General features: G+C 45.7%; 41 protein-coding genes and 2 tRNA genes. 12 read left to right on the top strand and 31 right to left on the bottom strand.

The annotated features are described in order from the left end of the window. Window positions 1-110: 110 nt before the first annotated feature. From DEF30_RS07290 to DEF30_RS07275, 4 genes are all read right to left on the bottom strand, one after another. The gene (locus DEF30_RS07290; RefSeq protein WP_074911296.1) at window positions 111-863 is read right to left on the bottom strand and encodes an amino acid ABC transporter ATP-binding protein; all 753 of its coding nucleotides are present in this window, start codon (window positions 861-863) and stop codon (window positions 111-113) included. An 18-nt stretch (window positions 864-881) separates the two neighbouring features. Beyond that, complete coding sequence (locus DEF30_RS07285) at window positions 882-1,541, bottom strand: amino acid ABC transporter permease (RefSeq protein WP_074911294.1); 660 nt, start codon at window positions 1,539-1,541, stop codon at window positions 882-884. Window positions 1,542-1,570: 29 nt separating this feature from the next. Next, the gene (locus tag DEF30_RS07280) at window positions 1,571-2,383 is read right to left on the bottom strand and encodes an ABC transporter substrate-binding protein (RefSeq protein ID WP_294097714.1); all 813 of its coding nucleotides are present in this window, start codon (window positions 2,381-2,383) and stop codon (window positions 1,571-1,573) included. A gap of 738 nt (window positions 2,384-3,121) precedes the next feature. Further along, window positions 3,122-3,520 (bottom strand): hypothetical protein, encoded by a 399-nt coding sequence (locus DEF30_RS07275; RefSeq protein ID WP_294097712.1) that lies wholly within the window; start codon window positions 3,518-3,520, stop codon window positions 3,122-3,124. A 307-nt stretch (window positions 3,521-3,827) separates the two neighbouring features. Between DEF30_RS07275 and DEF30_RS07270 the strand changes: the two genes are divergently transcribed. Together DEF30_RS07270 and DEF30_RS07265 are read left to right on the top strand one after the other, a co-directional pair. Continuing rightward, window positions 3,828-4,544, top strand: a complete 717-nt coding sequence (locus DEF30_RS07270; protein WP_294097709.1) for a LytTR family DNA-binding domain-containing protein — start codon at window positions 3,828-3,830, stop codon at window positions 4,542-4,544. A gap of 17 nt (window positions 4,545-4,561) precedes the next feature. Next, the gene (locus DEF30_RS07265) at window positions 4,562-5,830 is read left to right on the top strand and encodes a GHKL domain-containing protein (RefSeq protein WP_294097707.1); all 1,269 of its coding nucleotides are present in this window, start codon (window positions 4,562-4,564) and stop codon (window positions 5,828-5,830) included. 396 nt (window positions 5,831-6,226) lie between these two features. Here DEF30_RS07265 and DEF30_RS07260 read toward each other — a convergent pair whose 3' ends face one another. Continuing rightward, on the bottom strand, window positions 6,227-6,460 hold the full coding sequence (locus DEF30_RS07260) for a glutaredoxin family protein (protein ID WP_294097705.1): 234 nt from the start codon (window positions 6,458-6,460) through the stop codon (window positions 6,227-6,229). A 204-nt stretch (window positions 6,461-6,664) separates the two neighbouring features. On the opposite strand from DEF30_RS07260, the gene DEF30_RS07255 reads away from it, so the two are divergent. Further along, on the top strand, window positions 6,665-7,636 hold the full coding sequence (locus DEF30_RS07255) for a biotin--[acetyl-CoA-carboxylase] ligase (protein ID WP_294097720.1): 972 nt from the start codon (window positions 6,665-6,667) through the stop codon (window positions 7,634-7,636). After that, window positions 7,633-8,205, top strand: a complete 573-nt coding sequence (locus DEF30_RS07250) for a biotin transporter BioY (protein ID WP_294097703.1) — start codon at window positions 7,633-7,635, stop codon at window positions 8,203-8,205. The genes DEF30_RS07255 and DEF30_RS07250 overlap by 4 nt, the downstream gene beginning before the upstream one ends. A gap of 95 nt (window positions 8,206-8,300) precedes the next feature. On the opposite strand, the gene DEF30_RS07245 is transcribed toward DEF30_RS07250, so the two are convergent. The 3 genes from DEF30_RS07245 to DEF30_RS07235 all read right to left on the bottom strand — a co-directional run bounded on the left by DEF30_RS07245 (window position 8,301) and on the right by DEF30_RS07235 (window position 14,826). Next, the gene (locus tag DEF30_RS07245; RefSeq protein WP_294097701.1) at window positions 8,301-10,721 is read right to left on the bottom strand and encodes a Cna B-type domain-containing protein; all 2,421 of its coding nucleotides are present in this window, start codon (window positions 10,719-10,721) and stop codon (window positions 8,301-8,303) included. A 465-nt stretch (window positions 10,722-11,186) separates the two neighbouring features. Beyond that, window positions 11,187-13,580 (bottom strand): VIT and VWA domain-containing protein, encoded by a 2,394-nt coding sequence (locus DEF30_RS07240; RefSeq protein ID WP_294097699.1) that lies wholly within the window; start codon window positions 13,578-13,580, stop codon window positions 11,187-11,189. A 421-nt stretch (window positions 13,581-14,001) separates the two neighbouring features. Further along, a complete protein-coding gene (locus tag DEF30_RS07235) occupies window positions 14,002-14,826 on the bottom strand; it encodes a hypothetical protein (RefSeq protein ID WP_294097697.1) in 825 nt (274 codons plus the stop codon). 188 nt (window positions 14,827-15,014) lie between these two features. Here DEF30_RS07235 and DEF30_RS07230 point away from each other — a divergent pair, with 188 nt between their 5' ends. After that, a complete protein-coding gene (locus DEF30_RS07230) occupies window positions 15,015-15,212 on the top strand; it encodes a hypothetical protein (RefSeq protein WP_294097695.1) in 198 nt (65 codons plus the stop codon). Window positions 15,213-15,454: 242 nt separating this feature from the next. After that, entirely contained in the window at window positions 15,455-15,979 is a 525-nt protein-coding gene (locus DEF30_RS07225) for a hypothetical protein (protein ID WP_294097693.1), read from the top strand. A 52-nt stretch (window positions 15,980-16,031) separates the two neighbouring features. Here the strand turns inward: DEF30_RS07225 and DEF30_RS07220 are convergent, their stop codons facing one another. The 8 genes from DEF30_RS07220 to DEF30_RS07185 form a co-directional block, all read right to left on the bottom strand. Next, window positions 16,032-17,153 carry a response regulator gene (locus DEF30_RS07220; protein WP_294097692.1) on the bottom strand — a complete coding sequence of 374 codons (1,122 nt, stop codon included), beginning with the start codon at window positions 17,151-17,153 and terminating at the stop codon, window positions 16,032-16,034. Then, window positions 17,134-19,086 (bottom strand): histidine kinase, encoded by a 1,953-nt coding sequence (locus DEF30_RS07215; protein WP_294097691.1) that lies wholly within the window; start codon window positions 19,084-19,086, stop codon window positions 17,134-17,136. The genes DEF30_RS07220 and DEF30_RS07215 overlap by 20 nt, the downstream gene beginning before the upstream one ends. A gap of 158 nt (window positions 19,087-19,244) precedes the next feature. Further along, entirely contained in the window at window positions 19,245-20,600 is a 1,356-nt protein-coding gene (locus DEF30_RS07210) for an ATP-binding protein (RefSeq protein WP_294097689.1), read from the bottom strand. 5 nt (window positions 20,601-20,605) lie between these two features. Next, the gene (locus tag DEF30_RS07205) at window positions 20,606-21,277 is read right to left on the bottom strand and encodes a response regulator transcription factor (protein ID WP_294097687.1); all 672 of its coding nucleotides are present in this window, start codon (window positions 21,275-21,277) and stop codon (window positions 20,606-20,608) included. 48 nt (window positions 21,278-21,325) lie between these two features. Continuing rightward, complete coding sequence (gene msrB / locus DEF30_RS07200; protein ID WP_294097686.1) at window positions 21,326-21,790, bottom strand: peptide-methionine (R)-S-oxide reductase MsrB; 465 nt, start codon at window positions 21,788-21,790, stop codon at window positions 21,326-21,328. Continuing rightward, window positions 21,753-22,118, bottom strand: coding sequence for a hypothetical protein (locus DEF30_RS07195; protein WP_294097684.1), 366 nt, complete (start codon window positions 22,116-22,118; stop codon window positions 21,753-21,755). Before DEF30_RS07195 ends, msrB begins: the two co-directional genes overlap by 38 nt. A 53-nt stretch (window positions 22,119-22,171) precedes the next feature. Then, complete coding sequence (locus tag DEF30_RS07190) at window positions 22,172-22,837, bottom strand: DNA alkylation repair protein (protein ID WP_294097682.1); 666 nt, start codon at window positions 22,835-22,837, stop codon at window positions 22,172-22,174. 12 nt (window positions 22,838-22,849) lie between these two features. Then, a complete protein-coding gene (locus tag DEF30_RS07185; protein ID WP_294097680.1) occupies window positions 22,850-23,572 on the bottom strand; it encodes a CPBP family intramembrane glutamic endopeptidase in 723 nt (240 codons plus the stop codon). 358 nt (window positions 23,573-23,930) lie between these two features. On the opposite strand from DEF30_RS07185, the gene DEF30_RS07180 reads away from it, so the two are divergent. After that, entirely contained in the window at window positions 23,931-24,551 is a 621-nt protein-coding gene (locus DEF30_RS07180) for a DNA-3-methyladenine glycosylase (RefSeq protein WP_294097678.1), read from the top strand. Window positions 24,552-24,656: 105 nt separating this feature from the next. Here the strand turns inward: DEF30_RS07180 and DEF30_RS07175 are convergent, their stop codons facing one another. The 5 genes from DEF30_RS07175 to DEF30_RS07155 all read right to left on the bottom strand — a co-directional run bounded on the left by DEF30_RS07175 (window position 24,657) and on the right by DEF30_RS07155 (window position 31,281). Next, window positions 24,657-25,478 (bottom strand): MBL fold metallo-hydrolase, encoded by an 822-nt coding sequence (locus DEF30_RS07175; RefSeq protein ID WP_294097676.1) that lies wholly within the window; start codon window positions 25,476-25,478, stop codon window positions 24,657-24,659. A gap of 246 nt (window positions 25,479-25,724) precedes the next feature. Then, on the bottom strand, window positions 25,725-27,524 hold the full coding sequence (locus DEF30_RS07170; protein ID WP_294097674.1) for an ABC transporter ATP-binding protein: 1,800 nt from the start codon (window positions 27,522-27,524) through the stop codon (window positions 25,725-25,727). Between the two features lie 29 nt (window positions 27,525-27,553). After that, window positions 27,554-29,296, bottom strand: coding sequence for an ABC transporter ATP-binding protein (locus tag DEF30_RS07165; RefSeq protein WP_294097672.1), 1,743 nt, complete (start codon window positions 29,294-29,296; stop codon window positions 27,554-27,556). A 581-nt stretch (window positions 29,297-29,877) separates the two neighbouring features. Beyond that, window positions 29,878-30,603, bottom strand: a complete 726-nt coding sequence (locus tag DEF30_RS07160; RefSeq protein WP_294097670.1) for a DUF2161 family putative PD-(D/E)XK-type phosphodiesterase — start codon at window positions 30,601-30,603, stop codon at window positions 29,878-29,880. Window positions 30,604-30,702: 99 nt separating this feature from the next. Further along, window positions 30,703-31,281, bottom strand: coding sequence for a DUF937 domain-containing protein (locus DEF30_RS07155; RefSeq protein ID WP_294097668.1), 579 nt, complete (start codon window positions 31,279-31,281; stop codon window positions 30,703-30,705). A gap of 174 nt (window positions 31,282-31,455) precedes the next feature. Here DEF30_RS07155 and DEF30_RS07150 point away from each other — a divergent pair, with 174 nt between their 5' ends. Both DEF30_RS07150 and DEF30_RS07145 read left to right on the top strand, forming a co-directional pair. Further along, the gene (locus DEF30_RS07150; RefSeq protein ID WP_294097667.1) at window positions 31,456-32,028 is read left to right on the top strand and encodes a TetR family transcriptional regulator; all 573 of its coding nucleotides are present in this window, start codon (window positions 31,456-31,458) and stop codon (window positions 32,026-32,028) included. 96 nt (window positions 32,029-32,124) lie between these two features. Continuing rightward, on the top strand, window positions 32,125-33,039 hold the full coding sequence (locus tag DEF30_RS07145) for a cation diffusion facilitator family transporter (RefSeq protein WP_294097665.1): 915 nt from the start codon (window positions 32,125-32,127) through the stop codon (window positions 33,037-33,039). Window positions 33,040-33,112: 73 nt separating this feature from the next. On the opposite strand, the gene DEF30_RS07140 is transcribed toward DEF30_RS07145, so the two are convergent. The 6 genes from DEF30_RS07140 to DEF30_RS07115 all read right to left on the bottom strand — a co-directional run bounded on the left by DEF30_RS07140 (window position 33,113) and on the right by DEF30_RS07115 (window position 39,042). Continuing rightward, window positions 33,113-34,129 (bottom strand): hypothetical protein, encoded by a 1,017-nt coding sequence (locus DEF30_RS07140; RefSeq protein WP_294097663.1) that lies wholly within the window; start codon window positions 34,127-34,129, stop codon window positions 33,113-33,115. Between the two features lies 1 nt (window position 34,130). Then, window positions 34,131-34,472: a PadR family transcriptional regulator gene (locus DEF30_RS07135; RefSeq protein WP_294097661.1), complete on the bottom strand. Its 342-nt coding sequence runs from the start codon at window positions 34,470-34,472 to the stop codon at window positions 34,131-34,133. 143 nt (window positions 34,473-34,615) lie between these two features. Beyond that, complete coding sequence (locus DEF30_RS07130; protein WP_294097659.1) at window positions 34,616-34,777, bottom strand: hypothetical protein; 162 nt, start codon at window positions 34,775-34,777, stop codon at window positions 34,616-34,618. A 308-nt stretch (window positions 34,778-35,085) separates the two neighbouring features. Further along, window positions 35,086-38,559 (bottom strand): flagellin, encoded by a 3,474-nt coding sequence (locus DEF30_RS07125; RefSeq protein WP_294097657.1) that lies wholly within the window; start codon window positions 38,557-38,559, stop codon window positions 35,086-35,088. A 276-nt stretch (window positions 38,560-38,835) separates the two neighbouring features. Then, a tRNA-Leu gene (locus DEF30_RS07120) sits at window positions 38,836-38,920 on the bottom strand. A gap of 36 nt (window positions 38,921-38,956) precedes the next feature. Beyond that, a tRNA-Leu gene (locus DEF30_RS07115) sits at window positions 38,957-39,042 on the bottom strand. A gap of 333 nt (window positions 39,043-39,375) precedes the next feature. Here DEF30_RS07115 and pulA point away from each other — a divergent pair. The 3 genes from pulA (at window position 39,376) to DEF30_RS07100 (ending at window position 43,722) form a co-directional block, all read left to right on the top strand. Then, window positions 39,376-41,388 carry a type I pullulanase gene (gene pulA, locus DEF30_RS07110; protein WP_294097656.1) on the top strand — a complete coding sequence of 671 codons (2,013 nt, stop codon included), beginning with the start codon at window positions 39,376-39,378 and terminating at the stop codon, window positions 41,386-41,388. Window positions 41,389-41,575: 187 nt separating this feature from the next. Next, a complete protein-coding gene (locus DEF30_RS07105; RefSeq protein WP_294097655.1) occupies window positions 41,576-42,478 on the top strand; it encodes an ATP-binding cassette domain-containing protein in 903 nt (300 codons plus the stop codon). Further along, window positions 42,478-43,722, top strand: a complete 1,245-nt coding sequence (locus tag DEF30_RS07100) for an ABC transporter permease (RefSeq protein WP_294097653.1) — start codon at window positions 42,478-42,480, stop codon at window positions 43,720-43,722. The genes DEF30_RS07105 and DEF30_RS07100 overlap by 1 nt, the downstream gene beginning before the upstream one ends. Window positions 43,723-43,801: 79 nt before the next feature. Here the strand turns inward: DEF30_RS07100 and DEF30_RS07095 are convergent, their stop codons facing one another. Genes DEF30_RS07095 through aroC form a run of 4 tightly spaced genes read right to left on the bottom strand, consistent with a single transcriptional unit; the run spans window position 43,802 to window position 48,732 of the window. Beyond that, a complete protein-coding gene (locus tag DEF30_RS07095) occupies window positions 43,802-44,374 on the bottom strand; it encodes a lytic transglycosylase domain-containing protein (RefSeq protein WP_294097651.1) in 573 nt (190 codons plus the stop codon). Beyond that, complete coding sequence (coaE, locus tag DEF30_RS07090) at window positions 44,346-44,972, bottom strand: dephospho-CoA kinase (protein ID WP_294097649.1); 627 nt, start codon at window positions 44,970-44,972, stop codon at window positions 44,346-44,348. The genes DEF30_RS07095 and coaE overlap by 29 nt, the downstream gene beginning before the upstream one ends. 12 nt (window positions 44,973-44,984) lie before the next feature. After that, window positions 44,985-47,609 (bottom strand): DNA polymerase I, encoded by a 2,625-nt coding sequence (gene polA, locus DEF30_RS07085; RefSeq protein ID WP_294097647.1) that lies wholly within the window; start codon window positions 47,607-47,609, stop codon window positions 44,985-44,987. After that, on the bottom strand, window positions 47,587-48,732 hold the full coding sequence (gene aroC / locus DEF30_RS07080) for a chorismate synthase (protein WP_294097646.1): 1,146 nt from the start codon (window positions 48,730-48,732) through the stop codon (window positions 47,587-47,589). The genes polA and aroC overlap by 23 nt, the downstream gene beginning before the upstream one ends. Window positions 48,733-48,860 lie beyond the last annotated feature (128 nt).

The raw sequence follows: 48,860 nt of genomic DNA, 5'->3' as shown, positions 1-48,860 counted from the left end.
CTTTAGCTGTGGGAGTGTCAATATAACAGATTCAGCCTGAACGGACAGAAAAAAGAAGCGGATGTTTCCAAAATCACTTTGGAAACATCCGCTTCTTCTACTGTAATGCTTTATAACACTTTATTGAGGAACGCTTTGGTTCTGTCCATCTTCGGATGGTCAAAAATCTCCTCTGGTGTGCCTTCTTCCACAATCTGGCCTTCATCCATGAAGATGACTCTGGATGCCACTTCTCTGGCAAAGCCCATTTCGTGGGTAACTACCACCATGGTCATGCCCCCTTCTGCAAGCTTCTTCATAACTTCCAGCACTTCTCCCACAAGTTCAGGGTCTAAAGCTGAAGTGGGCTCATCAAAAAGCATGATGGTGGGATCCATGGCCAGAGCTCTGGCAATGGCCACTCTCTGCTGCTGACCGCCTGAGAGCTTATTGGGATACTCATCCTTCTTCTCATAGAGACCGACACTTCTAAGAAGGTCTTCCGCCTTCCTCACCAGATCTTTCTCCGAAAGACCTTTTACAAGAGCAGGAGCGATGGTGAGGTTCTGAAGCACCGTGAGGTGCGGGAAAAGATTGAACCTCTGGAACACCATACCAAGGTTTGTGCGGAGCTTTGACGCTTCTTTTTCGGAAAGCTTCAGAAGATCCTCCCCTTCCTCCATATGGCTGATGAGGTTGAATCCGATGAACACCTTTCCGGATGTGATGGTCTCCAGCTGATTCATGCAGCGTAGCATGGTGCTTTTGCCGGATCCGGAAGGACCGATGATGCAGACCACTTCTCCTTCTTCCACCGTCAGGTTGATGCCTTTCAAAACCTCCAGGTCTCCAAAAGACTTATGTACATTTTTTAGTTTAATCATAGCGCTTCCTTTCCTCCCCTATTCATAGACCGAGTACTTCTTCTCCAGCTTGTCAAAGACCAGCTGGATGATGGAGGTCACGAAAAGATAGATGACACCGGCATAGATGAAGTACACCCATTCTCCCGAAGAGTTGTTCATGACCTGTACGGTCCGTAGAAGATCAAATAAAGAAATGGACGCCACAAGAGAGGTGTCCTTCACCAAAGTGATGAGCTCATTGCCCAGAGGCGGAATGAGTCTTCTGTAGCTTTGGGGAATGATGATCTTGAACATGGCCTGATAATAAGACATGCCAAGAGCCTTTGCCGCTTCCATCTGTCCTTTGTCAATGCTCTGGATGGCACCTCGGAAAATCTCAGAAAGATAAGCCGCAGAATTTAAAGAGAAAGCGATGAAGGCTGCCAAAAGTGCAGGGATTCTCAAACTGACGCCAAAGACATCATAAGTGAACAGCGGCAGTGCATAATAAAAAACAAAAAGCTGCATGAGCATCGGCGTTCCTCTAAAAATCCAGACATAAAACCAGGCAAGGCCGTTTAAAGCCTTGCTCCTGGAAATTTTGAAAAGCGCGATGACAATGCCCAGAAGAATCCCAAAGAGGACCGAAACTCCTGCAATGAGGAGGGTTCTCTGTGTCCCTTCTACTATACCAAGGACCTGTTCTTGTGTAAGCAATGTACTAAGTCTCCTTCCAATCTATAAACTTATTCTACAACATTGAGCTCTTCGTCGATGTTGGAGGTGTAATCTCCACCCATCCACTTCTCAGAAAGCTCTTTCAGTTTTCCTTCTTCCTTCAGCTCCAGAAGTGCAGCATTGATCTTCTCCTGAAGAACGGTGTTGTCCTTCTTGATGGCTACAGCGATGGGCTCATTGGTCAGCATCACTGGAGAAATCTGGTAGCTTTCAGGCTCATTGGCCACATACTCGATGGCAACGGCATAATCCACAGCAATGGCATCCACGTGTCCCGCTTTCATGGCGGAGAAGGTCTGAATGATCTCGTCATACTTGGTCACTTCAAAGCCCACTTCCTCAGAATACTTCGCAGTAGCAGTATCCGCAGTGGTGCCCAGCTGAACACCCACATTAAGGTCCTTCAGATCTTCCAAAGAAGAAAGAACCGCATCTTCTTTTCTATTTAAGATGACCTGTCCATTGGCAAGGTAAGGCTTACTGAACAGCATGGTCTCCAGTCTCTTAGGGGTCATGCTCACAGCAGCCATAATGACATCATAAGCGCCTGAGTTCATACCGGTGAAGATGCCGTCAAAGGCTGTGGGCACAAACTCCACTTCCATCCCCAGCTTTTCTCCAAGGGCATTGGCCAGATCAATGTCAAATCCGATGAGCTCGTTCTTGTCATTGGTGAACTCAAAAGGAGGATAAGTTGGATCCGTACCGATTTTAAGAACAGTCTGCCCGCCTTCTCCTGTATTTTTATCCCCGCATCCAGCCAGGACGCCTGTTACCAGTAAAAGAGAAAGTGCCAGTGCTACATATTTTGCTTTTTTCATATTTCATACTTCCTTTCATTTCCATCACGTTTTGATTGAACAGTCTTGATTATAGCACAGTAAATTTCATAAATATACATTTACGTGAATTTTCATCCATTACAAACAATAGTGGCAATTTATTGGGAATATCTAAATCTTTAAGCGTTTTCATAAACAAATCTCACAGATACAGGGAAATTATCTGAAAATACCGAGGGTTCATCGATGAGATCATCTGTCTCTAAAACTGCATATGCAGTTTTTTATGCACTTTTTCTGCATAACAGTATAAACACTCCCAGAATCTGGCATAGCAGGCACAACATGCCTTCTTAATCACGTGAAGAGGTCATGACACAAACCACAAAAAGCATGAAGCCCTTCCGATTCCTCAGAAGGGCTTCATGGGTTATGATTCACAGGTATACTTCCCTGTGCATTCTACTGGATCCATCTGTCTAACTCTGGCTGCTTTCAAGTTCCTTTGCAGTACATCACTGACGCCTGACCGAAGACTTTTAACAAGGTTTCCCAAATCTTAAAGCTTCTTCCAGATCGCATGCACAATTGCACGAATGTGCAGCATCTCCGGCAGGAGGCGTTTTCTTAATTGCTTCACATGAATTCTCTGCATCAGCACTGAAAGAGGACCCCTTCTCGGTGTCCATCATCAGCCAGACCGGTAGAACAAACGGACATGGTTTGATTTATCCGATTTCAGAAAAAGCCTTCCGGCAATTTATCACGCTTTTGTTTTTATTTTTCTGAAACTAAATCTGAGTCTATGAAAATCGCTGCTGCATTTTTCTTCTTCTTGCGATTCCTCTGTTTCTTGTCATCTCGGTAAAGGAGGGTCAGATTCATAAAGACAAAAAGAACCAGCAGGACCCAGGACTTCACACTGCTGTTTCCAGTAGTCCAGGGCAAGATGCTGTGGGCTATGGTGGCGTCCTCAAAAGATGAGGCATGCTCCACAGGAATTTTTGTAGGTGCCATCTCTGCTTCCTTCCTCTGACTTTCTGACACTTCAGATTCAGAAGGAAAACTCCAGGAAAAAACCGGCTCCTTGAAAAGCCCTGACAGAAGAAGAATCAAACAGAAAACCGCCCCAAGACTTGTACTTAAAAATGCTCTCTTTATTGTCTGCCTACTCATCCGATGGTTCTCTCCTTGTTTCGGTTTGTTTTAAAGATGATATACAGGCAGCAACTCCTATACATCTCCCTGTTATTATTTTAAAATAGAAACCTCTTCTAAAAATCGCCACTTCGTGAAATGCATCAAAAACGGCGCGAACTGCATCAGAGTGGAAACATCTTTGTCTATGACGCTTCTCACTATAATCACAAGCTTATTTTCACGGTTTTTTCTTTCCAATGCCTCTGCACATCCTCTGCAGCAATTGAAAAAGGTGGCTACATATGTTAAGATTTCATCAATTCTAGAAAAAGGAGAGACTCCGATGCTTAAAATCGCTCTATGTGATGATGAAACAGTCTACTTGGAAACCACGGAAAAGCTCCTGAGAGAATGGTCCCGCACTGCCAGCATCCCCATGGAACTGGACTGTTTTGACCACGGAGATGCTCTTCTGGCAAAACACAGAATCTCACGCTACGATATTATTTTCCTGGATATTGTGATGCCTCTTCTCAGCGGCATGGACACTGCCAAAGAGCTCAGGCTTCTGGATAAATCTGTGAAGATCATCTTTCTCACCTCTTCTCCAGAGTTTGCCCTCAGTTCTTATTCCGTGCGGGCACTGGATTACCTCATAAAGCCCCTGTCCTACGATAAGATGCAGCAGGTCCTTGAAGAATGTGTGGCTCTTCTATATAAAGAGCCCGACAGCCTCACTTTGAAAACCCCAGGGGGATACCGTAGAATCTATCTCCATGACATTGAGTACCTGGAAGCCCAGAACAAGCGGGTTCTTTTCTATCTCTCAAACTCTGAGTGTCTGGAGGTGCTTCAGCCTCTTCATACTTTTGAAAGAGAACTTCCGGACAGCAAAGGCTTCTTTAAGTGCCACAGGAGTTATCTGGTGAATCTCAAAAACGTCCAGCATTTCAGCAGTGTGGAGCTTAGCACAAAATCCGGACGACAGATTCCCATTGCAAGAGGGTACGGGAAGCCCTTTCAGGATACCTATTTTGCCCTGATGTTTCAGGACCAGTGAAGGATGGTGGATATGAATTGTTAGAATTTATCCTAGGAATGCTGAACTCCAGCTCTCTGCTTGTCTTTGGCATCTTTGTCTCCGCAGCCATTCTCAGCATCCCCTTCACAAAAAAGAACATTCTGATCCTCTCCCTTCTATGCCTTGGCATCAACGTGGTACAGCTTCTGTTCTATTTTGATGGAGGGCTCCGAAGCGCCCAAAGAGTCTACCCTTTTCACACCCATCTGCCGAACCTGCTCTTTTTTGTCTTCTATTATAAAAAGAACGTTCTGCACAGCATCTACGCCATCACTTCAGCCTATCTATGCTGCCAGCTGAGTAAATGGCTGGGTATTCTGACCTATGCTTTATCAGGAGAGCTTTATGTGGAGTACGGGTTCCGCACCATAGCCACACTGCTCCTCGGACTCATCATCATCCGGTACTTTGCAGAAACTCTGTCCGTCATCTTGACAAAATCCAGGAAGACCATCGTCATCTTTAGCATTCTTCCTGTATCCTACTACCTCTTTGATTATACCGCCACGGTCTATACTGATCTCCTCTACAGCGGATCTCTTGTGATTCTGGAGTTCATGCCCTTTGTACTCTGCGTAGCCTATCTCATCTTCAGCTTGGTCTACTTCAAAGAGTATGAAGAAAAAATAGAAGCAGAACACCATACCCACCTGATGCATATGAAAAGAGACCAGTTCGAGAAAGAGATCGAATCCATGAAGCGCTCTGAATATGCGGTGGCCCTTCTTCGCCATGACATGAGACATTTTCTCACAAGCATCTCTTCCTTCATTGATCAAGAGGAACCCGAAAAAGCCAAGGAGTACATAAAAGAAGTCATGGCTTTGTCCGATAAGACCGCCCGGATGAAGTTCTGTGAAAATGAGATTGTCAATATGATCCTTTCCTCCTATGAATCCAAAATCAGGGAAGAGAGCATCCAGTTCAAGCACACCATCGAGCTTCCGGAAAAGCTCCCTTTTTCTGATGTGGACTTCACTTCCATCCTCTCCAACGGACTGGAAAATGCCATCCACGCAGTATCCGCTCTGCCTCTGGAAGAGCGCCAGATTTCCTTAAGCCTCAAAATGAAAGACGAGAAGCTTCTGCTCTCTATCAAGAACCCGTACATCAATCCCGTGGAACTGGAAGATGGCATGCCCAGTACTGCGGTGGAAGGCCATGGTCTTGGCACGAGAAGCATCCGCCATGTGACAGAAAAGCTCCGAGGCAACTGCCAGTTTCTTGCAAAAGATGGAGAGTTTGTTTTACGTGTGGTCCTATAGCTTCTCCTACTTCTTGCCCCTCTCCTTACCATAAAATGAAATGGATCAAACAAAATAAGGCTTCCTCACTGCGGATCCACCGATCCCAGCAAGGAAGCCTTATTTCTATGGAATGATTTAGCAAAAACCATTGCTACTGACTCACAGCTTTCTATGGCCACCGCACCGTCTCCTCTATAAAAAGAAAACCGTCCTGCTGGTGTCAAGGGAAAGCGCAGGGTTCACCCGGATTTGTTAAAAAATTACCAAAGATAGAATACTACAGATAAGACGCTCCTGTCAAGCACCTTACGCCTTCATTTCACCTAAAAAGCCCCATTTCCCATTGATTTCCAGAGAGTATGCACGAGAAAAAAAAGTAAACCTCCTGAGTCCTCAGTAGGTTTTGTATCAGACTTATACGCCCAAAAAGTAATTGATCCGTTCTTTGTCAAAGCCTACAATCATGGCTCCGCCAATATCCAGCACTGGAACGCCCATCTGATTTGTTTTCTGAATCATCTCCATGGCCGCTTCCCGGTCTCTGGACACATCTTTCTCTTCAAAAGAAACGCCCTTCTCTTTGAGATAGGCCTTCACTCTGTGGCACCATCCGCAGGTGGGTGTGGTATAAACAGTTACCTTTTTCATGATACTATTCTCCTTTCTTAAATACCCTATAGGGGTATATTAGCAAATATCCCCTTTTCTGTCAACTGGCCACCTGGTCTCCCTCTTTGAAGAATTTCTGTTCTTTCACTGTTTTTGAGTCAACCACTTTAATTTTATTGGTTGACTCAAAGAATACTTCCCACTATACTGAGAACTGTAAAAAAACAAAATGAGGTGAACGTGATGGTGAAAGACGAGCTGTTGAAGCTGCTGGAGGAAAACCGTGGAGAGATTCTGCCAGGAAACGATCTGAAGGATGCACTGGGTGTATCCCGAAATGCTGTGTGGAAAGCCATACAGCTGTTAAAAGAAGAAGGACACCATATTGAATCTATAAAGAACAAAGGCTACACCCTCTTGAAGGAGAGTGATGTCTTATCCGTCAGCGGTCTTCTGCAAGCTTTAGGAACATCGCCCACCTACCGTGTGGAAGTGTTGGAAGAAGTTCCATCCACCAACACCTATCTGAAAGAAAGCGACGGAAAGAAAAACAACACTCTGGTCTTTGCCAAAAAGCAGACCAAGGGCAGGGGGCGTCTGGGAAGAAGCTTCTTTTCGGAAGACCCCGGAGGACTGTATTTCTCACTTCTGAAGATCGAAGATCTTCCACGTTACAATCCCTCCTACGCCACCATCGCCTGCGCCCTTTCCGTACGGGATGCCCTTTCAGAAGTGTCCGGGCTTTCTCTCTCCATCAAATGGGTCAACGATATTTATTATGAAGGAAAAAAACTCGCTGGCATCTTAACAGAAGGCACCCTGGAAATGGAAACCGGAACCCTCTCCAGCCTCATTCTTGGCATAGGCATCAACGTCAACACGGGAAGTTTTCCAAAGGAGCTGGAAGACATCGCCACCTCTCTCTTCATGGAGACAGGACGCACCTACGTGAGGCAGGAAGTGGCCAGAACTGTTCTTTTCCACCTGGAGAAGAATCTTCTTCTCACAAAAGAAAATCCAAATGCACTTCTCGCCGCTTATAAAGAGCATCTGCTGTATATAGGCAAAGAAATCACCTTCCTCTACGATAAGAAGCTGCGGATGGGCATCCTGAAAGACCTCACGTCAGAAGGACATCTTCTGGTGGAGTCTGAAGGCTCCTACCTCACCCTCCACTCCGGAGAAATCAGCATTAGAAAAGGAGATCAAACATGATCACAAAGACCAGACAACCATTTCTCACCACAAAAGAACTGACCCTGCTTCCCCTTTTCACGGTACTCACCGCCGTGGGGGCATTCATCAAAATCCCCATCGGTGCGGTTCCTGTATCCCTGCAGACGGTGTTTGTGCTGCTGTCCGCACTTTTACTCGGCAAAAAAGCGGCCATATCCCAGGGACTGTACGTGCTTCTGGGTCTTCTGGGCCTTCCCATCTTCACCGGAGGAGGCGGCATTGGCTATGTCCTTACCCCTACCTTTGGCTACCTCATGGGCTTCATCGCAGCAGCCTTTATCGTGGGAAGCCTTCGGGACCTGACCAAGAAAAAAGACATCTTCAGTCTTTTCCTCTTCTCCATTCTTGGAGTCATTGTGATCTACACCATGGGTGTCACCCATCTTTATCTTCTGTCCCATCTCCTTACTGGAGGCAGCAGAATGCCCCTTGGGGCAGCCATAAAGTTTGGCGCACTGGTGTTTCTTCCCATGGATCTTCTCTGGTCTTTCTTCGGCGCAAGCCTTGCTGCAAGACTTCTGAAAAACCCTGGTCTTCGGCTATCCTAAAACCACAACGGAAAGAGCCTCCAACAACTGGAGGCTCTTTCTCTTTGTAGCTCATGATATTTACAGAAGTGAGCGGTTCTCACTTCTGATTTTCCTTATCTTTCTTTCCTCCGTCTCAATGCCTGGCTGCCCACCATGAGGCTGAACAGTCCCAGCACATAGAATGCACTGCTGGAGGCTTCTCCTGTCTGTGGAAGACTGTTGGTGTCATCGTCCTCAGGCAGTGGCAGTGGATCCACATCCTCAATTTCGCCAAATTCATTGACAATTTCAGTGGTGACTGTCTGATTCTTGTTAAAGAGAATCACCATGCGGTTGATGTTTCCCAGCTCATAGCCAGCGGGTGCTTTGATCTCCACCACTCTATAAATGCCAAGAGGCAGCATCATGGTGGCTGTACCATCTTCGCCAGTAGTCAGAGTGCCAAGGACCTCTCCTTGTGAAGTACGCACTTCAAAAACAGCTCCGGAAAGCGGCTGATTGATGTCATTGACCTTCAGAATCCTCAGGGTTGCTCTCTGCTGAATGTTCTTGATGTTATAACCGCTGTATTCCACATCATAGCCCATGAGATAGTTCTCTTTCACGCTGTAGCTGTATGGCATGCCCATGTCGTCAAACCCAGGCACATCCTCAAAGGTGTAGAGCCATTTGTCTTCTTCGTTCTTCGTGACCGTCTTCTCCTCCATCTTCTCCTCACCGCGGTAGAGCGCTACTGTAATGGAGGCTGGTCTTCCTCTTAAGTCATCCCAGGTCTTTTCCCCAGAGATGTCGATAAGTTCTGCTCTTCTGTTGATGAGATCATATCCTTCGCCCTGAAGGGTCTCATATCCAGGAACAGGTTCCTCTTTCACCGTGTAGCTGATGGGATTCTCCTCGCTGTCATACTTCGGTGCTTTGAAGCTGTAGGTCCAGCTGCCTTCCACCTCTTTCACGGTTTTGGTGTCCACCGTCCTATCGCCATCCATGAGATGCACCGTAATAGATTCTGGCCTGTCTTCTCCATCATCCATCCAGGTTTTCTCACCGGAGATGGTGACATACTCGATGATGCCGATCCATTTGTTCGTGACCGTCATGCCCTCCACAGAAGCTTCATAGCCTTCAGGCACTTCCTCTTCCATGACCTCATAAAGATGCTTCTCAAAGGTCTCCATATCATACACAGGAACGGTTCTCTTCTCTTCCCAATCTGGTCCTGCCATGATCAGGGTCTCATAGTGCTCTCCATCCTGATGAAGCATGATCTCCAGGGTCTGTGGTCTCATTTCCAGAGACTCATCCACCCAGACCTTCTTGACGGTAATCTCTTTCTCATTGGTGAAGGTATTCACGATCTTCATGGAAAGGGTCTTATAGTGCTCGCAGTCTTCTTCTCCTTCCATGGTCCTTGCAGCTTCCACAGGCATACCTTCTTCATAGGTGGTGACATAGCCTTCCAAGGGCTCTTCTTTCAGCGAGTAACTGATCTCTCCCTCTTCATCATATTGAGGGACAAGAAATGCTTCTTTCCAGTTCTCTTCTTCTGACAGCATCCGTTCTTCGCCATAAACAGCGCCATTTGCCAGCACTTCATAGGTGATGGATGCTGGTCTGATTTCCTCCACATCCTCCATCCAGATTTTCTCCACAGAAAGCATCATGGCTTTGTGGTTATGCAGATGGAAGGTGTTTCCGTCCTTCTCTACAATACCGATGTATCCGTGGGGCACTTCTTCCTCCACCGTATAGGTGATGGCATTTCCATCCTGATCTTTACTGGGCAGATACAGCTGAAGCTCATAGCCTGTTCCTTTTAGTAAAGGCAGGTATGCAGCGGTTTCTCCGTTGGCAAGAAGCGTTGCAACGACATAATGTGGTCTTAATGGGTCCTCCCCGTCATACCAGTGTTTTTTAATGGTCAGCATTTTAAGGTTCTCATTCAGCATCTCCAAAGGATCGATCCCTAGAAGTTCTACGATGCCTGCAAGAAACCCCAGGGGATGTGAACCATCGTCAGGCAGGTCCAGCCCCATACAGAAATACTTCATCCATTCCATGTACTGCATAAAGTTCAGGGCACCCAGATCCCCATGATAGGTGGAAAGATCCAGGGTCTTCTCTAATACAGGTACAGGCGTCTTCTCCTCAGGAAGATCCTCCTTACTCTCTTCTACTGGAACCTCCTCAATAGGCAGCTCCACTTGCTCCTTTTCCTCTGAAGGAGGTGGTGGTTCTTGAGCCTCTACAGGAGGCAACGTTTCCTCTTCTTTCACCACTTCTTCAGGCAGTTGTTCTTCCATCTCTTCTTGTGGCAGTTCTGCTGCAGGTTCTGTTTCCTCCACTGGCAGCATTTCCTTCTCTTCTACCACCACTGGCGCTTCTTCTACGGATGCTTCTTCCAGCACAGCCGCTGGGGGTGCCTCTTCGGAAGGCTCTGAATGGTCCTCCGCTTTAATGGACAGTCCGCTCGGAATCAGCAGAAAGGCAGTCAGAAGAATCCCCAGAAAGACTCTGATGCTCTTGTTTCTTTTCATCTTTCTCATCCTCCGTGATCGTCAAAGAAATAACATATTGGATATGTGGCAACACCCTATTTCACCAGAAAGCAACAACCAAAGCTCTTCTATTTCTATATCCCCATTCTATGTCACCCTCTACAGGAGTTCAAGGGAGCCTCTCTTCTTCCCTTCCCGGGAGAACTTTATCCTGTGGATAGTTGACAGTTTGATCTGCATCATATGAAAAATTTATGTACAAATTTAGAAATCCATGATAAAAATTTAACTCGCCATGTTCATTTTTTCATCTGTATTTATACACTCGTGATGACTATCCGCTTTACTTGCCCCTATAACAGATAAATTTGGACCAATCTATGCTCACGGTTCAAGTGGTAAATTCTCTATGAATTTTCCCGATGCGTTTTTTCCCATGAAAAAGAGCCTTGGAGTAGGAAAGGCATTCTCCTCTCCCCTCTAAGGCTCCAGATGCTCAATATTCTACAGCGCTTTGGCCATGGCCAGGTTTGCGATGTTCTTGATGTTCTTTCTGATGTCCAGCTCAAAAATCTCATGGGCATTCTCCACATAGGATTTTGTGATGTTCAGAGTGCCCGCCATGATGAATTTCTTCTGGGTGGGGGATGCTCGATACACAAGATCCGACACTTCCTCCAAAGACTCTCTGTACTTCATGTCAGAAATATAGTCCACCAGCTCTTTGTTCACGTCCCGGACCTTGCCTTTTAGAAGATTCTTCTTCTCAGCCAGGTCATAGGCGATACGAAGGAGCATATAGTTTCTTTCCGTGATGAGGCTCTCATCCTTCTTCATGGTATTGATGACATACCTCAGCGCCTTGGACACATTGTTCAGGTAGAAAGTGGTGGTCTCTGTGCCCACCAGGAACGCCAGAAGACTTCTTAAGGTGGTTTCCAGAATGTCCCCTTCGGTCTCTTCGCCGATCTCCAGGAAGGATCCGTCTGCCTGCTGATTCTTCGCAAGAATTCTTAAGAGATTATCCCGGTCATACTTGATGGCCATCTTTGCTTCCTTGTGGGTGAGTCCTGTCACCGCCATCTTTTCTCTGATGTTCACATCAAAGCTGTACGCTGCCTCATCCAGGAAGTAGCCTCTGGCCAGATTCTTCATGGTGGACTCTGTCATTTCCATGGGGACAATCTTATTGAGACCCATCCCCATGACCGGATCTTCTATGGTCTCCATCATGATGAAGCTGGTTTCCTTCGAAAGGATGGAATACTCTTTGGAAAGAGCCAGAATCTCTTCCTTAATCTGCTCTTCCTCCACACCTCTTGCAAAGCGCTCCTTTTCCACCAGAGACTCAATTCTCTTTCTGGCCCATACTTTGCGGATGAGCTGAGAGTTTTCCTCTATCTCCAGTTTGTCCAGGTCGATGTGCATGGTGTAGTCTGTTTCATCCACCACACCGCGGATGTCAATGCTTCCGCTGATGACGCCATCCACCAGGGCAAAGATGGTGAAGGGTTCTCGGTCATAAAGATAGGTAATGGTACCCGGATAGGTTTTTTCCACCACCATATCCCCAAAATCAATTTCAGTCACGTCCAGCTGCGGATTATGGATTCTGTTGAACTGACGGAGAATGATATCATCGATTCTTTCTCCCTCCTCAATGAACTCAGGGCGTCCATTGCCCACTTCCGCCAAACGGTTGATGAAGTAGCTGTTCACTTCTGTGTCCATGCCGATGGGGAAGATTCTGTGCTGCCCGATGTTCGTGCGCACATATTCAAGGATCTCATCTTCCTCTGCCACAGAATCATCCGTGAACAGGAAAATAGTGCTCTCCTCTTCTTCCAGCTCCCCTTCCCGGATGGCATCCTTCAGCGCTTCGAAGGTGCATTCTCCTTCTCTTGTGGTGAGGGATTCAATCCACTCCGTGGCCGCTTCCAGATTCTCCTTGGTGAACTTCACTTTTCCGGAAGGCGAGAACTTATAGATCTCTTCATTATAGGCGATGAGATTGAACTTATCTCCCTCTTCCAAACTTCGAAGGGCGATGAGCATGGCGTTTTTCGCTTCCTCCAGCTTAAAGCCTTCCATGGATACGGAAGTATCCAGAATGAAAGAGTAGTTTGTGGTGTATTCCACCGGGATATCCGGCAGGGTGGGCACCAGTTTCAGCATGAGGATGGACTTTTCTGTCTCGTCCTCATAATAGCTGTACCCCATACCTGCAGCGGTCTGAGGATGCTCTTCCCGAAGGGTCAGAATGAAGTCATGATCGAGAGTCTGTCCCTTGGTCACGGTGACCTTGGATAAGGTATCATCTTCTCTTTCCACCTTGATCTTATGACTTGGAGACTTGAAGGCCATCTTGGAATAGGACTCCACCAGAAGAGACAGATAAAAATCAAGCTCCTCCTCGAGCTCCTCTTCTTCCTCATCCTCTTCCCGATAATACACAGGATCCATCACCGATGGAATGTACAGAGAAAGGGTATCATCCTCATAGGTCAGCTGATCCATGTAGCTGATTCTCACATTGACCTTCTCATTGGGCAGAATGTTTCCGATGGTGATGGTGAAATACTCATCGTCCTTCTGTTCCAGAGCCAATGTATTGATGCCCTGCTCCTGACTCTCTTTCAGGGTTTTGATCACAGAGTCCCGCTCCTCCACCATGGCTTTCAGGTTCCGGCCGCCCAGATTTACTTCGATACCTGTGATGAGGGATGTGGATGGCACAGGGAAACTATAGACTCCCTCCATATTCTCTCCGGAGATGTTTTTATAATCCTGGGAAATGGTGTATTCAATGTACTCTCCACAAATATTTCCCGTGACCTCCAGGCGGTTGAGTTTTACCTTCCTGTTGTCTTTTGTGGAAAGACCATATTTTTTCATCATCTGTAGAACCTCCTTAACAAGGCAATCTGTTAGTACTATTATACGCGAAGTGGGACCAACCTTTAAAGCAAAATGTTGAGTTTCTTTTAGATTCTTCCCAAAAAAAGAAACCCTCCGTTTTTTCTCCGAAAGGTCCCATTTTATCTGAATCTATGTCAATGGATGTTATGAGCCTAGCTGAAGGGATTCCTTTTCGCTAGGCACATAGAATGTTGAGACTACTTTGGCAGCACCAGTCTTCTTTAAAGATCCGGATGCCCCGCTTCATCTCCACAGTGCAATCCATGCACCACGAATTTAGTATAATCAGTTCTTTTTCCAAAATCAATGACTTTTACGGAAAAAGAACGTGAATTTAACTCAAATTCAAAAAATTCAGCTTAAAGTGAAATCACTCTGCTAGAAAGGTTTTAGAGGAGTATTAGGACTCTCTTCTACGGTCTTCCATCTGGATGATCTTGGATTTATGCTCGTGATTTCTGATATGCTTCTCACAGTATTCATAGTTGCCTTCACACTTGCTGCAGTATCTGAACTCTATATTGGGATCATCTTTTTCTGTGATGCCGCAGGTGGTGCATTTATGAATGGACTGGACTCTTGTGGTATATTTTGCCACTTCGATGTTCCGCCGGATCTTCTGGGTCTTGCTTCTTCTGTTTTGCACCTTCATGAACCCAGGACCGAAGAAAAGAAGGAAGTTCAACAAAGACACGCCGATGGCGATTCTGCCAGCCATAGTAGCGCTGATGAATTCCACCACGATGAAGGCTCCATAGAGAAGTCCAAGAAACTTCACTTTGATGGGCAGAACAAAGTAAAGATTCACCTGGCTGTCCGGGAAGGTGGCTGCATAGGCCAAAAACAGAGTCATATTGAGATAATAAGTGGTGGTGACTCCAATAAAGAATCCTGCGATGACGGACATGAGCACTCCAAGGAAGTAGTAGGTATTAAACCTTGTGGTTCCCCAGGCCATCTCCAGCACCCTGCCAATATAGAAATAAAACAGGAAACTGATGATGACAAAGAAGCTGGAGGATCCTGGCACAAAGATGAAGGTCAGCACTCTCCAAACCTGTCCTTCTAGAATGAGGTTTCTGTTGAAATATAGAAACGCACTGAGAAGACCATTGGAAGTCATATCCACCAGGAACACCAGGAAAGATCCCAGCATCACATATTTCATTAAATCCCGGACGGCGAATTTTGAAACCAGCCGGTCCAGCTTATCAATTAATTTCATTGCTCTTAACACCCAACTTTCTTAAAATTCCATACTGTTTCACACAGTATACCTTCTGCACTTTAAAATCGGCTTAATGCCCACTTTTTATTTTATCATACATTTCTCTGGGTGATACCCGTCCTGCCTTTATTTTCTCTTCTAATTTCAGTACAATAGAAGAAAAGACAAACGGGAGGTGCATCCTTGTGACGAGAAAACCGCTTCATCTTCTGGTGAATCTTCTGTTTCTCACAGCGTTTCTTCTGGTGACATTCTTCGGTATCGGTCCAGTGCTTCTGGCTGACGGTTCTATGCAGGAAAGACTTTTCACGCTGCTCCTTGTGCTGCTGATCCTTACAGGTCTTCTTCTCCTGTTCCGCTATGTAAAAAGCAGAATCCCCTAGACGACTTTGAAAAGATGCAGCCAGAAAAGAGCTTCTTTTTCTGGCTGCATCTTCAATCCTACATAACAAGAGTCTCATGGGTCCATCTTTAAGAAGATTTTCAGGATTTCTCTTGGAAAAACTTAAATGCCTGAGGTATACTTGAAAAGAATGAAATGAGAAAGGCTTCTACAGAAAAATCAGCTGAAGCCTTCTATTCATGATATAATGATATGTAGTGCTATTATTTTGGAGGCTAGTTTATGAAATACCTTTGGAAAACAATCTGGTTCATCCAGGCGTTCATAGTACGGCTGATTCCCATGCTTTTATTTTTTGTGGCACACACCATCGGTGAAGTGTACATCTACAACTGGGATCCGCTGACTGTTCTTGAAATCAAACCACTTCCCGAGCTTTTTGATTCCTACCTGTTCCTCTATGGAGCCTTGGGACTCATTATTCTGATTCTCTTTTTCATGAAGCTGCCCATTATTGCCAGAGTCATGACCGTGGGAATCCTGGCCTCGCAGGTGGTATTCTTCCTGAAACGTTGGGAAATCTATATTTATGATCTTAAGGATGTGGATCCTTACTACAACTTCTATATGGGCATCCTCCTCTCCATCATTGCAGGATTTGTCCTGCAGGTTACCTGGAGAATGATCCGAAATGGCATCACGCAGGCCTACTACTGGTTTATGATGAAGAGCTTTGGAAAAGACAAAAAAGCAAGCTTCAAGAAAATTCCAGTAAAAAAACTCCCAGAAAAAAAGAATTCTAAGTAAGAATCAAAAAAAGGACCAGTTGCTTTTCACGAGCCGCTGGTCCTTTTCCATTCTAGGATTGTTTATTGTAGAAGTCCAGCACCGCCGAGGGAAGTGGGACACCTAATGCCTCATAGGTTTCCTTCATTTCTTCAAACAGATGCATTCTCCCCCGTTCATTCCGGAGCAGCCCCATGATTTCCAGAAGCCTGATATTCAGCCACTCATGGAGCGGTTCTTCCTTATATACTTTCCGGTAAATTTCCAGGGCGTCCTCATAGTAACGGTGATTAAAATAAAAATCGCCGATTTTTCTCAGTCTTTCCAGATATTTCTCCCGATAGATCTCATGCTGGTCCGCAAGCCATGGATAATCAAGATTTTTCAGATACGGGCCTTCTGCCAGCGCCATATAGTTCAGGCACGTACTGAGATTGCTCTCGGTGATGATGGGGGTCGTTTTGAGATGCTGCTCCCAAAGGTCCACATCCACCTGCACTTCATCTGAATAGACCAGTTTATAGGCATCATCCTGAAACTTGATGACAATGGGTAGATCATGCTGCTGCAGTTTATTCCGCAGCCGATAAAGGATCATATTGAGCGTGGCTGAACTTTTCTCCGGATCCTCCTCCGGAATCAGCGCTTCAAAGATTTCATACTTGGATACAAACCGGTGCCTGTGATGAAGAAGAAACACAAAGAGCTCCCGGATCTTCCCAGAACGCCATTTATAATCCAGCATCATCCCGTCTTTGAACGTACCGGCGTCACCCATGAGCTTTATGAGGATCTTCGGAGAATCCATCGGAGAAACCACCGATTTCTCCTTGAGACGTTCTTCAATGCGTTCCACGGTCTTTTTCACCCGCTCCAGCATAAGGGGTTTTAAGAGGTAATCCAGCGCATACTGCTCGAAGGCTTCCACCGCGTACTGTTTATGGGCAGTGACAAAAACCACCTCAATCCCCGGACAGGAGCTTCTCACTCTGGAAGCCAGGGTAATACCAGACACCATGGGCATTTCGATGTCTGCAAAGACCACCTGGGGCTTCTCTTTTTCAATATAGTGTATGGCATCCATGGGGTTGGTAAAGCTCACCAAATCCTGCTCTTTGATCTTTCCTGTTTTTAGAAGCAGCACCTTCAGGTGCTCCACAGCCATTCTTTCATCATCAATCAGCACATATTTCATTTGAATTCACATCCTCTACAGGTATTTTGAAATAAACCAGAGTCCCCTCATCCAGACCGCTTTCTATATGAAGTCCTTCCTCATAAAGAAGTTTCAGCCTTCTGTGCACATTGATGAGGCCCACCCCTCGGCTCAAGCCGTCTTTTTGAAGGACAGACTGGATGATTTCTTCTGGAATCCCAACGCCATCATCCGCAATGGAGATGACATAGCTCTCCTCTTTCTGATAGACAGAAATCTTCACTTTTCCGCCCTCAAGTTTCTCCATGAGTCCATGACGAATGGCATTTTCCACCAGAGGCTGGAGCGTAAAAGGAGGAAGAAGAAAATGAAGATTCTCCTCCACATCCCAAATGACCCTCAGCCGTTCCTCAAACCTCGACTGTTCCAGCTCCAGATAAGACCCCACCATGGTAAGCTCTTCCTCCAGATGGATCCACTTGTGCGTGTTTTCGAAGTCAAACTTCGCATGGAGGTACTCTCCCAAAGTGGATACCAGATCATGGGCTTTTTCGGGATCCACCAGGATCTGGGATGAAATGACATTGAGCGTATTAAAGAGAAAATGAGGTTTGATTTGCGCTTGAAGAAAAGAAATTTCCTTCTCCTCTACCATATTGTGCTGCTTTGCAAGTTCATCCAAGGTCTGGAGAAGTTCCATGGACAGCTCTCTGCTTCTTCTGTAGTGAAGGGTATACCGGTATAAAAGAAGAGACGCCATGGCCACACTGTACATCCCGATGGCAAGAAACGAAAGATGCATGGTGTCTGTATTGCCAATGCTGTAGAGCATTTCATCAAAATAGAATAAGAATGCTGAAAAAATCGCCGTGGCATAGAGAAGATGCTCGGTGATGTTTTTCTCTAAGGTGTTTCGCCGCTGAAAAATCCAGCTCAGCACACGGACCCACAGCACGAAAAACACCATGGTGGAAAAATAAAAATAAAACTGCAGGGCATACATATAGATATGCAAGGGAAAAAAGAGAATAAAAACAAACATCATCCCAAAAATCACACTGAGCACATTCTTATGAAGCCTTGGAAGAAAATCCTCATACAGCTTGTGAAAGAGAGAAAGCATCCAGAGCATAGCACTGGCCGCCAGTCCATGGCCGATCCGGAATATCCCATCCATACTGAGAGAAGGAAAGAGAATGCCCAGAATCCGTTCGCCGTACATGGTGCCCATGAGCCCCAGAAAAATGGTGCTCAGAGAAAGAGACAGCACTGCAGGCTCTTCCTTCCGATAATAGCTGCTGGACAGATATAAAATAAGGTAAAGAAGCCCCACCAGAACACTCACCGTGGTCATGGAAAATTCAAAAAGAAGATTCCGGTCATGACGATTCTGGAGCGCCACCGGATTTCCGAACTGTAATGGCCTTGCGATGCCCCCTTGCACATACTCATGGTTGGATACATGAAGGACAATTTCCGTCTCTCCTTTTGGTAAGCGAAGAAAAATCAGCTGAGGCTGATTTCCAGGAACGCTTTTCTCGAGGGTTTCTGACACAACCCCATCCTCTGCCAGAAGATCCCCATTGATATAGATTCTGCTGGCATTGCGGATACTGGTTTTTTTCAGCGCCACATCGCTGTCCTGGGGGATATTCTTCAGAAGAAGCCGATAGGTGCCGAAGCCTTTTACAGGATAAGTCTCCCCTTCCACATCCCGGCTCCAGATGCCAGGCACTTCAATATACCGCTTATCCTTTCCATCAAACTGCCCTGGCTGGATGAGTTCGTTATAATAAAACTCCCACTCTCCGTTGAGTTCAATGTAGCTGTTTCCCGGCCACTCTATACTTTTGAAATCCAGAATCCCATCTTTTACATAAAAAGTTGAGTTTCCCATAAAAACATAATAAAAACCGATGCTGACAGCGATCAGAACCGACATAAAAACAAAGACCCATCTGATATTTTTCATTTCCAACTCCTATTTTGCCCATATCTCCATCATCATTATCACGCTTCCCGGGTATGAATGTCATAGTTTTATGTCGAAGGAAGAAATGAATGTAGTACTATTTATTATATAATTCTTTATTCAAAATGAAAACAAAAAAAAGCAGCAAAATTTGCTGCTTAGATCTGCATGGTCTTAGGAAACACGGCTTCCATGGTGGTTCCTTCCCCAAGGGTGCTCCTTGCCTGTACTTCTCCTCCGTGGGTATCCACAATCCATTTTGCAATGGAAAGGCCTAGGCCCGAACCCGCCTTATCCTTGGTTCTTGCTTTTTCTCCCACATAGAAACGTTCAAAGACATTCTTCAGGTCCTCCTTGGCGATGCCTTCCCCCTGATCCTCCACCTGTAGACAGTACCGGTCTCCCTGATCCTTGGCACGCAGGGTGATGGTGCTGCCCTCCTTCGTGAATTTCACACTGTTCTCCAGAAAGATTCTTAAAAGCTGCTTCATCATTCTGCGGTCCTGGGTCACCGAAAACTCTTCGGCCTCCACTTGAAACACTCTGCCTGGCACACTGAGTGAAAAGTCCTTGGCTGTTTCCGCAAGAAGCTCCTTCACCGAAAAAGTAACAGGAGACAGTTTCATTTTCCGGTTCTCTCCCTTTGCAATGAAGAGAAGATTCTCCACCAGCATGCTCATATTGTCCGTTTCCAGCCGGATGGCCTCAATGGCTTCTGATAGGATTTCAGGATCTTCTTTTCCCCACCGGTTCAGAAGATCGTTGTAGCCCTTGATCACCGTAAGAGGCGTTCTCAGCTCATGAGAAGCATCCGATACAAACTGGGCCTGCTTGGAATAAGCATCATCGATTCTGTCCAGAAGCCCATTGAAGGTTTCAGAAAGCTCCTTCAGCTCATCCTTCACCTCCGGCACCTCAATGCGGTCATGAAGGTTCGACGGACCAATGGCTGCGGCGGATTTCGTCATGGCAAGGATGGGCTGAAAACTCTGTCTGGACATGAAGTATCCCACCACATAGCTCACCAGAATCCCCAAAAGAGAAGCGATGATGAGGGTCACCAAAGTCACAGAGTTCATAAAATGATATACCGAAAGATCCTTCACCACACGTAAAGTGACAATGCCTGAAGGAGCAGCCACCCGAAGCTCCTCTATGACAAGATCATCGGACCTCTTCCTTTTCTCCCCCAGTGTTCTTTCAATCATCCATTCTTCTTGATTTGTGAGCGTCAGAAGTTCTTCTGACTTCATAAGCATATCTCCGGACTCCGCCTCCGCATAAAGAGGATAAAGGATCCCTTCTTCAAAGAACAGTTCCCGGGTAAGCGCTTCTCCTGAAAGTAGCTTCTCTTCCAGAGCCGCCGCCAGCTGCTCCACCTCATTATTCGCACTGAGCCTGTTATACAGCTGAGTGCTGAAAAAAACAGCCAGATTGATGATGAGAAGAATGCTTGTGAAAATCAGCGCGTAGTTCCAGGTGATTTTTGTGGACAGTTTCAATCGTCTCATCATGTCACCTAACGGATGATGTATCCGGCACCTCGGACGGTGTGAATCAGCTTGTCCTCATAGCCGTCATCGAGTTTGCTTCTGAGAAAACGGATGTACACATCCACCACATTGGTTTCTCCCTCAAAATCAAATCCCCAGACGTTGTTCAGGATCTTCTCCCGGGTCAGGACGATGCCCTGATTTTCCAGAAGATAGGTCAGAAGATCAAACTCTTTTTTTGTGAGCTCTTTTCTTTCCCCATCCCGAAGCACCTCATAGTTCTCCCGGTTCACAGAAAGTCCTCTGAAGCTTAAGACCTTGCTCTCCTTCTCCTTGGGCTCATTTTTACGGAACAGTGCCCGGAGCCTCGCAAGAAGCTCTTCCATCTCAAAGGGCTTTGTCATGTATTCATCTGCTCCGATGTCAAATCCCTTGACCTTGTCTTCCAGTCCATCCCTAGCTGTAATCATGATGATGGGAATATCGGTAAAGGTCCTGGCCCGTTTGGTCACCTCAATGCCATCCACAATGGGAATCATGAGATCCAGAAGCATCACATCATATTCTTTGTTCATGAGATTCATAAGTGCACTTTGACCATCTGCCACAATGTCCACATTATAGCCTTCGTGGGTCAGCTCAAGCTCCATGAATCTTGCCAGTCTTCTTTCATCTTCCACAATCAGTATGTTTTTCACACCTGCACCTCCAGTACTTATGTGATTCTTTATCACAACCTGTGTCTTCTATTTTTCTGTTTCCTCAAAAAGATCCAGATACTCCTCGTACCCTTCCTCCACCAGCTTCTCCTTCGGAATAAAATGCATGGCGGCAGAATTGATGCAGTACCGGAGCCCTCCCTTTTCCTTGGGTCCATCTGTGAACACATGACCCAGATGCGCATCGGAACCTTTGGATCTCACCTCAATGCGGTGCATACCATAGGTGAAATCCGCCTTCTCCTTCACCACCCGCTTCTCAATGGGTTTTGTGAAGCTCGGCCATCCGCAGCCCGCATCATACTTGTCAAGACTTGAGAACAAGGGTTCCCCTGTATAAAGGTCCACATAGATCCCTTCTTCGAAGTTTTGGTCATATTCATTTCTATGGGGCATTTCTGTGCCGTTTTCTCGTGTCACATGGATCTGAAGCTCCGTGAGCTCCTTCCTTATTTCATCTTCGTCCCGGGTAATATACTCCCTTCTTTTCATCTCTTTTCACCACTCCTAAAATTTCTAGAATGAGCTTCATGTTCTTTTCATTCTTTCCCCAGTCATAGACTGTCTTTTCCACCTTGGATTCTGAGACCATGGACAGCTTCATCTTCTCTTCATCAAGTTTTTCCATATTCACCGTCAGGTACTCTCCATTGGATACCATGGACTTTTTGAAGAAAATCTTGAAGAACCCTGCCGTCTCCGTCAGTTCTCTTTCTTCCATCACCGTCTCCGTCATTTTACGAAACTCCGACTCAATCATCTGAAAAGCTTTGTTTAAAGGCACATTCACCTCAAGCTCTTTCTCTTTTCTCACTGCCACAAAAACCCCTCCTAAACGCCAACTGACAACACGTATCTCTATTTACTTCCATTTTACCACAGTATTTTATCTGAAAGATGCTTTCCCCCTTCTCTTCTGGAAAGAGAAGAAAGCCCTTCTGTTTTCAGAAACTCAAGGACAAAGTCCTCTTTGGTCTTGGCATACTCCCGAAGCACCCATCCAATGGCTTTGTCCACAAAGAACTCTTTCGTGTGAAGATTATTGAGGATCGCTTCCTGCAAAAGATCTTCGTCCATCTTGCCCTTGTACTTCAGCTGAAAGAGAATGGAAATTCTCTTCTTCCAGATATTCTCTTCATAGATGAGCGCTCTCATGGCTTCTTTCACCGCTTCTTCCCGAAGGGCCATGGGGCCAAAAATACTCGGTGCAAAGCTATCGATGGTGTCCCACCAGGGCTCTGTCAGCGCCATGGTGAGTAGCCTTGTAAGATCCTTAAAGGACCATCCTTTCTGGAACTTCTCCAGTAGATGGATGGCCGCATACTTAAACTCCCGCTCGGGAAGACTGTAGAGATACTCCGCATCCTCCAGGAAAAAAGAATCCTGCTCCTCTTTCAGAAACGCCTTCAGAATCGCTCTTCTTTCCGGAGTCTTGATGCCCAGAAACGGAAACTGGTTTCTCATATACTTTTCCATGGGGAGCTGATTCTCAAGATTTTTCTTTTCTCTCAGCATTCTTTCCAGTTTTTTCACGTCCATAAGATCCCTCCTTTATCCCAAAAAAGGCAGATGAATGATGCCGAACATATGAAGACCTACGGTGTTGATGGCAAAGTTTGCGAACATGTGCACCATATAGCTGTTATAGATGTTGCCATTCTTATCATTCAGAAGATTGAAGAAGATGCCGGACAAGAAGAGGCCAAGAATCGCCAGCCCTGTAATAAGAGGGTTCGCCCAGCCGTCCACCATACCGATGTGGTACAGGGCAAAAAGGAGACTGGAGAACACATAGGCACTGCCTTTGCCGAAGGATCTTCTCAGCTTGAGATACCCAAAGCCCCGGAAGAAAAACTCTTCCAGAAAAGAATTTACAAAGGAGATATAAAGGGCCACCAGCACAAAATTATTCCGGTCCACCATGAAATTCTCCGAAATGGCCCCTTCAATAGTCTCTAAGGAGATGAACTGCTGAATCACAAGATAAAGTCCCAGAAGCAGCACATACACAAGAACCCCCAGTAGCACAGACTTTCTGAAACTGCCCTTTTCCCTCCGGGTATCCAGCACCGTGAACACATTCACCTCATGAAAGGAAAGGTGCAGCACAAGGGGCATGCCTAAAAACAGAAAAAGCTTAAAAAATGATCGCCCCCAATACCCAACATCAAACATTGCATCCACAAAAAATGTCAGAAGACTGCCTAGAAGAAGAATTGCTACAATCCATCTTCCCTCTGTCAGTCTCCGTTCTCTTCCAAAAATTTCTCCCATGACGCCTCCACACACAAAAATAATCAGACTTCTCTTTATTCTTTATTCTCTGCAAAACAGAAAAACCCTTTATTTTTCACTATATATTTCTATTTTCTTGCTATCTTCTTCATCCGAAGTGCTATATTTCATAGAAATCGCTTCTTTTTCTCCAAAATTCAGGTTGAAAAAGTGGAAACCCATGATTTTCTATGTAGTTTCCTCTGCTTTCTCTTTTATCGGAGACTCTGCACCTATATAATGAAATCAAAGGGAAGTGTGCCTGAAGCACCTTCTTTGCTCCAGAAAAATAAATTGATCAAAAGATCATTCTGCCATTCTGCCACCATGGAATCACTGGAAAAAGGAGACAACTGTTTTGGGAAAGCTAACCTTCAGCAAAAATGACTTTGAGAACTTAAAAAAGAAAGATGAGAGACTGGCGAAAGCCATGGAGATTCTACCCTTCTACACCAGAGAAACCGATGAGGATCTTTTCCGGAGCCTCATCAACAACATTGTGGGTCAGCAGATATCCATGAAAGCTCAGGAAACCGTCTGGAAAAGGTTTCTAGACTACTTCTCTGCCATCACGCCGGAACACATCGCAGCGGCCACTTTGGAAGAAATCCAAAGCCTTGGCATCAGTTTCCGGAAAGCGGGCTACCTGAAAGGCACCGCGGAAATGGTGCTAAAAAACGAGATTTCTCTAAAGAACCTTTACGGCCTCTCAGATGAGGAGGTCATAAAGGAGCTTGTGAAGCTTCCAGGCATCGGTCCCTGGACTGCAGAAATGCTGCTCATCTTCACCATGGGCAGGAAGGATGTCTTAAGCTATGGAGATCTTGCCATCAGAAAAGGACTGATGATGCTCTATGGCCATGAAACCATCACCAAAGAGATCTTTGAAACCTACCGGCAGAGATTCTCCCCCTATGGCACCTTGGCTTCACTGTACCTTTGGGAAATCTCTTCGGGAAACTATACACTGCCAGAATAAGAACTACGACCAAACGGGAGAAAAGCAAAGGCTTCTCTCCCGTATTTTTGCCATCTCAGTAAAGCCCCTCCGATTCTCAAGCTGATTTTAAACTTTCCAAGCCCTCTATAGCTCTACCACCCGCCCTGTTCTCACATAGTCGATGTCTGTTTTTAACGTCTCCTGAAGCTTTCCATACATTTTTCTTCCAGTGCAGTGACAGGTATAATATTTCGCTTCTTTTTCAGAAAGCTTCCTGGCCAGATGCTCCACATAGAATGGGTCCGGATGCACTTTGGAGGGCTTTTTGATATGGAAACCCCCAAAGACTGCATCTATGTTGCAGTGCATTTTCTCTTCTGACGTCCTGAGAATATTAAGGATTCCCTGATGACCGCAGCCGGAAAAAAGAATGGTCTTCTCCCCTTCTTTCACCACCAGATGCTGTTCATGATGAAAATCATCCGTAAGAATCTTTCCTGCCTTTTCCATATAGAGGGTCTCATTTCCTGGCGGGAGCATATCTTTTCTATCTACCACCGATAGAAGCTGAAGCTTCTCAGAAATCACATGGTCTCCTTGTAAAAGAACCACTTGAGGGTGTCTTATGAGATGCTCCTCCAGCCCCAGGGGATTCATCTCCCCGTTTTCCCGCTTGGAGTAATGGGGAAGAAAAGCCTCTTCCTGTATATAGACCTTTGCTTTCTTATTATAATGTAGAAACTCAGAAAGTCCGCCCCCATGATCCTTATGCCCGTGGGAAAGCACGGCCAGATCCACTTCTTTAAGATCTATCCCCAGTTTCTCACTGTTTTTTCGAAAAGAGTCATCGGGACCAAAATCAAAGAGAATCTTCTTCTCCTCTGTTTCTATGTAAAAAGAAATGCCATGGGCATTCATGAGGTCTTCTCTCTCCAGATCATTTTCCAGAAGCACTGTCACTTTCATTCTTCATTCCCCCTTGAGACTGATTAAAATCATTGTACCCCAAACCTTCTGCTCTTCGCAAAAAATTTGGGGTACTGCTTTTTATATATAAACTGAAAGGCCTGATGAAGTTCATGAGGCTCCATCCTTCCTTCTATTTAATTTGACCAAAAGAATCGAAAACGCTTCGCTTCTTCTCTAGATTTCGGGTCTTCTGCCTGAACTTCTACTGCCATGAACTGCTGATTCTGGGTTCAAATGATTCTTTTAGACAACTTTCCCTTTTAAGACTTCTCTACCTGCTTCTTCCACAAACTGATTGGTGTAAAGCTCATAGTAGTGTCCTCTCTTTTTGAGAAGTTCCTCATGGTTTCCTTCCTCAAGGATCTCTCCCTGGTCAATGACCAGGATTCTGTCCGCATTTTTGATGGTGGACAGTCTGTGGGCCACGATGAAGCTGGTTCTGTTCTCCAGCACTTCTTCAATGGCTTTCTGGATCTTCGCCTCGGACTCTGTATCAATGGAGGAGGTGGCCTCATCCAGGAAGAAGAGTCTTGGCTTTCCGATGATGGCTCTGGCAAAAGAGATCAGCTGCTTTTCTCCTGTGGAGAGCATGCCTCCGCCTTCGCCTACTTCTGTGTCATAGCCCTTCTCCAGCTTCATGATGAAGTCATGGGCATGAACCACCTTCGCCGCTTCGATGATGTCCTCATCCGTGGCAGCAAGCTTACCATACCGGATGTTCTCTTTGATGGTTCCACTGAACAGGTGCGGTGCCTGAAGCACATACCCGATGTTCTGATGAAGCCAGCTCTGAGGTCTTTTTTTATAGTCTTCACCGTCTATGAGGATCTTCCCTTCGGAAGGCTCATAGAAACGGCAAGCCAGGTTCACAATGGTGCTTTTTCCGGATCCCGTTTCTCCCACAAGAGCGATGGTCTCCCCAGCTTTCACCTGAAGATTGAAGTTCTTTAAAATGTACTCCCCTTCCTTATAGAAGAAGCTCACATTCTCAAAAGTCACATCTCCATGGATCTTGCCATAGTCCTCTTTTTCTTCCACTTCTGTGTCCACGATCTCCTCTTTTTCATGGAGAAGACCCATGACACGTTCTGCGGCAGCCTGGGCACCGATCATTTCCGTATAGATTCTTGCAATTTCAAGAATCGGATCAAAGAACTGACGGGCATAGGTGATAAAGAGAACCAAAGTACCGTAAGTCAGTGCCCCATCCATGAGGAAATTGCTTCCAAGAAGAAGGGTCAGCACCGTACCTACTGCAGAGATGAAAAGCGTCATGGGCAGATATCCCGCCGAAAGCGTGGCTGCCCGGATGGACGTCTTTTTCATATCCTTCGTCACGTCCTGGAACTCTTCAATATTAAGTTCCTCACGGACCAGGGTCTTTGTGGTTTTTGCACCCACGATGCCATCATTGAAGAGGCCCGTAATCTTGGAGTTGATCTTTCTTACATTTCTGTAGGAAACCAGCATCTTTTTTTCAAAGAAGACACTGACCACTGCCAGGACCGGTACCGTAATAAGGGTCACCAGAGCTAGCTTCCAGTTGATGATAAGCATCACCACAGATACACCCAGCATCATGGTGGCGCCCCACACCAGGTCCACCACACCCCAGGCCACGGTTTCTGAAATTTTTGTGGCATCGGAGGTGGTTCTTGCGATCATCCAGCCCACGGCATTTTTGTCATAGTAGCTGAAAGACAGTCTCTGAAGCTTTTCAAAGGCATCCTTTCTGAGCTTGTAGACAATGCCCATCTCAATCTTCCCCGCATGGCGGATGAAGAGAAAGACGATGAGCCCGAGACCCATGGCCAGAAGTCCATAAAGGACCCCCACCATAGTGAGACCGTTATAGTCTCCATTGGCCACGAAATTGTCGATGGCATATCTTGTTAAAAGCGGAAAGACGATGTCCATGCCCGCAAGCCCTACCATAAAGCCGCAGAGTATGAGGAAGTCTTTCTTGAAGATGGAGAGATACCGGAACATCTCTTTCCAGACGGTCTTATCCACTTTCAGTTTCATTTCTTTTTGTTCTTCCATAAATTATGTTCACCCCTTTTGTGACGCTCTTAGATCGCCATCTGCTGCAGATCCCAAATTCTCTTGTAGAGCCCTTCCTCACGGATGAGGGATTCATGGGTGCCCTTCTGGACCACACGGCCTTCATCGAGAACGATGATCTGGTCGGCTTCCGCCAGGGTCTGTATCCTGTGGCTGATGATGAGCGTTGTGATGTCTTTGCTTCGTTCTTTCAGCGCCTGACGGATGCGAAGATCCGTTTCGGTGTCCACTGCACTCAAGGAGTCATCGAAAATCAGAATTCTCTTGTCTTCATCGATGATGGTTCTCGCAATGGCGATACGCTGCTTTTGACCACCGGAAAGGGAAACTCCTTTTTCTCCGATGATGGTGTCATATCCGTCCTTAAAGGTCAGGATATTGTTATGGATGGATGCGGCTTTTGCTGCATCGAAGATGTCTTTTTCCTTGTAGGCTCTTTTGGTGATGCCGATGTTTTCCTTGACGGTTTTCGCGTAAAGGTGCGGCTCCTGAAGCACAAGACCAATCTTCTTTCTGATGTGGCCTCTCTTTATGGTCTTCAGCTCATGTCCATCCACTTTGATGCTGCCCTCATAGTCATAGAGCCTCTGAAGAAGATGAACCAGGGTAGACTTTCCGGATCCTGTGGATCCTAAGATGCCAAGGGTCTGTCCTTTTCGCACCTCAAAGGAGATGTCATTTAGGACTTTCTGATGCGCGTCATAGGCAAAGCTCACATGGCTGAAGGAAATGTTTCCTTCAATCTCCGGCGTTCTTTCAAACTCCTTGTCCTCTTCCACCTCTTCGGAGAGAATCTCCTCGATACGGTCCAGGGCCACGGTGGTCTTGCCAAACTCACTGAGAAGTCTTCCCAGCTGCTTCACTGGCCATAAAAGCATGGACACATAGGTGATGAAGGCTGTTAAAGTTCCGATGGTGAGTTCTCCCCGGATCACCATGCCCGCGCCCACCACGAGAACGATGCCGTTCTGCATGAGGGTCAGAAGGTCCGAGGATGCCCAGAACACCGCTAACGTTTCAATGAGTTTATAGGTGATGGTCTTATGGTTCTTGTTCACTTCATCAAAACGCTGGATCTCAAACTCTTCTCTGCCGAAGGCTCTCACCACTCTCACACCGGAGAGATTCTCCTGGAGCACTGTGGTGAGGCTTCCTTCTGCTTCATCTGACTTTTTGAAGGTCTTCTGGATCTTCGTGAAGAAGATGTAGCTGAAGAAAAAGAGAATTGGAATCATGATCATGGAGTAGAGCGTCAGCTCCACATTCATGGTGCCCATGATGACCAAGGTGAAGACCAGCATGAAGACGATTCTTCCAAGGTCCACCACTTGGACACCGATGAACCGGCGTACCATTTCCACGTCAGAGGTGCACCTTTGCACCATATCTCCCGTCTCTTTCCTGGTATGACGTTCAAAGGTCATATACTGAATCTGACGGTAGAGCTTTTCTCTGATTTCTTTTGCAATATTCTCAGCAGCATAGCTGGAGAGGTATCCCTTGAGGAACATAAAGATGCCCCGGAAGAGACTCATGATGACAATGATCCATACCACGCCCCAGAGGCTCTTTCCAAAGGCGTCCATGAGGAACTGGAGGTTCCCTGCAGGCACGTCTCCTACGATGGAGTCAATGGCGTACTTGATGAGGATCGGCACTGCCAGCTGCATGACTGTGGCCAGCACAATGGATAGAATGGCCAAGGTAAAGACCAGTCCATATCCTTTCAGGTATTTCGTTAGTTTTTTCATGTGGTTTCACGTCCTTTCCTTCTGTCGGTTCTTTTCCTGTGATGAAAACTTGTATACATAATTCCATGGGCTCTCAAATAGTCCAGCCCCCCTTTTATTTTGTAAAAAAAATACACGCAGACTGCCTGCGTGTTTTGCGTAAAATGAGGGAGATCGATCGCTTCTCCGCTCCTTTATGATGCCAGAAACAAATACACTTCATTCCGGACAAAAAACAAAACCACAGGCTATGCAGCCTGTGGCTTCCATCTATCTACAAAATTCCTTTGCCTCAGCAAAGACATCCGAAAGAGGTGCTCTTCAGGTTACATACCGTATAATTCATTGTATAACTAAAAACAGGCGCAACAATAGCGTCTAGATCAAATACTACACTTGCATTTCTCAAAACTGTATTGTTCATCATCACGTTCGTAACCTCCTCTTTTCGTCGTATCACAGTATGTCATATGTTCTGTGACCTCTTTCATCATAATTCATCATTTAGGACTTGACAACCCCCAAAAATGAATTTTCTAACTTTTTCCACGATTTCCCCTGGACTTCTTCAGAATCTAAAGTAAAAACCCTTGACAACAGGGTCAATGTTCAGCTTGAACCGTCTCTTTCTGAAGTGAATCCTCTTTCTCATACTCCATCATGAACCCAAGAAGAAGGGGTTCATAGACCTTTTCCACCGCATCTGTGCTTTTTAAAGCATATTTTCCGTGTCCAACTTTTTCAAACCACTGATAATAATTTTTTGATAAGAGCGTTCCTTTCAGTCCTCTTTCTTTCAGATCCTTGGGAGAAATATGTCCTTTCACCCGGATCAGTGCTGCTGCCCTTAATGCATCTTCCCGGTAAGCCGTTAAAAGTTTTTTCCCTCTGGACCCACCTTTGTTCCCATCCACGGACCTCTTCTCTGTTTCTTTCAGAATCCGGACCTTCTCTTTCAGACTGGAGCGTTTTCCTTTTTGAAGATCATACAGGGAGGGCTCCAGCACTTCCACCGCCTCCCCCTTTTCCACATCCACATAAAGAAGTCCCAGTTCCAGGCGTTTCAGCATATAGAGAAGATTGGTGAAGCTTCTGTTTTTCACTACCCGTTTGGGTTTGGGCACGGCCAGATACACCAGGTCACAGGTTTTCTGGCGAAGAGTCCCTTGGGTCAGAAGCTCCAGCGTAAGCCCCTTCTTCAGCTCAATGCCCACCAGAAGATTTTCTTTCACCGCCACCACATCTATGTCCCGGACCTCACTTCTCACAAGAAAACCACGGTCCTCAAAATAGGTTTTCACCGGCATATACAAGTCTGTTTCTTTCAACGAATCCCACCCCTTTATGACTCTTATTATACAAGGGAAGGGCCAAAAAAGAAAAGAGCTCTGACGCATCAAAACTCTTATCTACCAAGCAGTACTATTCTATTTCTTCCCGAAGAAGCCTCCCATAAGGTCATCCACAAAGCTGCCATCCTGATCCTTGTCCAGAATGTTCTTTGCCATATCCATAAGGCCGTTGCCACTGCCGCCACTTAAGATCTTTCCGAGAGAACCCGTGAGATCTGGAAGACTGTCTTTACTGATATTCTCTTCCTTTTTCTTCTTTCCCAGCATGCCGATGAGAACCGGAGCCAGCATGGCAAGAAGTCCTGTGACCTGACTGGAGGATAAACCCGAGCTCTTGGAAATGCTGCTCTCCACCTGATTTTTCTTTCCTCCCAGAATATGCCCCAGCATCTTCTGACCGTCCTGAAGATCCATGCTGCCAAGGAAGCTTTGAAGATCCTCCACATTGTCATCGCTGTGGTCTTCCAGAGCCTTATTGAGTGAAGCTCTCTTTTCTTCATCCTTGGCATTTTTATTCAGCGCTTCCACAAGAGTTGGAACGCTGAGTTTTGCCGCTTTCTGCACTTCTTCTGGTCTGGCACCCACTTTTTTCGCAATCTCTTCGATGGTCTGACCTTCGGAAAGAAGGGAACCCAGTACATTTGATAAATCCATGAAACATCATCTCCTTTAGCCAAAGTATAGCACGGGAGCCCCTTTCCTTTCCCGAAGAATCTATGAACAAAATGTCAAGTTTACGGGCAGCTTTGACCAAAATTCGACTCTGTGATATGATGGTAAGGAAAATGACTGACAGTCATTCAGTAGCCAGCAGAAAAAGGAGTTGCCATGAACAAGAAAGAAGCTTTACTCCACGCCGCGGTTCATCTCATGGGTGAGCACGGATTTGAGAAAACATCCGTATCCCAGATCGTGAAAGAAGCAGGGGTTGCCCAAGGCACCTTTTATCTTTATTTCCAGTCAAAAAGCGCCCTGGTCCTCAGCATCGCCCAGTCCATCATTGAAGACCTTCTTTCTGAAGCGAAAAAGTTTCCGGAAGTCTCAAGCGTCTCCCTGGAAGAGTTTCTAGGAAGTATCACAGACCTGACCTTCTCCATGACCAGGAAACATAAGAAGCTCATCGGGTTTGTCTATTCCGGCACAGCCTACTACTCTTCTTTTCAAGAATGGGAACGGCTCTATGAGCCTTACTATGCATGGCTTTCTGAAAAGCTGCGGTATTATCAGGAACAGAAACTTCTAAAGGACGTGTATGACACAGATCACTTGGCCAACTACCTGGTAGGTCTTCTGGAACATGGTGCGGAGCAGGTGCACCTGACAGAAGCCAAAGGATTTACAGAAGAGATTTCTAAAAGCACACTGCACACAATGATTCTCGAAGCTCTGAGAGCTTCCTAAAACAACAAAATTTATCAAGAAAGGGGTGCTGACCGCGGCTTTCCAAGGGGTGACGAGACCTCAAAAGAAATGAGTTTGGAAACCGCAAAAAGTATCATGAAAACACAAGTAACAGAAAAAAGGCTCTTATCCCATTCCCTCATTCTATCCATTTTATTTTCCGTCATCGGCGTTGGGGCTGGACTTTATACCCGTTCCCAAATGATCATGTTCGACGGACTCTATTCTTTATTAAGTGTGGTGCTCTCTTATCTGTCTTTAGCCTCCGCCAGGTTCATGTCCAAAAATGACTGGAAGAAATTCCCCTTTGGTAAATCCATCGTGGAGCCTTTGGTGATCATTGTGAAATACTCCGCCATTCTCATCATGCTGGGAGCTTCCGTCATCGGAGCTGTTTATGCCATCTTGACCGGCGGCCGTCCGGTGGATAAAGATATGGCGCTCTTTTATGCCGTCTTCTCTTCCCTGGCCTGCCTCATCATGTATCTTCATCTAAGAAGGCAGTCTAAAAAGCAGCACTCCGGACTTCTCAGTGCAGAATCTTCCCAGTGGCTTTTTGACACCTACGCAAGTTTCGGCGTTCTTGTCACCTTTATTCTGGTGTACGTGCTGGATCACTTCAATGTGTATCCTGCCTACCTGAACTACATCGATCCTCTCATCGTACTGGTCACAGCAGCAAGCTTTGCCAAAGTGCCTTTTGTCTCCATCCGCATGGCCATGAAAGAAGTGCTGGGTGTTTCTCCCGAAGGAGAGCTTGCCAGAAATCTGGATGCCATGACAAAAGAAATGGAGAGAAAATACAAAATGAAGGAATCCTTCCTGCGGGTCACCAAGAGAAGAAAACTTCTCCGGGTAGAGATTGACTTCATCGTGGATGAACACTCCCTGGTCCAGACCATCAAAGAACAGGATGCTGTCCGGGAAGAGCTGGAAAAAAAGCTTCATTCCATCAAGACAGACAAGTGGATCACCGTGGCCTTCACCTCAAATAGAAAATATGCGCTATAACAGCATAGGCATGATATAGATTGTATGGAAAAGACCGGAAAAGCTCCCTTTAAAAGCTTTCCCGGTCTTTCTTCTATGCTTCTTTCTTTCTCATCCCTTTTCTTACTTTGTAGAGTGTGCTGAGGCTGTCAATGAGGCTCAGTACGACAATGAGGACCCCTGTAAAGATCTTTCCTCTTGTGATCCATTCTCTCGCAACCTCTGGAGCCAGTCCCATACTTTCCTGAAGCTCCGTGTACAGGGCAGGATTGAGCAGCGCCCCATCGGTGAGAATCACAATGGCAAGGATACAGAACCCCAGTTCAAAGACCAGATTGAAGACGGCCATGGGCATGTCCCAATACTCTTTCACCATCTGCCAGATAAATAGGATCACCTGAGCTATGGCAAAGATCCAGAAAAGTGGCAGGTAGCTCTGAAGTCTCTCTAAATGGAACACCGGTATATTCTCCAGGGTGCCTCCATCTTTCATCCAGAAGATGCCAAACTTGTCGGACCCCATATAGAGGAAAATCATAAAAATGACGGTGACCACCAAAGAAATAGCAGCCTCCACCTTGGAGATCTTCAAGGAAGTGCTGGAAGGCACAGGTGCCAAGTCTCTAGGAGACCATTCTTTTTTGAAGAGTTCATGATACCCCTCTTCCGCAGCTGTGTTTTCCAGTATCACAAAGGATACGGTGACCCAGAAAGCAGCCTGAAGTCCTCCTGAAATACTGGAGGATATGATTGTGCCAATGAGCCGTCCAATCTCTCCCACTCCGAAGGATTCCGTGGATGTGCCAAAAACAAAGGAAACCAGATTCACCACAAGAAGAACAATCATGACGATGCTGACCACAAGTTTCAGCACTTCCAGATATTTATCAAAGTAGGAAGGTCCAATGAGGTACCTTTTCCTTGTATTATACTCTTCTGAGAGTTTTCTTGGACTTCCTAAGGTCTTCAGCACCTTAAGCACCTCTTCCTCTGAAGGGCTCTCCGGCAGCATGTCGAGAATATTCCCCCGAAGCTCCATGGCCACATCTTCCCTTTGGGCTTCTGGCAAATATTTGGTTACGGCATAAATGTATCTTTCCATCATTTCCATCTTATTTTCCCTCCTTTAGCAGATCGTCCATGGTGGCTGTAAGTGCCAGCCACTCACTCTTTAACACTGTAAAAACCCGGCTTCCTTTTTCACTCAGCACATAGAACTTTCTGGGACGGCTTTCTGTGGTGTCCCATTCACTGGTGAGCAGCTCCTGCTTCTCCAGTCTTCGAAGAAGCGGATACAGCGTTCCTGGCTCTATAGGCACGCCCTTCTCCTCCAGCTTCTGTACAAGAGAATAGCCATACTCCTTTTCACCCAGCTGACTGAGGACAGAAAGCACTAGGGTTCCGCGCTTCAGCTCAATCAGAAACGAATTCAGCAGTTCATCCATGGTATTCATTCTCATCACCTCTTACTCATACTATAGTGTATGACGTACACTAATGTCAATATCATTTTATCGTACTTCACACAAACTTAAAAAATCAGCAGGCCGATTAAAGGTTTCCCTCAATCGGCCTGCTGATCTAACACACAATATGTCTATCTGAATAACGGTCTCTTTCTGTTGCTTCTGAAGCTATACCAAACTTCTTTCTTTTCGGTTTCTTTGAATAGTTTCAGACCAAACATCTCCAGCGGTGTCCAGATTTTTTTAAAATGATAATACGGCATACGTTCTCCCCCGTTTTTTAATGATGTCACTTACACTCACCTTAATAACACTTCATTATATATACTTATACTTATGCTTATAAACACATCCATTCCGTAAATAGTTTAAATCATATTTTTTATGGCGAATAAACTCTTGAAAAGTTACTATAATAATATCACGGATTATATTTAGATTCAATACGACTCGTTTCATGGTTTATACGGATATTCATAAAATTGTTTTTAAATATTCTTTGTTTTATTATAGTACTATTAATATATAAATGAAAAAAGCAACCTCTCATTTTCAGAAAGATTGCATTTTCATTTTCTTTGTTATTTTTTTATAATTCCTGTCAAGAAATGAGTGATAATATACTCTCACTGTTGTTTAGCTGATGTACTTGCAGAGCGATGACAGCCTGCTCCAAAATTGAACTTTTTATTTGAACCATCATCTCCTTGGCATAATCCACATCCATGATTCTGCTCATGGCAGAGGTAGTATTCTCTTCCAGCACTGCAAGATTGTTCGATATGACATCCAACCTGTTCTGATTTGCCCCTAGAGAACCCATCTCAGACTGTATTTTATATAGAAGTTGATCCACGATCCCAATGGTCTCTTCCGCATACTCTCTGGTGTCCAGCCGAAGCTGATCTGTGGTGAAGAGCATATTTTCCATGGCGCTGATATTGACATGAAAAGAATCACCACTATTTGCTCCAACTTGGAACTTGTAGGATTGAGGCATGAATTCCTTTATAAAATCAGCAGAATAATTCAATGTAATATCGTACTCGCTCAATCTGAATGTAAGCTGGTCCGAGAGAATTACCTTTCCTCCTTCGAGTTCAAAGTATAATTCTAATAGATTTCCGTCCTCATCCAGAAAACTTTCTTCTACTGCATTCACTCCATTCTTTTGTATTCTAATCTTCATATCTTCTTTATTAATGAAGGACTCGAAATTCTCAGAGGAAACCCATTGGTCCTCATATGGGTCAAACCCCATACCTCTGTCATCATATACAATATTCTCGACAGGAAACCAAGAAGCACTCAGGACATATCCTGATTTGTCTAATGCAGCATCCAGCCTTGCATCACCAACTAACACAACTTTGTTATCAATAATCTGATATCCGTTAAACCCATTGCTCTCATTCGCTTCATGGACTTCAGCACCATCCACATAGAGCTTATTCAGTTTGTGATCTTCCTTAATTAAAAACTCGGACTTCCCATCGATATACGAAATCTTGAGCGGTAATCCATCAAACAACGTAGGTCTGCTTGCACCATGGAGAGAAACCTGCTTTCCATTATATGTATAACCATTTTCACCATCATGGCGTATCTCTTCCAGCTTTCCTGCCTCATTCGTCCGGAATAATCTGAGGTTTTTAATGGCACTGTTTGCTTCGTTATAAAGCAAATCCAAAGAAACGCCCGAAAAAGAGTAATCATACGAATCGTTCTCAATACCCATGCTCTTATTTATGGTATTCATATATCTTACCGTGATGTGATCTCCTACTTCAGGCCTTTCGTCGCCCACAAGAATAACCTCTTGAGTATCTTTATTAAAATACCATCCACTTTTCCCCACTAGATCCGATGAGTCCTTAATAAACTCAATCTCACGATTGTTCTGGTCAAAGACCCCCAAACTCATCGAACCGTCTTTATCGTAGAAATCAGCATAGTCCAAATATGGAATCTTGATATGATAATTCGGAGAATCCACTTTGTAATCTTTCATATACTTCACAATGAATCTAGAGCTTTCATTAAATTTATTACTAGCATTTAGTTTCTGGGCGGCATCAGTAAATATTATGGAGGAATTGATACTGTTGTATGTATAGTCAACTCCATATTGAAGAAGAGACTCTTCTGCCCCATCCTTCCGATAAATCTCTATGGAATCCGGCTTCCCATCTTGATCAATATCATAAATATCAGGATTCAGCTCATATTTTGCATTGTTTTCATAATGGTATAGTTTATATTCTGAAGAGGCGTACCCTCCATAGTTTTCAAAATAGTATGCCTGATAGATTGGTATCCCTACTGAATTTATATTCCTAAAATCAGCTCTTATACCATCATTGATTTTTATCACACCCGTCTCTTTTGAGTAATGAAATGAATCTGTATCTGAGTCATCCATCTGATGACTGATCTCTTTCATCTCACCATTCTCCCTATAATATACCCGGAGAGCCTTATCTGTATCTGCCGATGCTTGAAGGTTATCTTCTTCGATAAACTGATCTACGGTGATTTGAGGATCTTCTGAATAACTGGAATAGAACACATTCAATCGTTCCGTATTTTGTGGCCTGAGGTTTCCGTAAAACTCCAGATATCCACTATCTATATCCACATACACACCATTCACCAACTCTTCAGGACCTGGTCTTTCAGCTAAAAAATTGCTGCTATCCAGTGTTTCTACGCGATAGGTGCTCTCTCCATTTTTTCTGATTGTAACATTAAGACTGATGGCACCTGATTCGCCCCGATAATTATAAAGCTTCATGTCAGATGGAATTCTGACTTTATAGACACTGGTATCTATATTCCCAGAATCATCCTGGTAGTCCCGATAAGAATACTCATGCGTACTGTTATAATTATCAAGCACATAGAGAATATCCTTTTCGTATTTATAGTAATCACTAAAAGAATGAGCTGTGTCTTCTGAGTACTTGTCTATAACACTTAAACTGGAGTTTTTTCTGCTATAGACCCCAATTTCAGTGAACAGGTTGTCTCCTTCCAATTGAGGAAACAGGTTTTCTTCTAACCGATATGCATACTCTATTTTTGCATATCCGCTTCCATTCCCGATGGTAATCTTCTGATCATCTGTATTAAAATCAATCGTCTTCTGCTTGATTTCTCCAGAAGTACTATAGTAGATGAGTTCCTTGCCGCTCTCTGATAGAGAAAATCCACCAAATCCCTTACTCCATTCAAAATCATAGCCAATGATCACTTTTGTCTCAACTGTACTTCCTTTGTTCTTGATAAAAGCACTTAACACGGAACCTGAATACTCCATTCTAATTGAACTGTCTTCTCCGAAGTTGTGAGCGCTTTTAGAGACCCCCTCGACCGTCAGCAATCTATTGTTTTTTTGTAAAAAAGATGGACTTTCAAGATTTTCTGTATACACTTTCCGTTCATCAAACTGGATTTGATTTGTAGCAAGTTTCACCAACGTACCATCTGCAAATCCCTTCGAATTGACATCTTTTGACGTCTGTTCAAAAACTGTTTCCTTTGCACCAATGGATACTTCTTCCCGATTGTCGATGGTGATTTCTTTCACTCCCAGATATTTTGATTCATGTACAAGACCCATGGATTTCATTTCTGTTCTTGTGATTCTACTGATACTTTGTGCTTGGTTTGACGCTAGTGGTTTATGAATATTGAACTCTGTCATTTGAACCGCACTGGAAATCACTTTCTTTACTTCATCCATCTCCAGCTGTATCACTTTCCGATCGAGATCCGATAAGGTGCCTGACGCTGCCTGAACAGAAAGTTCACGCATCCTGTGGAGTGCTTCATTCATCCCCTGGAGTCCCTTCTCCGCCACATCAAGGAGGCCCTTGGCATCCATGATGTTCCTTCTTGCCTGGCTGATGCCCCGCACCTTGGCATTCAGCTTTGTGCTGATGGAAAAACCCGCTGCATTATCACCTGCCCGGTTGATGGCAAGCCCGGAACTGAGCTTTTCCATTGATTTCTTTCTATTCTGTCCAATGGTTCTCAGATGGTCCCCATAGAACAGACTCTGACTTATCCTCATGTCTTCACTCCTGCATCCATACTCTGCTTCTTGAAAAGAAGCCTGCATCTCTACGAAAGAGATCCGTGGCAATCCTACCACAGTATAAATATCGAAGAAAAATTATATCTTTTAACCCTATTTATAAATTATTTTACTTTTTATAAAATACTTTATGCTTACATTATTTATATCTACATATACTAACATAGAGATATCACCCTGCATTCTATTCTACTGAATCACACAAGGATGAACACGCAAAAAAACTCTTTGCTATCACAAAGAGTTTTTTTCTGGTGCAGATGAAGGGAGTCGAACCCCCACGCCTCTCGGCGCTAGATCCTAAGTCTAGTGCGTCTGCCAATTTCGCCACATCTGCAGGTATAGAATTTTGAGCAAAAAAAATAATAAAAAATGGTGCAGATGATGGGACTTGAACCCATACGAGCTGTTGCCCGCTACCCCCTCAAGATAGTGCGTCTGCCATTCCGCCACATCTGCCTGTTTTTTATCACATGTATTATTCTACCCAGTTCAGCACGAATAGTCAAGGGGAAAATTCATGAAATCCTTATAAAATCAGCCGTTTTTTCCAGCAAGCCTCTAAAGGTCCTAAGGCTCAAGCTTTATAGAAACTAAAAAAAATTGATACATCTGTATTTACCATGACGTTCTCCCCATAAATTTCTATTTGAAACAAGTGGGATATTTTTTAGATAATCCTTGAGATATCAAGGAAACTTCTGTATTATAAACCTGTGACTTTCCCTTGGAATCCGCTGGAAAAGTGCAGCGTTCTCCAAGGAATATTAAAGAAAAAGGAACGAAAATTACATGGCAGAAAAACTAATTCCCACCACCGTCCACGGGGAACTCACAACCCTTCCTAAAATTCTCCCGAATTTTGAAGGTCTGACGGACTTTTATGACTCAGAATTCTTTAAAGAGAATCTCACCTATGAAGGAAAGGATCTCTTTATCCAATATGAAGAAGACCACATCCATGTGCGTCTTTGGGCCCCCATGGCCACAAAAGTGAACTTCCAGCTTTATAACAGAGTGGATGAACATATGCCATTTCTCACCTATGATATGGAGCGCAGCGAAAAGGGCACCTTTCTTCTGAGACTGCCCCTTATGGCCTCCAACCACTACTACCTCTTTGAGGTGCATCATGAGGAAACTCAAACCTATACTCCTGGTCCTTATGCCACAAGTGTTGGCGTCAATGGAGAAAAAGGCTATCTTCTCAATCTGAAAGAAACGGATCCAGAAAACTTCAGGACATATAAAGCTCCTCTTCTTGAAAATCCAGTGGATGCCGTGGTCTATGAAGTGCATGTGAGAGACCTCTCCAGCCACGAAGACTCCGGTATCAAAGCCAAAGGAAAATTCCTGGGCTTCACCGAAGAGGGTACAAGAAACAAAAAAGGACACAGCACCGGCCTTTCTCATCTGAAAGAGATGGGTGTCACCCATGTGCAGCTTCTGCCTGTCTTTGACTTCAACGCCTTGGATGAGCTTGGCGAAGACGGTGCTTACAATTGGGGATACGATCCTCTGAATTACAATGTTCCGGAAGGCTCCTACGCCAGCGACCCAAAAGATCCCGCCTCAAGAATCCGGGAACTCAAAAGCCTCATTATGAGCCTTCATAAAAATGGCATGGGCGTCATCATGGACGTGGTCTACAACCACACCTATGACGGACTGACCTCCAATTTCCATAAAACCGTGCCTCTTTATTTCCACAGAAGCAGCGGTGGAGAGTTCACAGACGCCTCTGCCTGTGGCAACGAAACCGCGTCAGAAAGACCCATGATGAAGAAATTCATCATAGACTCTTTGCTTTTCTGGGTAGAAGAATATAAGATGGACGGCTTCCGATTTGATCTTATGGGCATCCATGATACAGAAACCATGAGAGAGATCGAAAAAGCCCTTCGATCTGTAAAACCGGACATTCTTCTCTATGGTGAAGGCTGGACCGGCGGAAATAGCCCCTTACATGAAGATCTTCGTCTGGTGAAGAGAAACATCAGTCAGGTACCTGGCATTGGCGCTTTCAATGATGATATCCGGGACGGCATCAAAGGCCATGTGTTCTTCAATGAAAAAGGTGGCTTTGTCAGTAGCAGAGGACAAAGAGAATCCGTAAAATTCGGCATCACCGGTGCCGTAAACCATCCCCAGGTGAACTACAGAAAGATTCTCTATACAGATTTCCCCTGGGCGCAGAATCCAGGACAGAGCATCAACTACGTGTCCGCCCATGACAATCTGACCCTATATGATAAGCTGGAGGCGGCAAACAAAGGAGCCAGCAAAGAAGTTCTGAAAGACATGGCAAAACTTGCCAACACCATCGTCCTCACCAGTCAGGGCGTACCCTTCCTTCATGCAGGGGTGGAGTTTTTAAGAACCAAGTGTGGAGACCACAACTCCTACAGGTCCAGCGATGCGGTGAATGCCCTGAACTGGTCCCAGAAGTCCAGAAATATCGATGTGGTTCAGTACTATAAAGGGCTCATTGCACTTCGGAAAGAGTATCCAGCCTTCCGACTGAGAACCAAGGAAGACATTGAGAAGTATCTCAGCTTCTATGGACCAGAAGATCGAAACTTCATCTCCTATACCCTGAAAGATCCCAACGGGTTCTACACCCTACTCGTGGCGTTCAACGGTGGAGAGAACAGTTTTAAGCTGAGAATCCCCAGTGCTCACTGGGACGTACTACTGGACAAGGATGAGGCTGATATTCTTCCTCTATGGAGCACCAAAGAAACTTCAGTGACCCTGAAACCCTACTCTGCCATGATTCTCATGACCAGAGATCCCATTTCATAGCTCTTAAAGCCACAGCATCAGGACATCGTCCTTTGCTGTGGCTTATTATTTTCCCTTCTCACTTCACCATCAAAGAGTCTTCTCTCCATAGAATAGAGCAACATTACGCAGGGCTAGATTTGACATTCTCATATCCATGGTATATATTGTTAACAGTATCACAAATCGAAATAAATGAGGTGACAGTATGAAACTGGAAATCAGGAATGTACACAAAAGCTTTTCCGGTCAGAAAATCCTGAAGGACATCTCCTTTCAGGTGGAAAGCGGCAAAGCTATGGGATTCTTAGGCAGAAACGGTGCAGGTAAAACCACCACCCTGCGAGCACTCATGGGCGTCTTCAAACAGGACGCCGGTGAATTTCTCATGGACGGCAAGATTTTCAATCCTGACGACTATAAAGTGGGCTATCTTCCAGAAGAACGGGGCATGTATCCCAAAGAGGAGATCGGCCACCAGCTCCGCTACTTCGGTATGCTGAGAGGCGGAGAGAAGAAAGAAATCGAGGCGAACATCGACTACTGGCTGGGCAGAGTAGACCTTCTGGAATACAAGAAGAAAAAGCTCGAGACTCTTTCCAAGGGAAACCAGCAGAAGATCCAGATTGTGGAAGCCCTTGTGAACAACCCCGACATCGTCATTCTGGATGAACCCTTCAGCGGACTGGACCCGGTGAACTCCATGGTGCTGAAAGACATCATTCTGGAGCTCATCAAGAAGAAAAAGCTCGTCATCTTCTCCAGCCATCAGATGTCCTATGTGGAAGAGTTCTGTGATGAGATCACCCTCATCAATAAAGGAGAGATCGTTCTTCATGGAAGCCTTCAGAAGATCAAAGAAGAACGCGGAAAAGACAGATTGAGACTGAAAACCTCCGCATCAGAGGACACTCTATATTCTGTCCTTTCTCCCCACGGTCTGAAGGATCTCAAAAAAGACAAGCTCTCCTATATCCTTCATATGGCAGAAAATACAGAAGCAGATGCCATTTTAAGACCCCTTCTGGATGGTAAGGTGGAGATCGAGAGCTTCTCACCCTATTACCCCACTCTCACAGACATATTTGTGGAAACGGCAGGTGAAAAATAATGAAGAATCTATTGACCGTCTTTCAGTTTGAATTCCGGGGACTTCTCAAAAAGAAATCCTTCGTGATCACGACACTGATCGTTTGTCTTCTTGCCCTCATCGGCACTTCTATCCCTACCATTATGAAGACCTTTGAAGGGGAAGATGCTCCTGTGGAAGAGCCCGGTGAAGACCTGGGCACCCTTGGGATCGTCATTGAAAACAGCGCCTTGGAAGAAGATGTCCTGAAAGAGAGACTTCCCGGGTTTACCCTGGAGTTTTTCAAATCCAGAGAAGCCCTTCAGGAAAAGGTCCTGGACGGCGCCATGGACAGCGGCTACATCGTCACCTCCCCTTCTTCTTATACCGCTGTGGTGAAAAATGTATCCATGTTCACCGGTGGGGATTTCCTCTTTGATGAGGTGCTGAGAAGCTATAACGAGGACCTGGCTTTGGAAAAAGAAGGCTACAACCCTTCTGAAGTCAAAGAGATCCTCCAAGGCATCAGCATCGAACGTGCAGAAGAGGTCCTTGGAAAGGATTCTCAAAACAACTACTATGTGGTGTATGCCCTCATCATTGTGCTCTTTATGATTGTCATGTTCTACGGAAACAATGTGGCTACTTTGGTGGCCCGAGAAAAAAGCGACCGCACCATGGAAATCCTTGTGACCAGCACTCACCCAAACAGCCTGATCATCGGTAAGGTCCTGGCATCTGGTCTTGCTGGTATTCTCCAGGCGGGTCTCATCGCACTTTCCCTTTTTGGCGGCTATCTTCTGAACAGAGGAAACTACAGTCCGGAGATCCAGGAATTTTTGAAGCTCAGCATCGACCCGAAGCTCCTTCTGGTCTTCCTGTTCTTCGGCACCACCGGATATTTCCTGCTGCTGTTCCTCTACGCCAGCATTGGTGCACTGGTGTCCAAAGTGGAGGATGTGCCCTCGGCAACGACCCTTGTCACCATGTTCTCCATGGCGGCCTACTTCATCTCCCTCTTCACCTTGAACTTCCCGGAGAGCCTGGTGCTGAAAGTCGCCTCTTACGTGCCCTTCACGTCTTTCATGGCCATGTTTGTGCGCTATGCCATCAACAGCATCTCCTTCCTGGAGCTTGCCCTGTCCTATGGCATCCTCTTGGGAACCACTGCAGCCATTGCGCTGCTCAGTGTGAAGATTTACCGCTATGGTACGCTGAACTACGGAAACAGCGGCAATACCATAAAGCTTATCCGCACTGCGCTGAAAGAAAGTAAAGAATCCTAATAGACTTCATAAACAGAAAGAACTGCAAAAACCCCCAGAAGACTCATGAATAATGATATCTTCTGGGGGTTTAACGTTTCTAGAAGTCTTTATAGAAATACAGGATCCGGTAAATGGTCTCCCGGAACGTCACACGCTCCACATAATTTCTCGTCTCCTCAAAAGGAATGCTGTGAAGGACATCTCCACTGCCCACATTGCTGTCATCAAGCCATCCTTTGACCCGGTTGGGTCCCGCATTATAGGCCGCAAGCCTGGTCTCTTTCACAGGAAAACTCTCCTCCAGATAGGACAGGTAGTAGATGCCCATGCGGATATTCACTTCCGGCACATAGAGCATACTCTCTTCATAGTCCTTCATCTGAAGCCTCTTGGCGATGAAATCACCGGTCTCCGGCGTAATCTGCATGAGTCCCATGGCCCCGGCAGGAGATATGGCAGTGGTCTGGAACCTCGATTCTGTATGGATTAGGCCATACACGAGATACGGATCCACCCCGTACTCTGCTGCGTACTTTTCAATAAGATCCTCATGTTCCAGAGGAAACAGTCTGCTGTAAAGCACATTCCCTGAAAAGAACAGGAAACCCGCCAAAAGGAGAAGGAGAAAGATCACTCCGCCTTTATTTTTCTTCTTTTTTCTTTTTTTCAATATCTTGTCCCTTGATTTCTCCAAAGCCCAGTGACTTCAGAATCTCTTTGATCTGCTGATACGTTTCTTCTCTGCTGCCGCTGTTGTCCACCACATGATCGGCTCTTCTCCTCTTCTCTTCCAAAGGCATCTGGCTCCGGATCCTTGAAACAGCCTCCGAAACCGTCAGGCTATCCCGCTTTAGAAGCCTCTCCAGCTGCACTTCATAGGGTACAAAGACCGTCACGGTCACATCCACATCCTTGTCCAGTCCTTCCTCGAAAAGAAGAGCGGCATCGAGCACCACGAAGCTTTCCTTGGCTTCCTTGAGCCTTTTTCTTGCTTCCTCAATAATCTTCGGCATGATGACATCAAGGTACGCCTTCTTTTTTTTCTCATCCTGAAAGATGATTCTCCCCAGCGCCTTTCGGTCCAGCTCTCCCTTCTGAAAGATGAGGTCGCCATAAGTATCCTTCAGATACGCAAGGATCTCCGGATACAGCACCAGAACTTCTCTTGCCAGAAGATCCCCGTCAATGATTTCTATCCCTAAAGAGGCCAGATAAAGGGACACTGTGCTTTTTCCAGAGGCAATGCCTCCTGTCAGTCCAATTCTCATAAAAGTGCCCTCTTAACAGTCAAACCAGGTTTCTCCCACGGATTCCTCCGCGGAAAGCTTCACCTTCAGGGTCACTGCCTGTTCCATCTCCTCTTTGAGAAGTGCCTTCACCGTTTCCAGTTCGCTCTTCTTGGTGTTCACAATGAGTTCGTCATGGACCTGAAGGATGAGCCTGGAATGAAGGTTCTTCTCCTTCAGCGCCTCATAGACCTTCACCATGGCCATTTTCATGATATCCGCCGCACTGCCCTGGATGGGGCTGTTCATGGCAAGGCGAACGCCAGCCGCCTGAACGATTTTGTTCCTCTCATGAATCTCTGGAATATAGCGCCTTCTGTTCATGATGGTCTTCACAAAGCCTTTTTCTCTCGCCTCTTCCACAATACCATCCAGATAGTCTTTGACCTTGGGGTATCTGGAGAAGTAGATGTCCATATACTCCTTGGCTTCTTTTCTTGTGATGCCCAGGTCTCCAGCCAGGCTGAAATCGCTCATGCCATAGATGATGCCGAAGTTCACGGCCTTGGCGCTGCTTCTTTCCTTGTAGGTCACCTCTTCCAGAGGAACGCCAAAGACTTCGGAAGCCGTTTTGGTATGGATGTCGATGCCTTCATTATAGGCTTCGATCATTTTTTCGTCTCCTGATATATGGGCCAGCACTCTCAGCTCAATCTGGGAGTAGTCGCAGGACACGAGAACCGACTCCTCATCATGGGGAATGAAGAACTTTCTCACGGCTCTGCCCATCTCATGTTTGATGGGAATGTTCTGGAGGTTTGGTTCTGTGCTGGAAAGTCTCCCGGTGGTGGCCAGGGTCTGATTGAAGGTGGAGTGGATCCTGCCGTCCTCATCAATGGCAGATTTCAGCCCTACGATGTAGGTGCTGAAAATCTTCGTCACCGTACGGTACTGCATGATTTTTTCCACAATCTCATGTTTGTCTTTCAATGCTTCCAGCACTTCCACATTGGTGGAGTATCCGGTCTTGGTCTTCTTGATCACAGGAAGGTCCAGTTTTTCAAAAAGAATCACACCCAGCTGCTTCGGCGAGTTGATGTTGAAGGATTCTCCCGCCAGCTCATAAACTTCCGCTTCCAGGGCATCGATGTCTTTTTTAAAGGTCACATTCATCTCATCCAGGAGCTTCTCATCCACATGGAACCCTTCGATCTCCATATCCGCAAGGATGGACGTCAGCGGCAGCTCCACTTCATAAAAGAGCGGCAGAAGCTCTGTTTCTTCCATTTCCTTGTTCTGCTTCTCATACAGGTCATAGAGCCTTCTGCCAAGGAAAATCTCTTTGTCTGTCCCTTCCGGTACCCGGATGTCAGGAAGAACTTTCAGCATCAGGTCCTGAAGCTGAAGCTTCCCATCGGCAGGCTCCAGAAGATACGCCGCAAGGTTCGCATCAAAATGGATGCCCCCAACTAGAATGCCCAGCCTTCTTAAAACCGTGACCCCGTCTTTCATATCAAAGGAAATTTTCTTTACGCTCTCCTCTTCCAGTAGGTCCTTTAGAAGCGCCACAGCGGAGTCCTCTTTGAAAAGCTCCTCTGTATGGAGATAGAGGCTGGTCTCTTTGGAGGAAAGGACCATCCACTGCATGGTTCTTTCTGAGAGCTTGGCAGCATGGTGCACAGAAAAGAGCACCGACAGCGGATCCTCTCCCAGGGTCTTTTTCAGCTCTTTCAGACCGTCTTTCAGACCTTCCGCATCTTTCACCTCCACATAGGGAATCTTTTCCAGTGGCTCTTCCTCTTTCTTTTCCTCCGGTGTAATGGAGAGCTTTGAAAGGAGGCTCTTAAACTCCAGCTCCGAGAACATTTTCCGTAGCGCATTCTCGTCATATCCGTCATCACTTCTGAACTGCTCCAGATCCAGATCAATCTGCACATCCCGGATGATGGTGGCAAGGCGCTTGGAGAAGATGGCATCTTCCTGATACTCTATGAGGTTCTCCCGGACTTTCTTCATGGTTACAGACTCTACGTTCTCCAGAAGATTTTCGATGGATCCGTATTCCTTGATAAGCTTAAAGGCTGTTTTTTCACCAATCCCAGGCACACCCTTGATGTTATCAGAAGGATCTCCCATGAGGCCTTTCACATCAATGAACTGAGTAGGTGTGATTTCAAACTCTTCGATGAACTTCTTCTCATCGTAGGTTTCGACAACACTGACGCCTTTTTTGGTGATGACTACTTTGGTCTTCTCCGAAGCCAGCTGCAGCGTATCCTTGTCTCCTGAAAGCACATAGACTTCATCCCCATCTTCTTCTGCAAGTCTCGATAGTGTTCCGATGAGATCATCCGCCTCAAATCCATCAATCTCCATGATGTCCACGGCCATATAACCGAGTATCTCTTTCAGAATGGGAAACTGGGTAGCCAGCTCCTCAGGCATTCTCTTTCTTCCCGCTTTATAGGCGTCATACTCCAGGTGCCTGAAGGTGGGGGCTTTTCTGTCAAAGGCGCAGACCACATAGTCTGGAGTGAGATCTCCACGGATCTTCATCATCATATTGATGAAGCCGTAAATGGCCCCGGTATGCTGTCCCTTAGAGGTCATAAAGTTCGGGTTCGCATAAAAGGCACGGTTCATGATGCTGTTGCCGTCAATAATCAGTAGTCTTTTCATAAATTTCTCCTATTCTTATCTTTCTCACTTCAATGGCTGCAAGGAGCTCCTCTTTGTTGTCCCTGGAGAAAGTGTTCAGTATTTCTTTTAAAAGCTCAAAGGCCAGCACATGCTCCACCACAATGGAAAGCGGCACCACCGCTGTCACATCGCTTCTCTCATATCTGGAATCAGAGTTCTTCCTGGTCTTGAGATCCACCGATGGAAGCTTCAGTAGAAGGCTTGGTATGGGCTTCATATAGCAGTAGACTTCCAGCTGCTCTCCATTGGAGATGCCTCCTTCAATGCCTCCGGCATGATTGGAGGTGCGGACGATCTTTCCATCCTCATAGGTGATACCGTCATGATAGAGGGCCCCTGTGGCGATGTAGAAGGGATTTCCGATGGATACCTGCTTCACCCCTTGAATGGACATGAGGGCACCAGAAAGGATCCCATCCAGTCTCCTGTCATAATGCATGAAAGACCCGAGGCCTTCCATCACCCCCTCACAGGAAGCGTAGACCCAGCCACCTAAAGAATCGCCGTTTTTCTTGGCGGAATCCACCAGAGCCATGAACTCCTCCTGATGCCGCAGGACCCTCATGGGACTCTTCTCTATGAGATCATAAAGTCCATCGTCAAAGAGGTCGCAGAAGGTGTCATTGAGTCCATAAAGGGTCTGGACCTTGGACCGGATTGTAACGCCAAGCTCTTTCAGCACCTCCTTACAGACAGCACCCACAGCCGTTCTAATGGCCGTTTCTCTGGCGGAGCTTCTTTCAATGCTGTTTCGCAGGTTTCCTGTGGCATATTTGTATTCTCCGGTAAGATCTGCGTGACCCGGTCTTGGAATAGAGACGAAGGTTTCTTCTTTCGACTTCAGACGCCAGTTCTCATAGTCTCTGTTCTGAATGAGAAGGGTCATGGGTGCACCTGTGGTTTTTCCCTCAGAAAGACCTGAGATGATTTCCACAGAGTCTTTCTCAATCTTCATGCGGCCTCCGCGGCCATACCCTTTCTGTCTTCTTTCCAGTTCTTTATTGATGTTCTCTATATTCACGGGAAAATTGGCTGGAAGGCCTTCCAGCACGGCGCAAAGTCCTCTTCCGTGGGATTCTCCCGCATCCAGAAATCGTAGCATCAGATCACCTCTTCTTTCAGTGTTTCTATCTTCCATTATAGCCTAGATAAGGGCATAAAAAATAGGAATCTTCCGAAAAGATTCCTAATAAACTGTGAGTTTTTAATTGACACTCCCACAGCTAAAGC

It is taken from the genome of Proteiniclasticum sp. (assembly GCF_003514505.1).
Lineage (GTDB): Bacteria > Bacillota > Clostridia > Clostridiales > Clostridiaceae > Proteiniclasticum.
This window is presented reverse-complemented; position numbering and strand designations above follow the sequence as displayed.

Excerpts from the sequence above, each read along its gene's own strand:
- DEF30_RS07290 (WP_074911296.1), bottom strand. The coding sequence starts at position 863 with ATGATTAAACTAAAAAATGTACATAAGTCTTTTGGAGACCTGGAGGTT.
- DEF30_RS07280 (WP_294097714.1), bottom strand. The coding sequence starts at position 2,383 with ATGAAAAAAGCAAAATATGTAGCACTGGCACTTTCTCTTTTACTGGTA.
- DEF30_RS07275 (WP_294097712.1), bottom strand. The coding sequence starts at position 3,520 with ATGAGTAGGCAGACAATAAAGAGAGCATTTTTAAGTACAAGTCTTGGG.
- DEF30_RS07270 (WP_294097709.1), top strand. The coding sequence starts at position 3,828 with ATGCTTAAAATCGCTCTATGTGATGATGAAACAGTCTACTTGGAAACC.
- DEF30_RS07260 (WP_294097705.1), bottom strand. The coding sequence starts at position 6,460 with ATGAAAAAGGTAACTGTTTATACCACACCCACCTGCGGATGGTGCCAC.
- DEF30_RS07255 (WP_294097720.1), top strand. The coding sequence starts at position 6,665 with ATGGTGAAAGACGAGCTGTTGAAGCTGCTGGAGGAAAACCGTGGAGAG.
- DEF30_RS07250 (WP_294097703.1), top strand. The coding sequence starts at position 7,633 with ATGATCACAAAGACCAGACAACCATTTCTCACCACAAAAGAACTGACC.
- DEF30_RS07245 (WP_294097701.1), bottom strand. The coding sequence starts at position 10,721 with ATGAAAAGAAACAAGAGCATCAGAGTCTTTCTGGGGATTCTTCTGACT.
- DEF30_RS07240 (WP_294097699.1), bottom strand. The coding sequence starts at position 13,580 with ATGATGAAAAAATATGGTCTTTCCACAAAAGACAACAGGAAGGTAAAA.
- DEF30_RS07235 (WP_294097697.1), bottom strand. The coding sequence starts at position 14,826 with ATGAAATTAATTGATAAGCTGGACCGGCTGGTTTCAAAATTCGCCGTC.
- DEF30_RS07225 (WP_294097693.1), top strand. The coding sequence starts at position 15,455 with ATGAAATACCTTTGGAAAACAATCTGGTTCATCCAGGCGTTCATAGTA.
- DEF30_RS07220 (WP_294097692.1), bottom strand. The coding sequence starts at position 17,153 with ATGAAATATGTGCTGATTGATGATGAAAGAATGGCTGTGGAGCACCTG.
- DEF30_RS07215 (WP_294097691.1), bottom strand. The coding sequence starts at position 19,086 with ATGAAAAATATCAGATGGGTCTTTGTTTTTATGTCGGTTCTGATCGCT.
- DEF30_RS07210 (WP_294097689.1), bottom strand. The coding sequence starts at position 20,600 with ATGATGAGACGATTGAAACTGTCCACAAAAATCACCTGGAACTACGCG.
- msrB (WP_294097686.1), bottom strand. The coding sequence starts at position 21,790 with ATGAAAAGAAGGGAGTATATTACCCGGGACGAAGATGAAATAAGGAAG.
- DEF30_RS07190 (WP_294097682.1), bottom strand. The coding sequence starts at position 22,837 with ATGGACGTGAAAAAACTGGAAAGAATGCTGAGAGAAAAGAAAAATCTT.
- DEF30_RS07185 (WP_294097680.1), bottom strand. The coding sequence starts at position 23,572 with ATGGGAGAAATTTTTGGAAGAGAACGGAGACTGACAGAGGGAAGATGG.
- DEF30_RS07175 (WP_294097676.1), bottom strand. The coding sequence starts at position 25,478 with ATGAAAGTGACAGTGCTTCTGGAAAATGATCTGGAGAGAGAAGACCTC.
- DEF30_RS07170 (WP_294097674.1), bottom strand. The coding sequence starts at position 27,524 with ATGGAAGAACAAAAAGAAATGAAACTGAAAGTGGATAAGACCGTCTGG.
- DEF30_RS07165 (WP_294097672.1), bottom strand. The coding sequence starts at position 29,296 with ATGAAAAAACTAACGAAATACCTGAAAGGATATGGACTGGTCTTTACC.
- DEF30_RS07155 (WP_294097668.1), bottom strand. The coding sequence starts at position 31,281 with ATGGATTTATCAAATGTACTGGGTTCCCTTCTTTCCGAAGGTCAGACC.
- DEF30_RS07150 (WP_294097667.1), top strand. The coding sequence starts at position 31,456 with ATGAACAAGAAAGAAGCTTTACTCCACGCCGCGGTTCATCTCATGGGT.
- DEF30_RS07145 (WP_294097665.1), top strand. The coding sequence starts at position 32,125 with ATGAAAACACAAGTAACAGAAAAAAGGCTCTTATCCCATTCCCTCATT.
- DEF30_RS07140 (WP_294097663.1), bottom strand. The coding sequence starts at position 34,129 with ATGGAAATGATGGAAAGATACATTTATGCCGTAACCAAATATTTGCCA.
- DEF30_RS07135 (WP_294097661.1), bottom strand. The coding sequence starts at position 34,472 with ATGAATACCATGGATGAACTGCTGAATTCGTTTCTGATTGAGCTGAAG.
- DEF30_RS07125 (WP_294097657.1), bottom strand. The coding sequence starts at position 38,559 with ATGAGGATAAGTCAGAGTCTGTTCTATGGGGACCATCTGAGAACCATT.
- pulA (WP_294097656.1), top strand. The coding sequence starts at position 39,376 with ATGGCAGAAAAACTAATTCCCACCACCGTCCACGGGGAACTCACAACC.
- DEF30_RS07105 (WP_294097655.1), top strand. The coding sequence starts at position 41,576 with ATGAAACTGGAAATCAGGAATGTACACAAAAGCTTTTCCGGTCAGAAA.
- DEF30_RS07100 (WP_294097653.1), top strand. The coding sequence starts at position 42,478 with ATGAAGAATCTATTGACCGTCTTTCAGTTTGAATTCCGGGGACTTCTC.
- coaE (WP_294097649.1), bottom strand. The coding sequence starts at position 44,972 with ATGAGAATTGGACTGACAGGAGGCATTGCCTCTGGAAAAAGCACAGTG.
- polA (WP_294097647.1), bottom strand. The coding sequence starts at position 47,609 with ATGAAAAGACTACTGATTATTGACGGCAACAGCATCATGAACCGTGCC.
- aroC (WP_294097646.1), bottom strand. The coding sequence starts at position 48,732 with ATGCTACGATTTCTGGATGCGGGAGAATCCCACGGAAGAGGACTTTGC.